The 44,148-nt window shown below is 57.3% G+C and carries 38 protein-coding genes and 8 pseudogenes; 21 read left to right on the top strand and 25 right to left on the bottom strand.

The window, feature by feature from the left end; genetic code table 11:
• Positions 1-811 precede the first annotated feature (811 nt).
• The 4 genes and pseudogenes from AACY11_RS24910 to AACY11_RS24895 all read right to left on the bottom strand — a co-directional run bounded on the left by AACY11_RS24910 (position 812) and on the right by AACY11_RS24895 (position 2,763).
• The gene (locus AACY11_RS24910) at positions 812-1,198 is read right to left on the bottom strand and encodes a cupin domain-containing protein (protein ID WP_339434028.1); all 387 of its coding nucleotides are present in this window, start codon (positions 1,196-1,198) and stop codon (positions 812-814) included.
• 72 nt (positions 1,199-1,270) lie between these two features.
• Positions 1,271-2,095, bottom strand: a complete 825-nt coding sequence (locus AACY11_RS24905) for an AraC family transcriptional regulator (RefSeq protein WP_339434027.1) — start codon at positions 2,093-2,095, stop codon at positions 1,271-1,273.
• A 117-nt stretch (positions 2,096-2,212) separates the two neighbouring features.
• Positions 2,213-2,362, bottom strand: a pseudogene (locus tag AACY11_RS24900) (LysR family transcriptional regulator); the annotation flags it as partial.
• Positions 2,363-2,523: 161 nt separating this feature from the next.
• Entirely contained in the window at positions 2,524-2,763 is a 240-nt protein-coding gene (locus AACY11_RS24895) for a hypothetical protein (RefSeq protein WP_339434026.1), read from the bottom strand.
• Between the two features lie 193 nt (positions 2,764-2,956).
• Here AACY11_RS24895 and tspO point away from each other — a divergent pair, with 193 nt between their 5' ends.
• From tspO to msrA, 3 genes and pseudogenes are all read left to right on the top strand, one after another.
• Positions 2,957-3,400, top strand: coding sequence for a tryptophan-rich sensory protein TspO (gene tspO / locus AACY11_RS24890; protein WP_339434025.1), 444 nt, complete (start codon positions 2,957-2,959; stop codon positions 3,398-3,400).
• Positions 3,401-3,559: 159 nt separating this feature from the next.
• Positions 3,560-3,781, top strand: a pseudogene (locus AACY11_RS24885) (alpha/beta hydrolase); the annotation flags it as partial.
• A gap of 105 nt (positions 3,782-3,886) precedes the next feature.
• Complete coding sequence (gene msrA, locus AACY11_RS24880) at positions 3,887-4,393, top strand: peptide-methionine (S)-S-oxide reductase MsrA (protein WP_339434024.1); 507 nt, start codon at positions 3,887-3,889, stop codon at positions 4,391-4,393.
• Between the two features lie 79 nt (positions 4,394-4,472).
• Here the strand turns inward: msrA and AACY11_RS24875 are convergent, their stop codons facing one another.
• Positions 4,473-5,774, bottom strand: a complete 1,302-nt coding sequence (locus AACY11_RS24875) for an SLC13 family permease (RefSeq protein ID WP_339495955.1) — start codon at positions 5,772-5,774, stop codon at positions 4,473-4,475.
• 30 nt (positions 5,775-5,804) lie between these two features.
• On the bottom strand, positions 5,805-6,638 hold the full coding sequence (locus tag AACY11_RS24870; RefSeq protein ID WP_339495954.1) for an amidohydrolase family protein: 834 nt from the start codon (positions 6,636-6,638) through the stop codon (positions 5,805-5,807).
• A 214-nt stretch (positions 6,639-6,852) separates the two neighbouring features.
• Between AACY11_RS24870 and AACY11_RS24865 the strand changes: the two genes are divergently transcribed.
• On the top strand, positions 6,853-7,590 hold the full coding sequence (locus tag AACY11_RS24865) for a GntR family transcriptional regulator (protein ID WP_339434021.1): 738 nt from the start codon (positions 6,853-6,855) through the stop codon (positions 7,588-7,590).
• 94 nt (positions 7,591-7,684) lie between these two features.
• Here the strand turns inward: AACY11_RS24865 and AACY11_RS24860 are convergent, their stop codons facing one another.
• Together AACY11_RS24860 and AACY11_RS24855 are read right to left on the bottom strand one after the other, a co-directional pair.
• Entirely contained in the window at positions 7,685-8,176 is a 492-nt protein-coding gene (locus tag AACY11_RS24860) for a DUF2269 family protein (protein ID WP_339495952.1), read from the bottom strand.
• Positions 8,177-8,178: 2 nt separating this feature from the next.
• Positions 8,179-9,306: a saccharopine dehydrogenase family protein gene (locus AACY11_RS24855; RefSeq protein ID WP_339495950.1), complete on the bottom strand. Its 1,128-nt coding sequence runs from the start codon at positions 9,304-9,306 to the stop codon at positions 8,179-8,181.
• 207 nt (positions 9,307-9,513) lie between these two features.
• Between AACY11_RS24855 and AACY11_RS24850 the strand changes: the two genes are divergently transcribed.
• From AACY11_RS24850 to AACY11_RS24830, 5 genes and pseudogenes are all read left to right on the top strand, one after another.
• A complete protein-coding gene (locus tag AACY11_RS24850; protein ID WP_221732590.1) occupies positions 9,514-9,729 on the top strand; it encodes a PLD nuclease N-terminal domain-containing protein in 216 nt (71 codons plus the stop codon).
• A gap of 86 nt (positions 9,730-9,815) precedes the next feature.
• A pseudogene (locus tag AACY11_RS24845) lies at positions 9,816-10,379 on the top strand (aromatic alcohol reductase); the annotation flags it as partial.
• 572 nt (positions 10,380-10,951) lie between these two features.
• Positions 10,952-11,284: an isochorismate lyase gene (locus AACY11_RS24840; RefSeq protein ID WP_339495949.1), complete on the top strand. Its 333-nt coding sequence runs from the start codon at positions 10,952-10,954 to the stop codon at positions 11,282-11,284.
• Positions 11,285-11,357: 73 nt separating this feature from the next.
• Positions 11,358-11,843: a GNAT family N-acetyltransferase gene (locus tag AACY11_RS24835; RefSeq protein WP_339434017.1), complete on the top strand. Its 486-nt coding sequence runs from the start codon at positions 11,358-11,360 to the stop codon at positions 11,841-11,843.
• A gap of 231 nt (positions 11,844-12,074) precedes the next feature.
• Positions 12,075-12,233: a DUF2986 domain-containing protein gene (locus AACY11_RS24830; protein ID WP_339434016.1), complete on the top strand. Its 159-nt coding sequence runs from the start codon at positions 12,075-12,077 to the stop codon at positions 12,231-12,233.
• A gap of 283 nt (positions 12,234-12,516) precedes the next feature.
• Here AACY11_RS24830 and AACY11_RS24825 read toward each other — a convergent pair whose 3' ends face one another.
• From AACY11_RS24825 to AACY11_RS24805, 5 genes are all read right to left on the bottom strand, one after another.
• Complete coding sequence (locus AACY11_RS24825; RefSeq protein WP_339495948.1) at positions 12,517-13,572, bottom strand: DUF1214 domain-containing protein; 1,056 nt, start codon at positions 13,570-13,572, stop codon at positions 12,517-12,519.
• Positions 13,573-14,346: 774 nt separating this feature from the next.
• A complete protein-coding gene (locus AACY11_RS24820) occupies positions 14,347-14,655 on the bottom strand; it encodes a hypothetical protein (RefSeq protein WP_339466058.1) in 309 nt (102 codons plus the stop codon).
• Between the two features lie 44 nt (positions 14,656-14,699).
• On the bottom strand, positions 14,700-15,413 hold the full coding sequence (locus AACY11_RS24815; RefSeq protein ID WP_339495946.1) for a helix-turn-helix transcriptional regulator: 714 nt from the start codon (positions 15,411-15,413) through the stop codon (positions 14,700-14,702).
• Positions 15,406-15,660, bottom strand: coding sequence for a helix-hairpin-helix domain-containing protein (locus tag AACY11_RS24810; protein WP_339495945.1), 255 nt, complete (start codon positions 15,658-15,660; stop codon positions 15,406-15,408). Before AACY11_RS24810 ends, AACY11_RS24815 begins: the two co-directional genes overlap by 8 nt.
• Positions 15,661-15,770: 110 nt before the next feature.
• On the bottom strand, positions 15,771-16,487 hold the full coding sequence (locus AACY11_RS24805) for a class I SAM-dependent methyltransferase (protein ID WP_339434011.1): 717 nt from the start codon (positions 16,485-16,487) through the stop codon (positions 15,771-15,773).
• A 116-nt stretch (positions 16,488-16,603) separates the two neighbouring features.
• Here AACY11_RS24805 and AACY11_RS24800 point away from each other — a divergent pair.
• The 4 genes and pseudogenes from AACY11_RS24800 to AACY11_RS24785 form a co-directional block, all read left to right on the top strand.
• Positions 16,604-16,857: pseudogene (locus AACY11_RS24800) on the top strand (LysR substrate-binding domain-containing protein); the annotation flags it as partial.
• A gap of 218 nt (positions 16,858-17,075) precedes the next feature.
• The gene (locus AACY11_RS24795; protein ID WP_339495944.1) at positions 17,076-17,507 is read left to right on the top strand and encodes a hypothetical protein; all 432 of its coding nucleotides are present in this window, start codon (positions 17,076-17,078) and stop codon (positions 17,505-17,507) included.
• On the top strand, positions 17,504-18,964 hold the full coding sequence (locus AACY11_RS24790) for an ATPase domain-containing protein (protein ID WP_221732600.1): 1,461 nt from the start codon (positions 17,504-17,506) through the stop codon (positions 18,962-18,964). The genes AACY11_RS24795 and AACY11_RS24790 overlap by 4 nt, the downstream gene beginning before the upstream one ends.
• A 10-nt stretch (positions 18,965-18,974) precedes the next feature.
• Positions 18,975-20,036, top strand: a complete 1,062-nt coding sequence (locus tag AACY11_RS24785) for a sensor histidine kinase (RefSeq protein ID WP_339495942.1) — start codon at positions 18,975-18,977, stop codon at positions 20,034-20,036.
• Between the two features lie 156 nt (positions 20,037-20,192).
• Here the strand turns inward: AACY11_RS24785 and AACY11_RS24780 are convergent, their stop codons facing one another.
• The 3 genes and pseudogenes from AACY11_RS24780 to AACY11_RS24770 all read right to left on the bottom strand — a co-directional run.
• Positions 20,193-21,179 carry a GGDEF domain-containing protein gene (locus AACY11_RS24780; RefSeq protein WP_339434009.1) on the bottom strand — a complete coding sequence of 329 codons (987 nt, stop codon included), beginning with the start codon at positions 21,177-21,179 and terminating at the stop codon, positions 20,193-20,195.
• 372 nt (positions 21,180-21,551) lie between these two features.
• A complete protein-coding gene (locus tag AACY11_RS24775; protein WP_339495941.1) occupies positions 21,552-23,054 on the bottom strand; it encodes a sensor domain-containing diguanylate cyclase in 1,503 nt (500 codons plus the stop codon).
• A 114-nt stretch (positions 23,055-23,168) separates the two neighbouring features.
• A pseudogene (locus AACY11_RS24770) lies at positions 23,169-23,555 on the bottom strand (GNAT family N-acetyltransferase); the annotation flags it as partial.
• A gap of 94 nt (positions 23,556-23,649) precedes the next feature.
• Here AACY11_RS24770 and AACY11_RS24765 point away from each other — a divergent pair.
• Both AACY11_RS24765 and AACY11_RS24760 read left to right on the top strand, forming a co-directional pair.
• A pseudogene (locus AACY11_RS24765) lies at positions 23,650-23,748 on the top strand (AraC family transcriptional regulator); the annotation flags it as partial.
• 27 nt (positions 23,749-23,775) lie between these two features.
• Positions 23,776-23,952 (top strand): annotated as a pseudogene (locus AACY11_RS24760) (LysE family translocator); the annotation flags it as partial.
• On the opposite strand, the gene AACY11_RS24755 reads toward AACY11_RS24760, so the two are convergent.
• Entirely contained in the window at positions 23,949-24,719 is a 771-nt protein-coding gene (locus AACY11_RS24755; protein ID WP_339434007.1) for an AraC family transcriptional regulator, read from the bottom strand. The pseudogene AACY11_RS24760 and the gene AACY11_RS24755 overlap by 4 nt on opposite strands.
• A 232-nt stretch (positions 24,720-24,951) precedes the next feature.
• Here AACY11_RS24755 and AACY11_RS24750 point away from each other — a divergent pair, with 232 nt between their 5' ends.
• The 5 genes from AACY11_RS24750 (at position 24,952) to AACY11_RS24730 (ending at position 31,447) form a co-directional block, all read left to right on the top strand.
• Positions 24,952-26,577, top strand: coding sequence for an APC family permease (locus AACY11_RS24750; RefSeq protein WP_339495940.1), 1,626 nt, complete (start codon positions 24,952-24,954; stop codon positions 26,575-26,577).
• 22 nt (positions 26,578-26,599) lie between these two features.
• Positions 26,600-27,526 carry a 4-hydroxyproline epimerase gene (locus tag AACY11_RS24745; RefSeq protein ID WP_339466075.1) on the top strand — a complete coding sequence of 309 codons (927 nt, stop codon included), beginning with the start codon at positions 26,600-26,602 and terminating at the stop codon, positions 27,524-27,526.
• 54 nt (positions 27,527-27,580) lie between these two features.
• The gene (locus AACY11_RS24740; protein ID WP_339434004.1) at positions 27,581-28,528 is read left to right on the top strand and encodes a dihydrodipicolinate synthase family protein; all 948 of its coding nucleotides are present in this window, start codon (positions 27,581-27,583) and stop codon (positions 28,526-28,528) included.
• 71 nt (positions 28,529-28,599) lie between these two features.
• Entirely contained in the window at positions 28,600-30,192 is a 1,593-nt protein-coding gene (locus AACY11_RS24735) for an aldehyde dehydrogenase (NADP(+)) (RefSeq protein WP_339434003.1), read from the top strand.
• Positions 30,182-31,447: an NAD(P)/FAD-dependent oxidoreductase gene (locus AACY11_RS24730; protein WP_339495939.1), complete on the top strand. Its 1,266-nt coding sequence runs from the start codon at positions 30,182-30,184 to the stop codon at positions 31,445-31,447. Before AACY11_RS24735 ends, AACY11_RS24730 begins: the two co-directional genes overlap by 11 nt.
• A 44-nt stretch (positions 31,448-31,491) precedes the next feature.
• On the opposite strand, the gene AACY11_RS24725 is transcribed toward AACY11_RS24730, so the two are convergent.
• On the bottom strand, positions 31,492-32,421 hold the full coding sequence (locus tag AACY11_RS24725) for a Gfo/Idh/MocA family protein (protein WP_339434001.1): 930 nt from the start codon (positions 32,419-32,421) through the stop codon (positions 31,492-31,494).
• Between the two features lie 341 nt (positions 32,422-32,762).
• On the opposite strand from AACY11_RS24725, the gene AACY11_RS24720 reads away from it, so the two are divergent.
• Positions 32,763-33,458, top strand: coding sequence for a tRNA (adenine(22)-N(1))-methyltransferase (locus AACY11_RS24720; protein ID WP_339434000.1), 696 nt, complete (start codon positions 32,763-32,765; stop codon positions 33,456-33,458).
• 102 nt (positions 33,459-33,560) lie between these two features.
• On the opposite strand, the gene AACY11_RS24715 is transcribed toward AACY11_RS24720, so the two are convergent.
• The 7 genes and pseudogenes from AACY11_RS24715 to AACY11_RS24685 all read right to left on the bottom strand — a co-directional run.
• Positions 33,561-33,956: a hypothetical protein gene (locus AACY11_RS24715; protein WP_339433999.1), complete on the bottom strand. Its 396-nt coding sequence runs from the start codon at positions 33,954-33,956 to the stop codon at positions 33,561-33,563.
• A gap of 53 nt (positions 33,957-34,009) precedes the next feature.
• Entirely contained in the window at positions 34,010-35,008 is a 999-nt protein-coding gene (locus tag AACY11_RS24710) for an ankyrin repeat domain-containing protein (RefSeq protein WP_339495938.1), read from the bottom strand.
• A 138-nt stretch (positions 35,009-35,146) separates the two neighbouring features.
• Positions 35,147-35,410: a PAAR domain-containing protein gene (locus AACY11_RS24705; protein WP_339433997.1), complete on the bottom strand. Its 264-nt coding sequence runs from the start codon at positions 35,408-35,410 to the stop codon at positions 35,147-35,149.
• A 215-nt stretch (positions 35,411-35,625) separates the two neighbouring features.
• Positions 35,626-36,222 carry a hypothetical protein gene (locus tag AACY11_RS24700; RefSeq protein ID WP_339495937.1) on the bottom strand — a complete coding sequence of 199 codons (597 nt, stop codon included), beginning with the start codon at positions 36,220-36,222 and terminating at the stop codon, positions 35,626-35,628.
• Between the two features lie 18 nt (positions 36,223-36,240).
• Complete coding sequence (locus AACY11_RS24695) at positions 36,241-40,959, bottom strand: RHS repeat-associated core domain-containing protein (RefSeq protein ID WP_339495936.1); 4,719 nt, start codon at positions 40,957-40,959, stop codon at positions 36,241-36,243.
• Positions 40,956-43,862, bottom strand: coding sequence for a type VI secretion system Vgr family protein (locus AACY11_RS24690; protein WP_339495935.1), 2,907 nt, complete (start codon positions 43,860-43,862; stop codon positions 40,956-40,958). The genes AACY11_RS24695 and AACY11_RS24690 overlap by 4 nt, the downstream gene beginning before the upstream one ends.
• A 128-nt stretch (positions 43,863-43,990) precedes the next feature.
• A pseudogene (locus AACY11_RS24685) lies at positions 43,991-44,148 on the bottom strand (Hcp family type VI secretion system effector); the annotation flags it as partial.

The raw sequence follows: 44,148 nt of genomic DNA, 5'->3' as shown, positions 1-44,148 counted from the left end.
CTCGGGAAGTAAGGTACCTTGGCCTCGATGTTCACCTTGGATAAAGCGCTTCATGGGCGATCCCTGCGATGAAATCCTCAGAAATCATAGCAAGAGTTCGCGAAGGCGTTTTTACACACTCTGGGCCTGTAGCTGTACTCAACCCCTAGCCTTTTACAGACGTTTAGCCACCTGTTTTGCCTGCGCAATGCCATGGAACCTCTTCGAACACTCCGCTAGCTGTCAGCATTGCGCCGAGTTCATAAATTAGTTGCCTATTGAGAGTGGGGTGGTCGGCAACTCCGAAAGCGCTCCAAGAGTCGCTGTCAATTCGGCAAGTTCCAAACTTACTTTCTAGACGGGAGTGAGATGCCCATATGCCATGTTCATTGGTGTTGACTGAGAATCCCAATGGTACCAATACCATGCGGAGCGCCTCCTGAAACCCAATGTCCGATGGCTGTGGATAGAACTCAACTAGCAGTTTTTTACTGCCATAGCCTTCTCTAATCGCGAAAGGGTACATGACCGTCCTCTTGAACTATTTCGAGCTCTTTGCACCGTCCGTGAAAATTTAACGAAGTACAAGGCATCGGTTAGGTTACGAAGCCATCGACAACATGTCTAGAAGCAGGAGTGGTTAGCACCTCTGCCAACACACGTCCGCTCATGGCCGACAGCTGCCCTCAACCAAAGGCAGCTTTGGATCGCTTTCTGCCTCTCGCGACGGGCAGTAAGAGTCAGCTCGGATGCAATTGACTGGTCAGTGGCAAGGCAAGCCGGTGGTCAAGTGAACTGCAATTATGCATGCCTGGCCGTTTGGGCGCTGAACCTATATCCAGACGTCACTCAATGCAGTTCGCTCACCCTGTTCATGGCCCGTGTTCAAAATACCTCGTGGTTCGATCATCATCAGTTTCGCTTCACTTTGCGCCGCCGTCCTGTGCACTACCCCGCGCGGCACCACATATAACTCCCCAGGATTCACATGGACGCATCCCTCTGGGAGGTCGATGCGCAAGGTGCCTTCGAGCACAAGAAATGCTTCGTCGGTCTCAGGGTGTGAGTGCCAGATGAATTCGCCTTCGATTCGCACAACCTTGAACTGGTAGTCGTTCATTTCAGCGACGACCCGAGGGCTCCATTGCTGATCGATCAGCGAAGCCTTTTGCGCCAGGTTTATGGGGAGCGATGTTTGTGGGTGATGGGACTCAGGCATGACAGATCCTCTGTAGTTGAGGTCGTCAGCCTATCGAACAATGAATGCATCGCGCTTGTACGATCCTGCAAGTCAGCGTGCGGGCCGCAAGCGTTCCAGCCAACGCATGGGTGGGACGCCATAGCAGCGTGTGAAATGTCGGGTCATGTGACTCTGATCGTGAAAGCCTGCGGCGAGGGCGGCGTCCACCAATGTGAAACCGTCGAGGACAAGACGGCGAAAGCGGTCAAGACGTCGTAGTGTGACAAAGCGGTAGGGGCTGGTGCCATAGAGCGTTCTGAAGTCGCGTGACAGGCTCCAGCGCTCTCTCCCGCTAGCCTGCTCGAGCATTTCCAACGTAATACCCAAGTGCATATTTTCCAGGATGAATGCTCTGGCACGTTCGGCAGAGAGATAATCCAGACGCTTACGGCCACGCGACTTACCCGCGACGGCACGCAACGCCATTGCCAGGTCATACAGGGCGTCCTGTTCCTCCAGCGTCTCCATAGGGTTATCCATCGCTTGCACAAATGCTTCGCTGGCATGGTAAAGGCGCGGATCGTTCGAAAGCCCACCGGCGATAAAGGGCAAAGGTTCGCCCCCCAAGATTGTCTGGATCAATGCTGGATCAACGTAAGCCATACGGTAATGAAAACCTGCTTGCGTGCCGGCCATGCCGTCATGAAGTTCATCGGGGTGAAGCACGAGCGTGTTGCCCTGCACCCCGTGGCGTAGCGAACCCTTGTAGTGAAAACTCTGCACGCCCGCCAGCGTGCGACCTATCGAGTAGGTGTCGTGACGGTGTGGGTCGTAGCCGTGGCTGCCGAACCAGGCTTCGATACGCTCGATGCTACCGGGTTGAGTGCTGCGAATAACCCAGTCAGAGGTGCTCGGTTGGCCTTTTTTCCGGTCCATGCCAGTATTTTCCAGTTTCTGCGCAGTCGTCGCGGTTTTCCTTTTCGGGAATATACAAGTACTCGCATTCGGATATCTCCTTTTGACCCAGGCTGAGAAAAAAATCGACGCTCGCCGTTAGCTCAAACCACTGTTGAATTGATCACTGACCAGTTCATCCAGCATCCGCAGAGGTTCGGTAAAGCTTCGGCGAGAATGATGTATCAGCCCGATATCACGGTGAAACGTGCGCACGTCGAGATCGAGTGCCCGGACACCGGCCGGCCAAGGACTGGCTGCACAGCACGCTTGGCGGTTGTCCCACCGTCGTTGAGCCCAGGCTTTCTAAAGCCTGAGCAGCATATTCGCGAAGGGGTCGTATCAGCCACTATCACCTCAGCTGACACACCACTTTCGCGAGCAAGCCCGCTCCAACAGGTGAGCCGTGGTTAATTGTCGATTGGCGTGATGATCTCAATCCGCGTAATCCCCACCCGTTCAGCCTGCGCAATTATCTCTTGGGGTGTCGAGTCCGCCGTGGGCATGACCAGGCCATTTTCCGCATCGCCCAGATGCAGTTCCAGCAGGTGCATCGCAGCCTCGTGTTCGGCCAGTTGTGGCTGTTTGAGTTCGAACAGATGAGTACGAGGCTCATCGTTGAAACGGTATTGCAAAAGGTAGTTGTGCATGGTGTCACCCGCGTATGAAGGAAGAAGCCACTGATTATCCTGACGCACCGGTCAGTTATTAGTTCAACGGCATGGCGACTGCGACTTACTGGCGGTAAACAGATAAATCTCGGCGCTCAATCCAAACTTTTCGCCGCGCAGGGCGTCCTTTCCTTACACTCCCCCAAAAGCTGAGTACAGCTAAGGACTGGCGATGACCTTCTTCATTTTTCTTCTGGCCTGCGCGGCTGCCGCGAGCACAGGCGTCATTTTCAAACCGGGCCCCTGGTATGCATCGCTGACCAAGCCTGGCTTCACGCCGCCCAACTGGGCGTTTCCGGTGGCCTGGACGGTGATCTATCTGTTGCTGGCCTGGGCCGGATACCGACTGAGCCTGATCCCCGGCAGCCAAACGGTGATGGCGTTATGGGCGGCGCAGATCGCGCTCAATACCCTGTGGACGCCGGTCTTCTTTGGCGCCCACCACGTTTTCGCCGCCATGGTGATCCTGACGCTGCTCTGGCTGGTCGTCGCGGCCATGGTGGTGATGGCGTTGCAGCTTGATCTGGTCACCGGCCTGATCCTGTTTCCCTATCTGGCTTGGTTGTGTGTCGCCGCTGCGTTGAATTTTTCCATCTTGATCAAGAATCGCGGATGACTCACCCACGCAGCAAGACGCCTTGGCCGCAGGGCGAGCGGGAGTTGACGCAAGTGCGTGATTTCAACAAGAAGCTCGCCTGGTTACCGCGCTTTAAGATTCGCAATCGCGTCCTGCCACGGATGATTCAAACACTGCTGCGCGCCAGCCAGATCGGTGGCGCTGATGTTTGCCGGCGAACTGGACCCGCTGCGCGACGACACCCTCGAAATCGCCGAGCGCTGGAGGGCGTCAGCCCCTGTCGAGGTGTACCAACTGCCCTCTTCCCCCCATGGTTTTATTCACTTTCCGACCGCGATTGCCAACAGCGTGCTGGCGTACAGCCGTGAGTGGATCACGGGGCGAGTTAATGCGTGCACTGTGCTTACCCCCCCTTCTTGAGTGCTGGATACCGCCTGCGTTATTCGCGCCGTTCAACCTTGGAATCGGTCAACGCGCCCTCATAACCATCGCTATACCCAACATCCTCAAAGGGAAGGACAAACCATGACCAGTCAAACCGAAACCGCCATCCTCGCCGGCGGCTGCTTCTGGGGCATGCAAGACTTGCTGCGGCGCTATCCGGGCGTGTTGCAAACGCGGGTTGGCTACACCGGCGGCGATGTGCCGAACGCCACTTATCGCAATCACGGCAATCATGCTGAAGCCATCGAAATCGTTTTCGATCCTGCGGTGATCAGCTACCGGCAGATCCTTGAGTTTTTCTTTCAGATACACGACCCCAGCACACCCAACCGTCAAGGCAATGATCGTGGCCCCAGCTATCGCTCGGCGATCTATTACCTCAGCGAACAGCAACGCGACATCGCCGAGGACACCGTTGCCGATGTCGATGCCTCACAGCTATGGCCTGGCCGCGTGGTGACCGAAATCGCACCGGCGGGGCCGTTCTGGGAAGCAGAACCGGAGCACCAGGATTATCTGGAACGCATCCCGAATGGCTACACCTGCCACTTCATTCGTCCGAACTGGAAACTGCCCAAGCGTGCCTGAGAACCAGTCTCACGTTGCCATCGTGCTCGCAATCGACTCAATTGACGTCCGACGCCTTCGCGTCGGGCCAAGGGCGCTTTTAAAAGACGAACGTCATCAGTGCGTTGAACACCAGCGCCGCGACAAAGCCCAGAGGTGCCGCGCGAAACAGGAGATGCTGAAACAGCGAAGCGCGGCTCTGCTCCGTGGGGCACGAGCCGAGGATCAGGCTACCACCCGAGGAAAACGGCGAGATAGAGGTCGCTTGGGCGCCCACGACGATGGCAACGAACAGGATCATCGGATCGAGCCCCAGCGTCGAAGCAATCGGCGGCACCATCGGGAACAGCGCTGGCGTCACGACCCCCAGCGTGCTGGAGAACAGCGACATGAAAGCCGCCACGATGCCGAAGACGATCGGCACCATGATCGGCGGGATGCTACTGCCCATCCACGAGGCCAGCACGTCGATGGTCACGGCCTTGATCGCAACCGAAATCAGCATGCCCACGCCGCAAATCATGATCAACGTTCCCCAAGGCACCGTCGCCATGACCTTGCGCTCGTCACCCAGTTTGAGCAGCAGCGCAATCACTGAGAACAGACTGGCGATCAGCCCGATGTCCATCTTCGAATTGATAAAGCTCACGGTCGCGTTGGCCGGGAAAACGATATGCGCGATGGGCGCGGCCAGTACGATCGCCATCATCGCCAGCGTCAGCCAAAGCGTGGTTTTCTGCTCTCGATTCAACGGCGTCGGCTCGGTCACCACATAAGCGCTGGCTTTCATCGCCTTGCCATGGCCCGTGAGGAACACCAAAGCTGAAATCACCAGAAGGGGTATCACCAACGTGCTGGCGAAGATCGCTGCTGAGTTGATGAACGCGTCATTTTCCGCGATCCCCGCGTTGACCATCAGTCCACGGAAGATGATGCCGCTCTGGCTCGAGACGAAATTGGCCCCGCTCAAGGCGCCGTAGTTCACCGCCATGCCGCCAATGATCAGGCTCATGCCTGTGCGTTCGCAGAGCAGCAACGTGATCGGCGCCATGAATGCCAGCACCGTGTAATAACCCGCGCCCATCCCTGAAATGACGGTCGCGGTGAAGAAGACCGCAAACGGCAACAGTTGCGGCATCGACCGGCTGCGATAAATCAGATGCTCAGCGAGTTTTTCAAGGGTGCCGTTGACCGTGGCGAAGCTGTAGAACAGGCAAACCGAGAAGATAATGAAGAAAATCTTCAGCGGCCACATGCCGATGACTTCCGACGGGCTGAGGCCCATGCCGTAACAGCCGATCAGGTAGGCAAACGCGATGGCGAACAGACCGATATTGATCTTGGTTTTGTAACCAAGGGCGACGGCGACAACGATTGCCGCGACGACGAGCAGGCTCATCATGATGGAAGTCCTATTGTTGTTATTGATTGTTTAGCGGGAAACGTTGAATCCGAACAGCGTTGCCGGATTTTCCTTCAACACTTGGGCGCGCTCGCCCGCATCCGGCAGCAACCTTTCGATGAAGGCCACCTGCTGGTCATAGCTCGTTTGATCTTCGAACTGGGTGTTGGGCCAGTCGCTGCCCCAGAGGAGTCGCTGGATGCCACCGCTCGCCTCGCGCAGCAGTGCCAGCACTCGCGTTGCCTGGGCCAGATCGGATTGGCTACGGTAGGGAGCGGACAACTTGAGCCATACGTGCGTGTCTGCCAGCAGTGCGAGAAAAGCCGTATGAGCGGGATTCTCAAGATCGATGCCACCTGTCGGCAGGCCAAAGTGGTCAATCACAACCGTCACGCCGCACGCCCTGATGACGGGCACGATCAGCGCCAGATCATCGATGCCCCGCTGAACCTCCACCTGCCAGCCGCGCCGTGCCAAACGCACGAACAGCGCAACCCAAGCAGGACTGCTGTAGTCGGCCAGTGTCTTGCCAATCAGGTTCAAACGGATGCCCACCACACCGGCCTCGGCCAATTCATCCAATCGACTTTCGCTGACATCAGCGTCGACGACCGCCACAGCACGCAGGCGTTTTGGATAGCGGCGTAACGCGTCAAGCATGAAGTGATTGTCGGTGCCCAGAAAGCTCGGCTGAATCAACACGCCGTGTGACAAGCCATTGCGATCAAGATGGCCCAGATATTCCTCAACCAAAGCATCGTAATGCGGGCTGTAGCGACGGTTGGCAACCATCGCCAGGTCCTGGCGGAAGATGTGGGCGTGGGTGTCCACACCACGGAGGGCAGGCGCATGAAGACTGGTCATAAACAGATAACCCTGAGCGTTTGTTGTTATGGCTAACAATCTGCAGCGTTCGTGAGATCGGGCCATGAGGCCCAAGCGACGGTTGGCGGCAGATTTATATAAATACATCTATTCATATATATGACTACACCACCATATATTCAGCGCTGGATATCTGTCAAACGACTTGTTGGTGATAAAGTAGCGGCGCCTGCCGGAATGGACTGCCCCAAAAATGAACGCCTCGACACTCGGATACGACGAGCGCTTGCCGCTTTATCAGCGCCTGCGAGAAGAAATGCTCGCCAAGATCGCCGCTGGTGAATGGACGCCAGGGGCGCCCATTCCCACCGAAGCGGAGCTGACCAAACACTACGGTGTCGCGATCGGCACGGTGCGCAAGGCTGTGGAAACGCTGGTCAATGAAGGCCTGCTCCTGCGCAGCCAGGGCCGCGGCACCTTCGTGCGCCGACCTAATTTCGACGCCTCGCTGGCGCGCTTCTTTCGGCAGGTGAATGCCAGCGGCGGACGCGAAATACCCACCAGTCGCATCCTTGCCAAAACGCTGCAAAAACCATCGCTAGCCGTGGCCAATGCGCTAAAGCTGCAAGACGGCGAGCAAGTCGTGAGCATGGAACGCCTTCGGATGGTCGAAGGCCGCACACTGTTTCACGAGGACATCTGGCTACCCGCCACACGTTTTGGCGCATTGCTGAGCATGGATTCCGAAAGTTTCGGCGAGCTGCTCTACCCTTTGTATGAAACCCAGTGCGGCCAATGCATCGCCTCGGCAAGCGAGACGCTGACGGTGGGGGAAGCCGACCCGGCCATGGCCACAATCCTCTCGATCAAGGAAGGCTCCCCGGTCGTCACCATCGAACGCACCGCATTGGGGTATGACCGCAGCCCACTCGAATACCGAATTTCCCGGGCGGCGGCGGAAGGCTTCAGGTACCAGATCGATATTTCTTGAGGCGTTGGGTGAGGCGCAGCATGCGAATCGCCCGGTAGCGCCCAGCCGTTGCCAACCGTTGAAGGTGCTGCGCGTCTTCCCGCGCCGCCAGCAGCTAAACCAGAACGTTGAGCAGTTGAACCGGTGTCAGCTTCGTCACCATCATCAGCACAATCACGAACATCCCGGCAAAACCGGCAACGCCCATCCAGAACCACTTTCTGTAAACGGCTCGGTAGTTTTCATCGAGCCCCTTCCCGGCCTCCCCCGCGCTCGACGCCATCGCGCAAAGCTTTTTCTGCAAGAGCAAAACCGGCAACCAAAGCGCCCCGACGCAAAAGAAGATGATCAACGAAGTCGCCACCCACTCCGTGGTCATGGGCAGGCCCGAGAGTTTCATCAGAAAAAAGCCTGTGATGATTTGCACCAAACCGGCCGGCGTGGTGATCCAGGTATCAAAGCGCACCACCATGCGGGCGACGTGTGCGATCACCAACGGGTTGGCCGTGCGGCTGGCGGCGATCAAATACAGGTAGGAACCCATGCCGAACCCGAACAGGAAAATCGCCGCGATGACGTGCAGGTACTTCAGGCCCAGATAGAGCATGCTCAGTGCGGCCCTTTGGAGAAGTTCACGACCAGGCGCAGATTGTCCGGATCGTTGATGGCCGCCATGTATTCATCGACGCTGATTTCGCCGACGCAAGGCCGGGCACCGGATTGCGGCACATAGCCTTGGGCCATTTTCATCGCCAGCGCCACGGCCGCGCAGCTGGGGATTTGCGGACCTTTGTCATTCAGGGCTGTCAGTTGCGCAGTCATCGCCAGCGGCAAGCCATCAACATCGAGCCCGTGAATGTCGATGTACATGGCGCTTTTACCGTCGCCGAAACGTTCGAATCGCACGCCCAGAAGATGCAAGCGCGCAGCCCAGCGAACGTGGTCGCGAACCAGCCCGATCTTCAGCGCCTGCGCCAGCAGGCCGTTGGCGATACCGCCTAGCTTCAACCCCGCGCCGGCCTTGAAGCTCAGAGTGTGCGCGCCATAGCGGCTGGCGAAAATATCCATGTCCGGCACATCGACATTGGCCAGCAAGCGAGTGCCCAGTGGCGGCATTTTGCGCAGGGTCAGATCCTGCCAGCCCGGCACCTCATGCACCTTGCCGTTCCTGAGTTGCTTGATGGGTTTGCCGGCGTAGGCCAGCACACCTTCGATCGTCGACAGCCCCGGCATCTTCGCCGAGGACGAGATGCCATGCTCAATCGAGTCGATGCGTGAGAAGTGATGGCGCTGCTGATCAATGATCGCCGACGACAACGTCGGCACCGAGCTGCAGCCGCTAAGAACAGCCACGCCCGCGGCTTTCGCCCGCGCATCGAGGACGCCCACGCCATTGACGAAAGTCCGACAGTCAGCAAGGTCGCAGTAACTCACCCCAGCCGCTATACAGCTCTCGGCGACCGCATACGATTGCCCCTGAAACGGGCCTGCGGTGTGGACGACCAACTGGATGTTCATCGAGCGCAACGCCGGACTGAACGCGCTGCCCATGGCATCGCCGCACCAGCCTTCGCAGACGTTAAGCGACTGGCTATTCAACTCATCGACCTTGCGCTGCAATTTGTGCTGATCACGCCCCGAAAGCACCAGCTCGACGCCCGGCATCAGCGCCAGATGCTTGCAAACGATGCTACCGAAGTTGCCGTAGCCCCCCACCACCATCACCCTGAACGGCATTCAATTCTTCCCTAACTGACAGGCTGTATTCAGCCATTGACGGAGACTCATCCAGCGGCGGGAAGAATATAGCGCCGAGCGTCAGCAAGCCAATCAACAAATCCAGGGGGCTGGCCCGTCAGCAAGCAGATCTCTGCGGTGAGGTCGCAAATTAAATGAACCCACCACGCCACACGCCCCCTAACAAAGACCATCAGGAGGTAGCCAATGCAAAATGAAATCGTATGGATCGTACTGGCGGCAGTTCTTCTGCTCATCGAGCTTTGGGCCATCAACCGGGTACGCAAAAGCGAGGGGAAGTCCAATAACAAGGGGGTATGGATTGTGTTGATCGTATTTGTGCCGCTGTTCGGGCTGATTGCCTGGGCGATCGCAGGCCCCAAACATATCAGCCAGGACACCGCGTCACATCCCGGTCGCTAAAAAGCACTGTGTGAGCTTCGCGTTTAAAAACTTCGCGGTCTTCAGGCCGATACTGTCAAATTCCGCCAGGCGTTTCTCGAACGCCTGGTGTCGACTTAGAGGTAATCGGTAGGGGCAGTCCTCAGGATCTGTTCGATGCTCAGCTTGATGTACGCGAATTGCTTCGCGCCCAGGACAAAACTGAATGGGTAATCATCTCGACAGGCATGTTCACCAGCTTCCTTTTTGAGCCTGTATTCGAAGTGGTTGACTTGGAAAACGATTCCGTGAACGCGCTAGGCAGTCTTGAGAACGGCGTGACGCTCACGACGCCATACGACATTGGTGCGCTGACAGCGGCAATCGTTTTCTTCGAACCTCGCTTGCGCAACCAGATCGTGTATCTATCGGGAGACACGGTGACGTACGCAGAGGTTGCGGGTCTCCTTGAACGTGTACTGGGGCGCCCGTTCAAACGTAACGTGTGGACTGTTGCGTACCTGATCCGGGAATTGGAGAAAGATCCGACTCACCACATCAAGAAGTACCGTGCTGTGTTTGCCCAAGGCAGAGGTGTGGCTTGGCCGAAAGCGGGCACTTTCAACGAGCAGCAGTCGATTGAGGTAACGACCGCCGAGCATTGGGTTCGGAAAAACCTCGCAAACATCTGAACGCAAAAGCAACGCAACCTTCTGCCTCACAATCTGGCGCACCAAGCGCCCAAGGTTGTGAGTGGCTGCTCAGGTCGAATGCAAACAGCACGGCACCCACTCAACTCACCAGCAAGGCTTCATGGACATTGATGACGGGGATAGCTGTGTCTACGCGTTGGCGGTCGAGCCAGCCTCTGGTTCTAACCACATCAAATATTTGCCCCTGTTCAATCAACGCCAACAAGAGCTCGTCGGCCACTCGATATCGCCCGCAGTCGGGGCAATCTCTTTCCTCCCACGGGCCGTGACAGTGAATCCGCTCGGCGGCGCCTGCACACACAAGACAGCTCATCGCACTTACCTTTTATAGTTTTAATCGGCCAGACCGGGTTGATGCGGTCGATGGCCGGTCGACCGGCATAAACCCGCAAAGTTCTTCGCGCTGACGTTTTCAATACAAACACGTCGCATTTGTCGTGCCATGAGACCTGTATGAGAGCGTTGAGGGTGAGCTGCAAAAGAGATGTGGCCACGAGTAACATGGTCGCTTATTGCTAAAAAGCCATTGCTGAGTACACGGAGTCATCCACATGGAAGTCATCAATCAATTGCAACCTATCGAATGTGCCGACATGCTGGACATTCGACGCGAGATCGACAGTCTGGACCACGCCGTAATCAAGCTGTTGGGCAAGCGTTTCCAGTACGTACTGGCAGCCTCGAAATTCAAGACTTCAGCAACATCCGTGCGTGCGCCGGATCGCTTCAAAGCCATGCTCGCAACGCGCCGTGAGTGGGCGCAGACCGAAGGTCTGAATCCGGACGCCATCGAGAAAGTGTACAGCGATCTGGTGAATCACTTCATTGCCCAAGAGATGGCGCATTGGGCGGTGCATCAATCCACGTCCTCAGTTGAGAATTGAGGCGTGGGCACAGCGTTTGAAGACCGACCAGTGATATTTGTCTTAACGATTTTGAGCAGGAGCCTCACCCATCATGGATGAAACCATCACCTATCGAACCGCAACTGCCGACGATGCGTTGACCCTGTGCGAGTTGGGCCAATTGCTTAACGCCGTGCACCACGCTGGGCGCCCCGACATATATGCGGCGGCTACCGACGATGTTTCCCGCGACCTGCCGCACTGGTCAGGCGTTTTCGAGAAACCGGATCATGTAGCCTTCATCGCCCATGTGGGTGATCAGGCCGCAGCATTCATTACGGCCAACCTGTCGGCGAGCTCCGGGCCGCTGATGCAGCGGCAGAATGTGGTTCGTATCGGCTCGGTGTGCGTCGCCGAGCCGTTTTCGGGCAAAGGGATTGGTCGTGCGCTGATGCAACTCGTCAAGGACTGGGCCGTTGAGCATGACGCTCAGGATTTGCGCCTGACGGTTTGGCCGTTCAATGAGCGCGCTGCGCGTATGTATGCCGAGTTCGGATTCGAGCAACGCGCCGTCGAGATGGGAATGCGGCTGGTATGAGCAGGCAAGCCCGACTCATAATGATCGTCCTCGGCTGGCTGGTCGGCAACAGCGTTGAGCATACTTGATGGCACCGCTGACATTGGGATGATCCAAACCTGCGTCGGTGACTAGCTAAACCGATCGGCCCGGCGGGTATCCGCTGGGGCGATGTCATATGTGTCATGGAACGCAAACACCTGAATCGTAGACAGACGACTGTCTTGCAGAACTAACAACCCGAGTAAAAACATGAATCGTCAGAAAAAACTGAAGCAGTTGTTCAAGGAAAAGGCCAAAAAAGCCAGTGCCAAACTGGCCCCGAAAAAGCCGAAATACATCAGCAAGGCTGACCGGGCGAAGCTTGAGGCTCAAGCGGGTTGTGACTCGGTGGCTTGCTCTGAGAGCTGATCAAGGTTCAAGGCATAAAGCACTCACCTGGGGCATCGTCAATGTAATGGCTGTTTTCATGCTTGATACCCACTGAGCAGGCGCATACGGATAGGGGTTCGAATGCAATGCTCAGCGTGGAGTAACTGTCAGTTTGACCGGCACCGACCATTCCAGGGTTTGCCCGTTTTCGATTGACTCGGTATTCACTCCGTAAAGTGTACTCGCACCATTTTTCTCCCTTGCTGCAAGCCCACCCTAAGGTCAGCGCCGACCGAACGGTGGCGCTGACCAGGATGTGGTCTCACCGAACCAGTTCGATCTCGCTCGGCCGCCACTCTTTGGTGAAGAACGGCTCAAGCGGACTGTAGAGGCGCAAGATCGTGAACCAGCCTTTGTCGGGCATGGTCTGGATCCAGTTGCCGGCCTTGGCCTCTGCAGGCTGGGAGGGGCCGAAATAGAGGGTCGTGGTCCCATCGGCGTTTTCCGTGGCTGCCGGCGTAGGATAAGTCTGGCTGCCTGCACGCGGATAGCGCTGCGGAGTCTGGAGCATGGATCGCGTCTGGTTGTCGTAAACAGTGAATGACCAGAATTTTGCCGCAGGAGTCTTCGGTGGCAGGGTTACCTTGTAGGTCTTGCCACCATCGAAAGGATTTTTTTCGGCATCCGTAAAACCCATGAGGTACTGCGAGCCCGCGTTAGGCAACCGCATAATCATGCCCGGAGAATCCATGGTGTAGCCGTAATAGAACGCCGCACGGGAATCGAGTGTCCGTGCGCCGGTTGGCGGGAATGGTTTGAAAAAGCCGTCCTTGGTAATCATCGGCGGCGGAGTCTCGAAGTTATAGCCACCCTGCCACAACATGTTGGCCCACATTGAATTTGGATAGTAGGCCCAACCGGGATAGTCGGCACCACTCCAGTTTAGCGACCGCCCCGCTGCGTTGCCCACCGCCGCTGCGTCGGTCAGGATACTTTTCATCCGGGCATCGGGATTGAAGGGGTGACCTTTGGCGATGCCAATGGCAGCCCGTTGGCCAAGCAGTTCCGGATCGAACGAGGTTGCCGGTTCCAGTTGCACAAGCTTGTCGAGCATCTGGAAATAGGAAAAATCGTTTGGTGGAATGGTATTGAACGACTTGTCACTCCCTTCAACGAACTTCGTTGGAGGAACAGGCGGGTTGTCCTCAGCGCCAATGCTGTGAAAGCCCTCACGAATCGCATAGGCCGAGGCGCCCGAGAAACTGTTCATGAACGCGTCTATGCCGCGAGTGAACGCCAGGGTGCCGTAGACATCTTGTGTGGTTTTCTCGGTCGGAGCGCCATCCTTGAACTCCAACACACCGATACGCGTCTCCATGCGATCAGGCGTAGTAATGGATGGGGGGATTTCGCCGCCAGCTTGCACCATGGTGGACAGAGTATCGCTAATGAGACGAAAGCCGACAACACGGTTTTTGGTTTGAGAGATTGCGTCATAGTGCTTTCCTTGTTTATGACAAATGCATTAACTACTCAAACTGAGGGACTAATGGCTCAGCGATTTCTCTCAGAGCATACTCAGTCACAATCGTTGCGTTCTGGTCATATATGAGTGGAACCTGCCTGGTTCACCCGGATGACCCACAACAAATATTGCGCACATTGTCGAAGCAGCATAGTCCGTTTAATTGGTTATTCCAGCACACCCAGCCTAGATGCATATTTGCCATCGTTCATCGTCCAACAAACAATAGTTGAAGCTGGACGCACTTAAGAAAGTGCACAAATGGACAATGTCGAATCATCAGCGATACGTCACTTCGCCTTAATTACCCGGTTGGGCGGATGGGTGACATGCCTGTCGATCAGACCAAACCCCTGTCCGGCTGTCGTATGTCGGGCGAGTTCGATAACGCCTGGATTCAAGCTCTTTCAACCAACATGACCTGACGTTACTGATCAAAAGAACCTGGCGTAACACCTCACCCCAAAGGAGTACTGCTACGTGAACTTTTCTCATAAGGCGATAGTGGGTGCAGCACTGGGCAGCTCAGCAATAGTTAATCTGAGAACACTTGCACTGGAAGTGACGACAACGATGCCTGACAGCAAAGGCATTGTTGTCGCTTGCCGGCTCTGAGAGTCAGTGAGGTCAACTCATCTCTGGGGCCAGATGACTCATGAACGTAAGATTTTCAATCGCGTGCATATATTCAGAGAATCTCGGATCTCCATCGCTGAACGCCTTTGCCACTTTCTGGGCGTTTTCAAGACTGTCCCACATGGCTAAGTCCGCGAAGATTCGGTCGTCGTTCATGGGGCAGTAGGCACGGTATTCGATCAAACCCGGGAAAGTCTTTAACGTTTCACGAAGCCCTTCGCGTAGCACAGGCACTTGCGCAACGCATTCCTGTTTGACCTTGAAAATGGCTAATTCGAGTACATGAGATGAATGCTGCATAGGGATGACCTGCTGTGTGTTAGGAGGTCCCAATTATCAGTAGCTCATACTGACAGCGTAGTGTCAGTCGTGCTGATCGCTTTCCACTGGTTTGCCTGATGCTTCATATACGTCTGGAGATCAAGGGCCGGATTGTCAGGTGTAGGTTGTTCGGCAATAGCGATGGAGGCGATGCGATCGACCCGAAAATCGCGGTAAGCCGCCTTGGTACTGCACCAACTTCCAACCGTCCATTTCCCTCCCCAGTAAAAAAGGCCAAGGGGAGAAATAAGACGTTGCGAAACCACTCCATCCAGTCGGGTATAAATTATTCTCAGCGCCTGAGTGTTTTCGATGGCATTTCGAAGGATTGCCAGGTGGCGACGCGTCAAAGCGGGTGTTGTTCCTAGTGCCCTGATTTTTGCCGAACCGGGGTCGACCTTGTGCTGGACTACGCAAGCGGAGATTTTGCTCAACAGCATTCTTGCCGCAGCACCTAGATCGTCATCGGCGGAAGCTGAAAGCATTTCCATCCCGAGTATCAGTGCGTCCAGTTCGAGCTTGTTCAACGCTAAAGGCGGCATCTCAAAATCGGCATCCAAGGCATAGCCCACGCCAGCAGTACCGTAGATGGGGATGCCACTGAAGGAGAGGTCGTCGATGTATCGATAGATTGAGCGAACGGAAACGCCGATTCGGCTAGCCAGTCGTTCAGCAGAGATTGGCTGATGGACACGAATCAGATTGACCAATTGAAACAAGCGATCAGCTTTACGCATCAGGTGTGCTCGACGGAGTACCCTGCGCAAGTTCAATAGCCGCCTGAATGGCGGCCCGGGCTTGAGGGCTGTTCTTCCAGCAAGTCGATCCCCTTGCTGCCGATGCCTGAGCGACGATGTCACAAACATTGGCTTTGCTGAGCGCCGCCAGCGAGTCAATACCCATCTGCTCAAGGCGAGCAATAACGGCCGGCCCCACGCCCCTCAGGGCCAGTAACGCATTATGTTCCGTCAGTGGAAATGGCATCCGTAAACTCCTGTTATCGGCCAATGAGGCAACCAGAGTTTGCCCGACGAGAGTTGGCATCTCAATAGATGGGCACCCTCGCCACGGCGCTTACCACCCCATCCCAGTATTCATCCAGCTTTACCCGTCAACCAAGCCCCCCAGAACAGACTGCTGAAAAACCGCGTAGCCTCGCCAAAGCCGGCCTCATGCAACAGCGCCTGAACCGCCGCCTCGGAATGCGGCGGGTCTGCCCCCTGAAGAATCTTGCCAAGCTTGGCCCTCACCTCCTCCGCGCTGGCACCCTGCTGCCGCCAACGCTGCCCCCATGCCGCCAGTAATAGAGGTTGGCTGGCGTAGGCGTAATGGTTGCCTGCCACGATCAGTGGCGCGCCCGGTTTCAAGCGAGCTTCAATTGATCGCAGGATCGCTCTCTTTGGCTCATCGCCCTTCAGATGATGAAGCACGCCAATCAACGTCGCCGCGTCGAACGACTGATCTGCCGGCAACTCATCGACATGCCCGAAATGCACTTGCGTTCGGTGCAGCAAATCGTTGGCCTGCAAATGCTGCGTCGCGGCTTCCAGCATCGGTTTGGAAGGATCAACCGCCATGAAACGCCAGGTCGGCTCCAGCGCAGCCATCGCAATGATTTCCTGTGCTGTACCGCCAGCGCCTACGACCAATACTTTCGCCGAGGGTGAATGGCCAAGACTCGCTGCCAGCACGCATGCTGCCAAATCGTGGCAGGCGTCGTAGCCGGCCAGCGCGATTCGACTTTGCCTGGCGTATTCGTTAGCGCGAGAAATGTCGAATTTTTCGGCGGGGTTGGGTGCTGATGAGTTCAACGGTCGATTCTCCTTGTCTTTGGGGCAAGGTACGCCTTGAACCCGACCAAGAAAAATTCGTTAATTTTATGTGCTGCATTCCTGTCGGGAATGCAGATTGCGTGCAGCTACCAGAGAACATGCGCATAAATGGACAGCTCACGTTCACTACGTCGGTCCACATCGTAGAGGCAGCATTAGCGTGACTTGGCATTGCCTACCTGCCCGAGGAGCAATTTGAGCCCCATCTTCAGGAAGGCCGACTCATGCGCGTCCTGGAAGACTGGTGCACCCCGTTCGCGGGCTACTCTTTGTATTACCCCAGCCGACGCCAGCCCTCCCGGCATTTGCGCTGGTTTCCAATGCACTGCGCGAGACGTTTAACGGTTGAAAATTGCACAATCGCGTGAATAATTCGCAGCCGTTCAATATCAAGCGCTTCACTCATGGCTTACAAATCCTGCATGCAGGCTGGTAGCCGGATGGCTTGCAAACACCCTCCTTGCGCCACGGTACCTGCACGCCAGATTGGAATGCCGTTTCGATAGAGCGTCGGCTGTCTGCTTTAGGGTGTACTATCAGAATCTATTCATCAGATATCAGTTATCCATGTCCACGCTTAGCGAAGAGAGCCGTCAGATCGTAGCTTCTCTGACGCGCCGCGTTGGTCCCAACGCTGACATTGCACAGATCGCCCATACGATCACATTAACCTTGCGGGATATGGACGCTGCCCTCACGCCCATTATCGGCCAGCAAGGGGTAATTGCGCTTTATCGTCGCAGCCTCCATCTGAGTATCTCCACCCATTCGCGTCTGGCCGGCACCTACGACAGTGTGCAGACCATGGACCTGACAGCCCTCAAGGCCGTACTTGTCGAGCAAACGAAAGCCGATGCACTGTTTTTTGGTGAAGTGTTGCTGACGACGTTTTACGCGCTGCTGACCACGTTGATCGGGCCTTCGCTCACCGCACGATTGCTTCGTGGCGTGTGGGAACCTTCTTTGAGCGACATCCCTTCGCAGGAAAATTCTCCATGAGCACCAAAGTGACTATCAACCGCCTGGCCACCGGTGTGCCAGGACTGGACGAGGTGCTGGGCGGAGGTTTGCCGGAGTTTTCGTTCAACCTGATCGCCGGCCCGCCGGGATGCGGCAAGACCACGCTGGCGCACCAGATGATGTTTGCCTTGGCGACCCCCGAACGCCCGGCGCTGTTCTTTACGGTGCTCGGCGAACCGCCTCTGAAAATGCTGCGTTATCAGCAGCAATTCGATTTTTTTGACAACGAAGCGATTAACCACTCGATTCGTTACGTCAACCTGGCCGATGACACCCTGGCCGGCAATCTGGATGAAGTGCTGCGGCGCATCGTCAGCGAGGTGCAAACCCACTCCCCGGCGCTGGTGTTCGTCGACTCGTTTCGCTCCGTGGTGCTGGCCAGCCAGACTCAGGACAACCCGAACAACAACTTGCCGCAGTTCGTTCAGCAATTGGGCATGTTGATGACCACCTGGCAGGCGACGACCTTCCTGATCGGCGAATACTTCACCGAAACCGATACCAACCCGATTTTTACCGTAGCCGATGGGCTGATCTGGCTGCGCCAAAGCGTTCAGCGCAACTCCATGGTGCGCAAGATGGAAATCATGAAGATGCGCGGCCAACCGACATTGCCCGGGTTGCACACGTTTCGCATCGCAACGTCGGGGATCAAGGTCTTCGCGCCTGCGGCACTCAATCCGGTTGAGGCGCCACTGGAGTTTCCGATCAAGCGCCTGAAAATGGGCGTTCCGGCGCTCGACGAGATGTTAGGTGGCGGCCTGCCCCGTGGCTATTCGTTGCTGGTCGCCGGGCCATCGGGCTCGGGCAAAAGCATTCTGGCCGGGACCTTCCTCGCTGAAGGCGCGCGTAATGGCGAAACCGGCGTGATCGCAGTGTTCGAACAACGGCCCAACCACTCCCAGAACGCCACTCTTGTGGACCTGATCCGCAATGGAAAAGTCGGCCTGGTGGACAGCCGCGCCCCGGACCTGTCCATCGACGAAATCGTGCACTTGTTGTTGAGTGAGATCAGTCGACTGAAGGCGTCCCGCGTGGTCATCGACTCGCTGTCGGGTTTCGAACTGGCACTCGCACCGACCTTCCGCGAGGACTTTCGCGAGTCGCTCTCGCGCATGGTCACTGCGCTGACCAGCGTCGGGGTCAGCGTGTTGCTGACTTCAGAACTGGAAGACCGCTACACCGACCTGCGTTTCAGCCCTTACGGCACGGCATTTCTCACCGACGCGATCATCGTCCAGCGCTACATTGAAGTTGAGAGTCGCTTGCTGCGCATCATGGCCGTGGTCAAGGTCAGGGCCAGCGCACACTCCGATGAACTGCGCCAGTATCAGATCGACGATAACGGCTTGCACATCGGCGCCAAGCTGCCAGATCAGGAAGGCCTGCTTGGAGGCCGGCCAACCCGTCAGCGTCTTGGCAAAGACGAGGGATGAGCGAACTATCATGAACGAGGCCAACGGCAAGAACGAACAAGCGTTGGGCACGGCGGCTCGCGAACTGTTCCTGCTCGGCCAGAAAACCGTCAAAGCACGAGCAGTGCTGGCGGCGCTGAACAAAGAGCTGAGCGAAGCCAATACCCAGCGTGCCGATAGTCGGCAAATCGAGCAACTGATCGAGGCCAATCAACAATTGGTTCTGGCCATTCTTACGGCACAGTCGGATGCGGAAAAACCACAGCACACCGCCGAAGAACAGCAGCGCTATCTGGAAATGCGCGAAGCCAACGAACAGTTGGTGCTCGCCGTCCTCAGCGCGCAACACCTGCAAGCCTCGGCCGAACAAAGCCTGGCCCAGCAACGCAACACCCTCACGCTGGTGGCGCATGAACTGCGTAATCCGCTGACCCCCATCAGTATGATCGCCGGTCGATTGGTGAGGGTGCCGAGTGAGGAGTTGCCGCGAATGCAGGCGCTGATCGAAGGTCAGGTGCAGCATATGTCTCGATTGGTAGAAGACTTACTCGACGTATCGCGCGCTAGTACCGGGAAGTTTCGTCTTGATCGCTGCAGTGTCGACATGATTCAGACCATCCATGAGGCCATTGAAATCTGTCGCCCGGTCATGCTCGCTAACGAATTGCATTTCAGCGCGCAGTTGCCTGAATACGCGTTGATGGTCGATGGCGATCCGGTGCGGCTTTCTCAGATTCTCGGCAACCTGTTAGGCAATGCTGCCAAGTACACACCAGCCGGTGGCAACGTCACACTCTCGGTCACGGCCGAAGATAATCTAATGCGACTTTGTATCTGCGATACGGGGATTGGCATTTCTTCCAAGGCGCTGCCTTTTATCTTCGAACCCTTTGTTCAGGACGTTCACGCCATCGGCTTCAACGGGGCCGGCCTCGGTATCGGCCTGACGGTGGTACGGGAGTTAGTCGAAGTTCACGGTGGCACTGTAACGGCCTTTAGCAAAGGTGATGGAAAGGGGAGCACGTTTGTAGTGACGCTACCGCTCGTGAACTGTGCAGCAGAGCCCACCCTGAAAGCCCCCGCTCAACACTAACGGCGCCGATGCTAGAAAAGACTCTCCCCGTACGCCATCAAGGCTACAAAACCTAGCGCCGTAACCTACGACTACGCCAGGAACCGCCGGTTTGTGCACCTGGAGAGCGGCTTCTATCGTTCGTCGCTCACTCAAAACAGTGTTCGAGTTTGTTAGCTAAGCCTCTGCAACCTCTACCCTGTTGCGTCCCGCTGACTTGCCTTCATAGAGCGCGTAATCGGCCCGTGCAATGGCGTCGCTGAGCGCCTCCTCAGCGCGGTATTGAGTGATGCCGATGGACAGAGTAACGCTGACCTTTTGGCCATTACTGTAAATCTCCAATGCCTGGACCGCCTTGCGTGTGCGCTCCGCGCTATCAGTGGCATGGCTAAAATCCGTGTCCGGCAATATGACAAGAAACTCTTCGCCCCCCCAGCGGCCGATAAAGTCTTGCTCACGCATTGAACATTTGAACAATTGACTCACTGCTTCGAGTACGCGATCACCGGCATCGTGACCGTACAGATCATTGACCTGCTTGAAGTGATCTATGTCCATCAACATCAAGGTGAGATTGCTGGGGCGTCTATGGTGCCGTGCCAAAATTTTCTCGGCCAACTCAATCATGTGCCGACGGTTGAACAGGCCGGTCAATGAGTCCGTCGTTGCCATACGCGCAAGACTTTTATGCGCACGGGTGACCGTGACCACATAGAACAGCGCAAGATAACTGAACATGCAGAACACGACTGTCAGATTGAAAATATGCACACCCAACAGGGCATTGGAGGAGATCGGTTGCAGAGGACTGACGAACCACATCAGTACATCCAGGCTTACGTAGTAAACCCACAACCAACCGGCGTATACCCAGGCGCTACGGGCGCGCATGCTAACGAACAGGGCCGGAATAAACATCAGCAAGAAATAGTGAAAACCACTTCCCCAGCCAACCAGGACCGTCCCCAGCCCGGCGTGCACAAGCACTTCAATGCGAATGAGTAGAACGGCCAACCGATTTCGTCGCTGCTTGAACGCGCGATAGGCGTAGACATACATGGCCACGCTGACCACGTTTATCCAGGCCAGAATGGGAGAGCCAAGAATGAGGAAAATGAAAAAGAAGGCAACATCCACGCTGCCTGCCAACTGACAGCAACGCATGGAAAGCTGCCAGAATTCTGGCCGAGCGTCGTGTCTGGTTGGGTCTTGCGAGGGTGTCCCTTGCATCGAACCGGCTACCTCTATGTCCGGGTATAAATCCGGTTTTCAGGTTGACTGCCTCACAACAGCAAATGAGGCGTTAAAAGGCTTCGTGGGGCGCTGGACTGAAGGTACGAGGCTATGCATCAGCTGTCTAGTGGCTACTGGCCGCTTTATTGAAGAGGATGGTCATTCGGAGTTTCTTTAGCCTGAATCGCTCTTCGTTCCGCAGACAGGCGTAAACGTCGGTTTTTGTTTGATATCGCTCGTGCGTGTCCGGTAGACAATCGGCACAAAAACGCCTCGAAGCCTCTATAAACAGCAAGACCGGTTTCAAACGCCGATCAGCCACTGATTACGCCCCGACGCCTTGGCACTATAGAGCGCCTTGTCTGCCACCTCGATCACCCTTTGCCAGTGATCCAGTTGCGATCCAGTGGCGGTCGCAATCCCGATACTCACGCTGACTCGTCCAGACGGGCTGGCGTTGTGCGGGATATTCTCCAATGCCAAGCGGTCGAGAATAAGTTGCGCAACCACCGTTGCGCCTTCTACGTCGGTGTCGGGCATGATGACGCCCATCTCTTCTCCGCCATAGCGTGCCGCGAGATCCGAAGGTCGTCTGACACACTCCTCGATAATTTTGCCGACGCTCTGCAGGCACACATCGCCGGCGACATGGCCGAACGAATCGTTGAACAGTTTGAAGTAGTCGATATCAATCATCAGCAAGGCCAGCGTCGTGCGCTCGCGTTGTGCGCGCCGTGCTTCCAAGGCAAGACTCTGATCAAAGCAGCGCCGATTTGCCAATCCGGTCAGGGCGTCCTTCATTGCGAGCAACTCAAGCTGACGATTCGATGAGAGCAACTGCTGTTGAGTCTCGCGCAACTGGTCTTCCGCCGTGGTTCGCCTTCGGATATCCACGATCAAAAACCAACCGATCAGACCGGTTAGCCCCAGCAGCCCCGTCACTACCACCCCTGACAGCAACGCCTCCGTTCGCCAGGCGGCGAGCGCTTCGTGTTTGCCAAGCGCAATGGTCGTGATCAGCGGCAGCCGGTCACTCTTGCGGAAGGCGTAGAGCCGCTCCACACCGTCCAGACTGGAAGTAAACGAGGCCGTGCCGACTGAACGATCAACGAGATACTTGGCATAGATGGGCGACTTGGAAAAGTTGCGCCCCATGTCCTGCTCGCGGAAGGGATAACGAACCAGCAACGTACCATCGGTATAGGACAATCCGATGGCACCGTCCTGCCCCACATCGATCGTTCCAAACAGTCGAAGGAAGTTTTCAATGCCCAAGGTGACCGCCACCACGCCGGCAAATGCTCCATGCGCATCATTGAAGCGCCGGCTGACGGTGATCACCCACTCTTGATTAGAGCGGCTCTGGATGGGCGGGCCGATGAAGGTTTCTGGGGATGGATCGTCGCGGTGATGAATGAAATAGACCCGATCACGGCTGTTCGCCCCGAAGGGAATCGGCCCGTTGGAGGACATCAACCAGCGGCCCTGATTATCGTAGACCGTGATGCCACTGAGCTGTGGCATCAGGGGCTCCTGCCGGCTGATCAAGGCACTGAGCCGTTCGATCTGTGCCGGGCCGCTGCCTTCCGTTTCCAGGCGCTCGACGAGCCCGAGCAAGAGCAACGAGCTTTGCCGGACAATGCCTTCGGAATAGGTGGCGAGCGCCTGGGTGAGGTTCAACCCATGTACGTCCACTTCTGCCAGTGCACGCTCTCGAGAAGCTAATACTTTCCAGACCGTCAGCGACGCCAGAGAACAGCCAATCACCAACAGTAAAAGCACCACCAGGTGGGTATCACGCTTCACGTCACTACCTTATGGAAAGTCCATTTTTTTGCGTTCCAGCCACTATAGGCCATGGCGATGGCCTGCTTCGCGTGGGCAAGGATACAAGCAGCGATAGCTCGCTGCAGCAACAGATTATGCGGCGCGGTGAAAGTACATCGCCGTGTCTGAACAGTGCACCTGTGAACCTTCTGGAAAAGGACGTTGACTGCCACCGGCCTTCTGATAAATCTTGCGCGCCGCCGTCAGGTTGCTCGTCGTCCACAAGGTGATGTTCTTGTAACCGATCTGCCGCGCAAACCGCAGACACTCTTCGACCAGTCGAGCGCCGATGCCCTGGCCCCGTGCGCTGGCGTCGATGTAGAGCATGCGCAATCGTGCGGTGGTTTCGTCTTCGCGAACGATGAACACCGAACCGATGACCCCGCCGTCCTTTTCCGCGATCCAGCAGCGCTCGGATTTGGGGTCGAAGTCGCGCAGGTAGTTGGCGACCACTTCAGCCACCAGCGTTTCGGCCTCTGAGCCTCTGCACAAATCGTCTAAACGCCTGCAGGCATTGCGGGTATTTTAGCGAACCACACCGTTATCAGTTGAACCCTGACCTCTGGAGCCTTCCGTGGAGAAACGCAACTGGATCGAGTTGTCCCAGGATGTCGATACCGGGATTGAATCGATCCGCGCCCATTTTCAGGGACATGCCTACGATCCACATTGGCTGGAGCGTGAGTTGCATGCCTACGGACGGCTGCTGGTGTTGTCACTGCTGTTTTTGTTGGTGTCGTTGCCGTGCATGACGTTTTGGGCGTTGCTGGGTGCAGGCAGTGCGCGGCTGTTCGGTTCAGCTCAGGCGTTCAAGCGTATGAACGCGCTGCTGGCGTTTTCGCTGCTGCTCTCGGCGTGGTTGACGATGTTGGTCTAATGCCCGGTCGTCTGGCGATATTGCCTCGGCGTAAACCCCGTCGATGCCTTGAACTGGCGGGTGAATGCGCTGTGATCGGTGTATCCGCACTGCAGCGCAACATCGGTGATTGGCAGGTCGGTATGGAGCAGGCGATGGGCATGTTCCAGCCGAACTTTCTGAATCATCTGTCGGGGCGTCAGATGGAAAACCCGTTTGCAGTAGCGCTCCAGTTGCGCGACTGAAATGCCAGCGATACGGGTCAGTTCGCCCAGCGTGACACGCCGATTGAAATGCCTGCGAATGTGTTCGTCGACAGCCGCCAGTCGCTGGAACGCCGGATGGGTTTCGCTGGCCGATTGCAGGTCCACCGAAATGCCTGCCAAGCCGATGATCTCGCCGTCACGGCTGTACAGCGGTTGCTTGTGGGTCAGGCACCAGCCCGGTTCGCGGCTGCCGTACAGGTGCAGTTCGAGCTGATCCTCAAGCACAAACCCCTCCTCCAGCACTTTGCGATCCTGCTCTGTGTAACCTGGCCCTAGCTGCGCCGGGAACACTTGCGCGCTGGTTTTGCCGAGCAGCGGGCGCAGATCCTTCAAGCCACAACGCTGCACCAGTGTGCGGTTGGCCAGCACGTAACGGGCCTGCACATCCTTGATGAAAATCGCCGCATTGGGGATCACGTCTAGCATTGGCAACAGCAGCGTCGCGCCGGCCAATAGCTCTTCAAGGGTTTGTGGACGGTTGCCGTCACCGCCCGGACTCAGGATCGAAAACGCGTTACGCATCAAATCTCTCTGCCCTGTTCGTGAGTGAGCCAAGTGCCCGCCATACGGCATTTGCGTGCAGATTGCAGCATCGTTCAAATCGTGTCGAGGCCCGCATTTCATCTGCGCCATTGTGCTGATTTCGTCATTGATCCCCGCGCAAAACATCAATCGCAGCCAACGCGATGAGTTCAAAGTCTGGCCCCAGTGACACCACAACTGCCTATCCAATAACTCACAAGAAGGCGATGCCATGTCAGGCCAAGGCAAGTTCAAAAAACAGCTTTCACTGATCGACCTCACATTTATCGGGCTCGGTGCAATTTTCGGTTCGGGCTGGTTGTTCGCAGCCAGCCATGTGTCCGCGATCGCCGGGCCAGCGGGGATTTTCTCCTGGCTGCTGGGCGGCTTCGCGGTGTTGTTGCTGGGCATCGTCTACTGCGAACTGGGCGCGGCGTTACCCCGTGCCGGGGGCGTGGTGCGTTATCCGGTGTACTCGCACGGACCGCTGCTCGGCTACCTGATGGGGTTCATCACTCTGATCGCGTTTTCCAGTCTGGTGGCAATCGAGGTGGTTGCTTCGCGCCAATACGCGGCGGCATGGTTTCCCGGTCTGAGCAAAACCGGCAGCGGTGATCCGACCTTCCTTGGCTGGCTGGTGCAGTTTGGCCTGCTGTGCGTATTTTTCCTGCTCAATTACCGCAGCGTGAAGACCTTCGCCAAGGCCAACAACCTGGTGAGCATCTTCAAATTCATCGTGCCGCTGCTGGTCATCGGTGTGCTGTTCACGTTCTTCAAACCGGAAAACTTTCAGGTGCAGGGTTTTGCGCCGTTCGGCCTGTCGGGTGTGGAGATGGCCGTGTCGGCGGGCGGGATCATTTTCGCTTATCTGGGGCTGACGCCGATCATTTCGGTGGCCAGTGAAGTGAAAAATCCACAACGGACCATTCCGATTGCACTGATTCTTTCTGTGCTGCTGTCGACCCTGATCTATGTGCTGTTGCAAATGGCCTTTCTCGGTGGCATTCCGACCGACCTGCTCGCCAACGGTTGGGCCGGCGTGAGCAAGGAATTCGCCCTGCCGTACCGTGACATCGCCCTGGCATTAGGCGTAGGTTGGCTGGCTTATCTGGTGGTTGCCGACGCTGTGATCTCACCCAGCGGCTGCGGCAACATCTACATGAACGCAACCCCGCGAGTGATCTACGGCTGGGCGCAAACCGGCACGTTCTTCAAGGTGTTCACTCGAATCGATGAGAAGTCCGGCATCCCGCGTCCAGCGCTGTGGCTGACCTTCGCGCTGTCGGTGTTCTGGACCCTGCCGTTTCCGTCTTGGGAAGCGTTGATCAACGTGGTATCCGCCGCCCTGGTGTTGAGCTACGCCGTGGCCCCCGTGTCAGTGGCTGCACTGCGCCGCAACGCGCCGAACATGCCGCGTCCGTTCCGGGTCAAGTGCATGGGCGTGTTGGGGCCGGTGTCGTTCATCATCGCCGCGTTGATCGTCTACTGGTCGGGCTGGAGCACGGTTTCGTGGCTGCTTGGCCTGCAAATTCTGATGTTCGTGGTGTACTTGTTGTGTGGCCGATTCGTGCCAACCGCTCACCTGAATCTGGCACGCCAGGTGCGCTCTAGCGCGTGGCTGATCGCGTTCTACGCCGTGACCATCGTGCTCTCGAAACTCGGCACATTCGGCGGTCTGGGCATCCTCGCCCACCCTTTCGACACCCTCGTCGTGGCCGCTTTTGCAACCGGCATTTATTACTGGGGGGCTGCGACCGGCGTGCCGGCGCATCTGCTGCGCCTTGGGGACGACGATGAAGACAGTGAAATCGTCTCCACCGCAACTCGCGTGAATGCGCAGCCTGCCGGCGCCTACTGAAATCACTCAACGGGACACGTCCATGAAACGAGTACACGTCATCGATTCCCATACCGGCGGTGAACCCACACGTCTGGTGATGAAAGGCTTCCCCGATCTGCCCGGCACCACCATGGCCGAGAAGAGAGATGCTCTGCGTAATCAGCATGACCAGTGGCGGCGTGCCTGCCTGCTGGAACCCCGGGGCAACGACGTGCTGGTGGGTGCCCTGTATTGCGAGCCGGTGTCGGCGGACGCCACCTGTGGGGTGATTTTCTTCAACAACGCCGGCTACCTGGGCATGTGCGGCCACGGCACCATCGGCCTGATCAATTCGTTGCAGCACTTGGGGCAGATCGCCCCGGGTGTGCACAAGATCGACACACCGGTCGGGCTGGTCAGCGCGACATTGCACGAAGACAGCAGCGTGACCCTGGGCAACGTGCCGTCCTGGCGTTATCGCAAACAAGTGTCGGTGCAAGTGCCTGGATATGGCCGCGTGTCTGGCGATATCGCTTATGGCGGCAACTGGTTTTTCCTCGTCTCCGAGCACGGCCAAACGCTGACCATGGACAACGTCGAGCACCTCACGGCGTATACCTGGGCGATGCTCAAGGCCCTTGAAGACCAAGGTATATACGGCGAAAACGGCGCGGTCATCGACCACATCGAACTGTTTGCTGACGACACCCACGCCGACAGCCGCAACTTCGTCATGTGCCCCGGCAAAGCCTACGACCGCTCACCGTGCGGCACCGGCACCAGCGCCAAACTCGCCTGCCTGGCCGCCGACGACAAACTGCAACCGGGCGAACGCTGGGTGCAAGCGAGCATCACCGGCAGCCAGTTCGAAGGTCGCTTCGAATGGGAAGGCGAGCGCGTTCGCCCTTACATCACCGGCCGCGCCTGGATGACCGCCGACAGCACGCTGCTGATCGATGAAAAAGACCCATTTGCGTGGGGCATCTGAGCCTCGCGCTGATTTTTCACCTCAATTTGAACGATGTGCCAAGGAGATAAAACAATGAGCGACAACATCTTCACCGGCTGCATGCCGGCCCTGATGACCCCGTGCACCGCCCAGCGCAAACCGGACTTCGATGCGTTGGTGGCCAAGGGTCGTGAACTGATCGACATCGGCATGAGCGCGGTGGTGTATTGCGGCTCCATGGGCGACTGGCCGCTGCTGACCGAGGCCGAGCGTCAGGAGGGGGTGGCGCGGCTGGTCGCGGCAGGCATCCCGACGATTGTCGGCACCGGTGCGGTCAATACTCGCGAAGCGGTTGCCCATGCGGCCCACGCGGCAAAAGTCGGCGCTCAAGGTTTGATGGTGATTCCTCGCGTGCTGTCCCGCGGTGCTTCGGCCACTGCGCAGAAAGCCCACTTCGCCGCGATTCTCCAAGCCGCTCCCGGGCTGCCGGCGGTGATCTACAACAGCCCTTATTACGGCTTCGCCACCCGCGCCGATCTGTTCTTCGAACTGCGCCGCGAGTATCCAAACCTGATCGGCTTCAAGGAATTCGGCGGTGCCGCCGATTTGCGCTACGCCGCCGAAAACATTACCTCCAAGGATGACGACGTGACCCTCATGGTCGGTGTCGACACGCAAGTGGTCCACGGTTTCGTCAACTGCAACGCGACGGGGGCAATCACTGGTATCGGCAATGCCCTGCCCCGTGAAGTGTTGCAACTGGTGGCGCTGAGCAAGCAAGCGGCCAAGGGTGACGCCAAGGCGCGGCGTCAGGCACGGGAGCTGGAGTCGGCACTGGCGGTGTTGTCCTCCTTCGACGAGGGCTGTGATCTGGTGCTGTATTACAAACACCTGATGGTGCTCAACGGCGACAAGGAATACACCCTGCACTTCAACGAAACCGATGTGCTGAGTGACGCCCAGCGTCGCTATGCGCAGAACCAGTATTCGCTGTTCCGTCAGTGGTACGAAAACTGGTCGGCGGAACAGCGCTTCGCCTGACGCACGCGTTTCTACCTGCCGTGAACCTGTGTAATTCACGGCAGACACCCTTTTTCCACCAGGAATACCCCATGACTCTGACGGGCCATATGTTGATCGGACAAGAAACAGTCGCAGGCAATCGCGAAGCCATTCGAGGGATCAATCCGGCCACCAACGCCGTGCTGGAACCGTCGTATGCAGGTGGCTCGGCCGAGCATGTTGAACAGGCCTGTGCGCTGGCCTGGACCGCACTGGACCTTTATCGCGAGACAACGCTGGATGCCCGCGCCGATTTTCTGGATAGCATTGCCCTGGAAATCGAAGCCCTCGGCGATGAATTGATTGATCGCGCCATGGCCGAAACCGGCCTGCCGCGCCCGCGTTTAATGAGTGAGCGAGGCCGCACCTGTCAGCAACTGCGGATGTTCGCTCGCACTGTACGGGCCGGAGAATGGCTGGATGTACGCGTTGATACCGCACAGCCGCAGCGCCAGCCGCTGCCGCGTCCGGATCTGCGTCAACGTCAGGTGCCGTTGGGACCGGTGGCAGTATTTGGCGCGAGCAATTTCCCCTTGGCCTTTTCGGTTGCTGGCGGTGATACGGCGTCGGCGTTCGCCGCTGGTTGCCCGGTGATCGTCAAGGCTCACGGTGCGCATCCCGGCACCAGTGAACTGGTCGGTCGTGCCGTGGCGCGAGCGGTGAAAGCCTGCGGATTACCCGAAGGGGTATTTTCGTTGTTGTACGGGGCTGGCCGCGAAGTGGGTATAGCGCTGGTCAGCGACCCACGGATCAAAGCCGTTGGTTTCACGGGTTCGCGCAGCGGTGGCCTGGCGTTGATCCAAGCGGCGCAAGCGCGTCCGGAACCCATTCCGGTGTACGCGGAAATGAGTTCGATCAACCCGGTGTTGCTGTTCCCGGAGGCGTTGCGCAATCGCGGGCAAGCGCTGGCCGAAGGGTTTGTCGCGTCGCTGACGCTGGGTGCCGGGCAATTGTGTACCAACCCGGGACTGGTGATCGCCCTTAAGGAGCCTGCGCTGGACACCTTTATTGCAGCCACCGCCGAACGGATTCAGCGCAGTCCGGCACAGACGATGCTCACACCTGGGGTCTTCAACGCGTATGAGTCTGCCGTGAATGCACTGGCCGAGAACCCTGGAACAGATATTGCTGCCATCGGCCAGGTCGGTACCGGCCCGAACCAGTGTCAGGCCCATGTATTCGTCACAGAGGCCGTCGACTTTCTCGCCGATCACCAACTGCAAGCCGAAGCGTTTGGTGCCGCTTCGGTGATCGTGCAATGCGCCAGTTGCATGGAAATCCGCCAGGTCATCGAACATCTGGAAGGTCAACTGACCGCGACGCTGCACCTTGAAGACGAGGATCTGGATCAGGCTCGGGCCTTGTTACCGACGCTGGAACGCAAGGCAGGGCGCCTGCTGGTCAACGGCTGGCCGACCGGCGTTGAAGTCAGTGACGCCATGGTTCACGGTGGGCCTTTCCCGGCCACCTCGGATTCACGCACGACATCGGTTGGCACGGCGGCGATCCTGCGGTTTCTGCGCCCGCTCTGTTATCAGGACTTCCCCGACAGCCTGTTGCCCACGGCACTGAAGCAGGCCAATGCGCTGCAGTTGCGGCGTCTGCTCAATGGACAAAGGGAAGCACAAAGCAATGACGAATAACGTGGCGTACGACATCGCTGTAGTCGGCGCCGGGATTATCGGCGTCGCCTGCGCGCTGCGTCTGGCGCGCCAGGGTTTGCGAGTCGTCGTTGTCGACCAGCAGGCGCCCGGTCACGGCGCATCGTTCGGTAACGCCGGGCACCTGGCAACCGAGCAGGTGTTCCCGATTGCCGATGTGTCGATTCTCAAGCGTTTGCCAGCGATGTTGATGGACCCGATGGGCCCGTTGCGCCTGGACTGGAAATACCTGCCCCGCGCCCTGCCCTGGTTCACGCGGTTGCTGCTGAATCTGCGCGCGGAGCCCTTCCAGAGAACGGTCGCGGGGCTGCGGGCACTCAATGAGAGCAGTCTTGATGCGTGGCATCGCCTGCTGACTGACATCGACCGACCGGAACTGCTCAAGGTCGACGGTTCACTGCTGGTGTTCGAACGCCCCGAGTCGCGACAGCCGATCGATGCGCTTCAGGCGCGCTTGCGGGAGCAGCAAGTGCCCGTCGATTTCTGGCAGGCCGGCGCGATACAAGAAGCTGCGCCGCTACTCAGCACGCAGATTCAGGGCGGCCTGTTCTTCCCGCGCACCGGGCATTTCATTGATCCGTATCGGGTAGTGTGCGAGTTGGTCGAAGCGGCCAAGGCCAGCGGTGTCAGCTTTTTGAAGCAACAGGTGCAAGGCGGGTATGTGCAAGAACACGGTGTTGTGCTGATCACCGGATCGGGCAGTTTAACCGCGAGCCGCGTGCTGATCGCCTGCGGTGCGCATTCGGCAAAACTCACCGCCGCACTCACCGGCAAGAAAGTCCCGTTGGACACCGAACGCGGTTATCACTTGATGCTGCCCGAAGAACAAAACCGGCTGCCCTTCCCCGTCACCTCGCTGGAGCGCAAGTTCATCATGACGCCGATGTCCGATGGCCTGCGGCTGGCGGGCACTGTCGAATTCGCCGGGCTGGAGCGGCCACCGAGCATGGAGCGCGCGTGGCAGTTACACCATTTGAGCAAGGGTGTGTTCCGCAAGGATCTGAGCGCTGCGGCGGCGACGCCGTGGATGGGCTTTCGTCCGTCATTGCCGGATTCGCTGCCAGTGATTGATCAGGTGTGCGAGGGCAAGGTGTTGCTCGCCTTTGGGCATCAGCATCTGGGGCTGACTCAGGCGGCGGTGACGGCGGAAATGATCGTGCGGATGGCGTTGCCGACGATAGAAAGTCGAATCCGCGATTGGCCGGCAATCGAGCCTTATTCGCTTGATCGTTTCTAAAAAAGCCTGCTTTCAGGGCAGGCTTTCAACGGGTCGCGTGCAGTTCATGCGTCGTAGAACGGCTCGACCGCCACGCGGCTTCCAACAAAGAAACTGTCCGCCACCAACCGCAACGGCTGTAGATCCAGATCACTGACCTTGTCGCCAATCAACTGTTGAAAATGCCGATACACCGCGGCGTACTCGCCCTCCTCCGATACGGCGTGGCGCACACCATCAATGCTCAACAGCGCGCCACCATTATCCAGGCGCAGCACACCTTCGGCGCAGCGAACTTCGATGCTCCAGAGCTCATCATGACCATGGTCGAAATCGAACTCGGCGCGCACATCGAGGTGGCACGCATCAGACATTTTGATGGACGCGGCAATCGGCGACTGGCAGTTGCTCGGCACGCGCAGTTCGGCGGATTCGACAAACAACGGCAGAGCCAGCAGGTGAGTCACGATCGACAAGGCATTGATGCCCGGATCGAAGACGCCCAGGCCGCCCGGCTGCCAGATCCAGGTCTGACCGGGGTGCCACTTGCGCACGTCTTCCTTCCAGTCGATCTGCACGCTTTGCAGGGTGCGCGTCGCGAGCCAGTCGCGGGCCGCGGCAATGCCGGGCGCGTAGCGCGAATGCCAGGCAAACAACGCGCTGACGCCTTGTTGCTCGGCCAGAGTCACCAACGCCAACGCCTCACCCAGCGTGGCGCAGGGCGGTTTCTCTACCAGCACATGTTTGCCGGCAGCCAATGCTTGTTGCACTAGAGCAAAACGTCCTTGCGGCGGCGTACAGAACGCAATCGCATCAACCGGCGGGCCGTTCTCGAGCAACTCGCTCAAGGACTGAAAATTTTCTACACCGGGGCAAGGCTTGCCTTGTGTGGCGACTGCCACCAGCTGGAATCCAGGATGGGCGTTGATCGCAGGAACGTGTTGATCCTGCGCAATTTTGCCGTAGCCCACCAGGCCGAGACGGATCGGTTGCATCAATGACTCCACTTTAGTTTTGTTTTAGTCAGCGAACCGGCAGATTACCCGTAAACACCGCGAGCGTCTGTCTGCGCAACGTCACAAAGGCTCACAGGCTCACAGGCTCAGGCAAACATTGCACAGCAATGCACTACCGCGAAGGCATGATCGACACCTACAACTTTCCGACGCCGGATGCGCCGATCTAGACGCCTGACCCATTGCCAGTGCGGCCTAACGCAGAGCGGGCACGCCATGAACCTTGTCGCCGGAATTTGACACGTAACGCATTGCTCGCCAGAGTCGCACCCCTTTTGCGGCCATAGACGCCGCAGGTTTGTGCTGAACAGGGGTTGCCGTTGAACGAACAGACATTGTCCGCGCGCCTGGAGCGCGTGGCCGCGCATGTGCCCGCCGGCGCACGGCTGGCCGATATTGGCTCGGATCACGGCTATCTGCCGGTGGCGCTGATGCGCCGAGGCGTGCTTGAGGCGGCGGTTGCCGGTGAGGTGGCGTTGACGCCCTTTCACTCGGCCGAACGCACCGTACGCGAAAACGATCTACAGCAACACATCACCGTGCGCCTGGCCAATGGGCTGGCGGCGATCGGACTGGAAGACGGGATCACCGCCATCACTATCTGCGGCATGGGTGGCGAAACCATCCGCGATATTCTCGAGAGCGGCAAGTCACGCTTAAGCGGCGCGGAACGCCTGATCCTGCAACCCAACGGCGGCGAGCAGCCACTGCGCCAGTGGCTGATGAACAATGGCTACCGCATCCTCAGCGAGGAAGTGCTGCACGAGAATCGCTTCGACTACGAAATCATCGTTGCCGAACGCGCCGAGACAGTGGCGTACACCGATCAAGAGCTTTACTTCGGCCCTCTACAGATGCAGGCTCGCAGCCCGGCGTTCCTGATCAAGTGGCAACGCAAGCTGCATCAGAAGCAAAAGACGCTGACTCAATTTGCACGTGCGCAGCAGGCTTTGCCCGAAGCGAAAGTGCAAGAGGTTAAGCAGCAGGCTCAATGGATTGCCGAACTATTAGCGTGATGCGCGTAGGCAGTTTCAGGGACACTCTGCACAGTCCATGACATGAAAAACGCTCGCGATCTGCGAGCGTCCTTCCAAGCTGTAGAATCACATCAGCCGAGATTACAGACCGACACGCTTCAATCCTTCGCGCATGCCCTGATCAGCCTGCTCACACCATTGCTTGAGAGTGAGGTTCGGCGGCAGATTGCTTTCCAGGTTCTTGTATTCCCCGTTAGCCAACACTTCGCCCTTACGACCAGACTGTTCGTTCTTGTCGCCGTCATGTTTGTCAAAATCACCAGGCATATTGTCAACAAAGACAACCATCTTGTTGGCGCTCTCAACGCTGTCTGCTTTCAGGAACCCTTTGTCGACACAATTTTTGACCAGGCCTGACATATTGCGGCCAATGTCGTATATCCCTTTCAGAGTGGCAGCATCTTTTCCATCCGCGTGAGCGATATTGCAGGTGCCAAAAACTGCTGCCATGGCGAGAATCAAAGAAGCGATCTTCATATTTATTCCTTTAAATTTCAGAGAGCATTGAGCTCTGTTTAGCTTAATTTTTTTTACTGGAACAACTTGATAATGGATTCGGAATACAAATCCGGTACATTTTTTACTGATTTGAGTATGTTTTGACGGACAGTCTGACCTTTCACACTTGGGTCTTGTGCCACATATTCCGGGGGGAAAGCCGGTGCATCTTTATCGGCGCCGGCAGCCAGCAAAGCATTTGTGCAATCCGGGTTGCTACGAATTGCACTTTCCAGCAATGGAGTGCCAACAGGCCATGCCTGCTGTTGAGGTGCAAAGGCATCAACGGAAGTGCCAGCCTTGTGCAGCAGGGCAATCCGCTGTGCAGCTTGCGGATCAGGTTGATCGTTCAAAGCATAGGCTCGCACGCAAACGTAATGCAAAGGTGTAGAGCCCACCTTGCTGACCCCATAGGGATCAGTACCAGCAGCGATCAACAGCTTGATCAATTCCAGATTGTTCGCACCTTTGCCGATCAATGGAGAAAACCCCTGAGGCGTCAGCATCCGGGGGTCTGCACCTGCCTGCAGCAGTAACTTTGTCACTTCGACCGACGATGGGTTTTCTATGCCCACGGCTGCAATAAGTGGCGTATTGGTTCCGCCTTGAGCAATCACATTGGTGTCGGCACCCGCTTTGATCAGGCTCCGCACAATGGGCATTGAGTCCTTCATGTCTTCTGGATCCCCCATATGTCCCAATATGGATAACAGTATTGTTTCACCGTTATCGCTGATTGGTTGATTGACATCGACAGGAAACTCGAGAAGCCGATCAACCAGCACTGGGCTCCTGTAATAAGCTGCATGCCATAGAATAAGCGCGTCAGGCTTTGCGCCGCCCTTGAGCAACTTATTTACGGCATCAAGGTCTTTTTGCTCCTTTGAATAGGCGTATTGAAGTACGGCGGCATCCAATTGTTTATACAGGTCTGCTGGCTGCGCTTGCGCTACGCTCGTACCAGAAAAACATACACCTGCGACAACACATGCGGCCCACAGGCGGTTAAAAGTACAACTCATACTCAGCATATAAAACTCACGACTTGATGGTTAGTATTAATATTCAGGCAATGCAGTAGAACGACTTCATTCATTCTTCAAGCATCCTCAAACAGGCGACAGGAACCCGCGCCATGCATAAAGGCAATCGATGCACAAAATATGGATTCAGCTAATCACGGCCCCTTTCGGCCCACTGGCAATCAGCGCAGCACCGCAGGCGGTTTTCATGCCATCGAGCGCGATCGGCGTGCCATCGACGGTGTAGGTACTGCTGCCCTCGGCAATCGGGAAAATCCCCTTACACAATGGGCAACTAACCTTGTGACCGAGCCCGGCAATCGGCTTGCCGTTGAGGTCAGTCTGGGAGAAAGCTTCGAGGACCTTGCCACCGTGAGTGGTAGAGTCGCCCAAGCGAATGGCGTCTTTCATGTTGTCACTCCTTTGACCTACGGGATGGCTGCAATATCTATCTGTAACGAACAGCCACCCCAGTAGTATTTAACCCATTCGATAGCTGGCAGCACATTCTACGGCCAACACATTTCAGCGCTCTAGCGCACGCCTCATCAGCCTGCTTAGACCAGGTCAAGCAAACTCGCGGCGCAGCGAAGGCTAGCCGTCATGGTGGTTTTCAAACCGTTCGACTAACCTAGCTGGAGAAAAAACCCACCGCACCCGGCTCCTTTTTTTCCTGAGAATTCATCATCCAGGAAAAGATAACCCATACCATCTGAAAGTATGCCTTTGTTATTGGGGAGAGAAACATCTAAATCCCCACCATAAATAGACACCCGTCTGCGTCCGATACTTGATGATATGGGTGCCTGCAACCAAGCATCTATACCATCAAGTTTAGACGCCAAATTTTCATCATCATCAGAGTCCGGACTTGACAAAAGCAGCACTCTTCCGCAATCCAGTATTTTATTCGATGCTTCATTCCGCTCTTCGCTTGAACGGATATATCCCATAACAACAGCTTCGGATACTCCACTGAGAGCTCTTAGCTTTCTGTAATGTCCTACATCTCCCGGCAGGTACGGTATAAATACCGAGATCCAATAATTTTCGTCCACTAGCGCATCTGAAAACCATGCGCCAGGAAAAGAGATCAAATGTGTAAGTGGCAGTCCATCCGTCGATTGAGGCCAAACTACATCACTCGGCAGATAGACCCCTCCGCCTGTATATGCATCAGCTTTCGTAGGCAACTCTTGGGTAAAAACCAATTCATTAAACATCTGCATCTCTCCGCTAATTTATTGATTACAGCAGCAGTTAAGCGAATTTACATATTGACCAGAGCGCTTGCGCAAACGTCTGGCCTGCGAAGCTGATATTCCGGACTGACGGATGGCTCCTTGCCAAACGTCCATTTGCCGTTTAGAGGGTTTACCCGTCGCTGGGTCAAAATCAAACTCATTAACGCCTAGGCCTAGATGAGTGCGCGCCAGAGCGGTTTCGTTGGAGTGAATCGCATCATGTCTTGTGGGGTCAACGGCAATCGACGGATTCGCTTTATTGCGACGTCTTTTATTCGCACATCCCATCTGAACCAGAGATTCATGCCTGACGAGCTCGTGAACCTCCAACTGATCACCTACGTTGCTGCCGCCATTCATACTACCGTAAGTACCTAACTGCCCATCCGCAGCGAGGCCTAGTGGATCCGTCCATATGACTGGGTTGGACGCATACTGGTAAAAGTTCGTCCCGCCGCCGAAACTAATCGGATCCCTGCTTACAAACCGACCGACCTGCGGATCATAGTACCGATAGCGATTGTAGTGCAGCCCCGTCTCATGATCATGATACTGCCCCTGGAACCTGATCGGGTTCACAATGCCATGCTGCCGCGCCCACTCCGAACGCTGCTCCGTTACCTGCCCCCACGCCTTGTATTGAGCCGCCCAGGCCATATTGCCATGTTGATCGGTCAGCTCCTGTGGAGTGCCTAGGTGATCGCACTGGTACCAGGCCAACGCATCAAATGGTAGTGCTATGACCTTGTGACTCCACAGTGGGTCATTATCAATATTGTACTCATCGCTGTAATCCGGCTGTCTCATCAGATTAATGGGCGCGTGACGCACAGCCTGTGCCACAGGAACGAAGGTGCCTGGTTCGAAGATGTAGTGAACAGTGCGCCCTGGCTCTCCATCGGCCTGCGCGGGACTACTTTCCCACGCAAAGTTGTCGCCATCCCAACCGTAGAGCGTGAAGCCGCAGCCTAGCTCGCGCTGCTTGCGTGCGTGTTCGTTGCGGTTCCACAGGGAGCCGGCTTCCGGGCGCTGTTTGTAGTGAGCGCGAGAGTTTTTGTGCAGGCGTCGCCCCAGCGCGTCGTATGCGTAATCGACCGCGAGGTGTGGATCTTCGAAATACACCAGTCGATCAAACAAGTCCCAACGCATATCGCTACGTTGACCGTTGTGCCAGCGCTGGATCTGGTTGCCGCGTTCGTCATAGTCGTAGTGAGTGCCGGCATACTCACGGAGCAGGTTATCGACCAGTTTGCTGCGCGGTGGTGCAAGCTCCAGCGGGCGGCGAACTTCTGTTGCTTTGTCGTCGAGCAGGTTGCCCGCCGGGTCGAAGGCGAAGGTTTCCACCCCTTGACGTGTCACCGCGCTGAGCAGTCGGCCGACGGGATCGTAGCGATACGCGAGCGGGCCGCGATGGCTGTCGTTGATGTCGGTCAGTTGGCCGGCAGCATCGTATTTGTACTCGCGCTTCACCAGTGTCGATTTGTCATCGCTGCGCCCTAATAACTGCTCCTGCAAGCGTCCAGCCGGATCCCAGCTTTGGGTTTGCATCAGATGATTGCCTTGATGACGGGCAACTTCGCGGTGCAAATCGTCACGTTCGAAGCCGATCAGTTCATGCTCGTCCAGACGCATGCCCAGCAAGTGACCACTGCCGTAGGTGAGCCAACTGACACGATGGCCGTCTGGGCGCACCGTGGCGACACGCTGGTTAAGCACATCGTATTCATGCTGCCAGACTGCGACCGTAGGTTTTTCCAGGCTGAGGTAATGTTGGTGTTCGCGCAGCAGGTTGCCGGCCAGGTCATGAAACCATTGCAGGCGGCTGTCAGCATTGTTGGCCATGACCAGATTGCCGTTGCCGTCATAGGCGAAGGTCTCGCTTTGTGACTGGTCGCCCAAGGTGGCACGGCGCTCAACCAACCGCCCCATTGAATCGTAGTTCAACGAGATCGTGCGGCCACCGGCGACAGAATGGGCCAGACGTCCAGTATCAGGATCGTACTGATAGCTCGTAAACTGACCGTCAAAGCCGGTTTCCTCGAGCAGGCGACCGACCGGGTCATAGTGGAAGTGCGCGCGTTGGCCATTCTCGTTTTCCATAGCCTGCAATCGGCCCAGCCGATCCCAGCGATAACGTAGCGTCTGCTCGGCCGCATCCACACGCTCGGCAATAAGACCTGCAGCGGTATAGCTCCAAGTGGTGCAGCGATCCAGACCGTCGACATGGGCCAACAACCGACCTTCAGCGTCGCGCTCAAAGTGTTCCTCGGTCGTATCTGGGTGCTTGATCAGCGCCAGTTGCCCAGCTTTGTATTCGTACTCGGTGGCGTTCCCAGCGGCGTCGGTGAAGCAGATCATCTGCCCCCGTTTGTCGTACTCCCAAGCACTGGTTTTGCCCGAACAATCGACGTACTCCACCAGTTGGCCGGCATCGTTGTAGTCCAACGTCTTTTCATTGCCGTTGGCGTCCTTGATCGCCGTGAGTTGGCCGGACTTGTTGTATGCGTATTCGGTTTTGTTGCCAAGCGGATCGAGCGCTTCAACCAGATTACCTTGATCGTCATGCGCGCGTTGCCATTGCCCTCCCTCAGCATCACTGATCTTGATCAGCAAGTCCTGATCATCGTAAGCAAAATGCGTAACGCTTCCATCAGGTCGAATATGCTCAAGCATGTTTCCGCGCTCGTCATAACCAAAGCGCGCGACACTCCCATCTGTTCGGACGTGACGAACAATGTTCTTCGCGCCATCGCGAAACAGCCATTCAGAACGCTCATCCGCGTAGCGAATTCGGTAGGTGTAGCCAAGGATGTCGTAGTAGTGCCAGGTCTCGTTGCCAAGCGCGTCGGTGACGAAGGTCAGACGAATGTTTTCGTCCCACTCCAGACGTGTGTCGAAGCTGCCGTCATCGGCCCATTCGCGCACGGCTTTGGCCTTGGCGCCTTGGCCGTCCCACTCCAGATTCATGCCGCGCCCGGTGCGGTCGGTGTAGCGGGTGATCAGGTGATGCTCAAACTGATACGACCAGACTGCGCCATTCTCGTCCTGCGCCTGAATCAGGTCGCCATAGGTGTCGTACTGGTAAGCACAGAGTTGTCGCAGTGGGGCACCGTCAATGATTTGCCAAAGGCCTATCAGTCGGCCGTGATCGTCGATCATCGTGCCGAGGTGCAGGTGCACCTTGCTGATGTCGTTTTCCTGGTAGGTAATCAGGTCGGAGAGCAACGATTGTTCACCATGGCGATGCTCGTAATGCAGCATGATCCCGGCGCCGTTGCGCAGCGAAATATTGGTCAGCACAAAGCGCTGGCCATGGCGGACGTAGCTTTCCTTGCGTTCGAAGCCACGGCACAGCAGCAACTGGTCTTCGCCACTGCGAACCAGTGTGATGTTTTCGATGGCGTCGTAGTGAAACAGACCGAGTTTGGGCAGCGGATAGTTGTGGTCACGGCCATCGGAGCCGTAGAACGTCAAGCCATCGTCCACGCAGTCAAACCGAGTGGTGAATTCGGTGATCCAGCGGGCGCCCATTTCGCTCTGATCGTAGGCGTCGAGGCGCGAGTTATAGGTGCGCGTCCACTCGACCAGGAATGGGCCCGGCAAGCTGAAATCGCTATGGCTGAGGCTTTCTGAACCCAAAGCAAAATTGATGCTGTGGCAGGTGCTGGTACAAGTGGCATTTTTCTTTGGATCGGCCGCATGCGTCGCTGGAGCTTGATGGCTAGTTGCACCCAGCTCACCTTCCGAGGCCGTTCGCTTGGCCTGACTGGTCTTGTCAGGCTTGACTCCGGCGCTCTGTCCATGAGCATTGCGCTTACGCCAAAGAGTGACTGCACTGGACAAAATCAGCAGCAACCAGCCAATCGAGTTCTGAACCGATTCGTCGTCCAACTTGCTCAACTGGGTACGCAGTTCCGGTCCCATGGCGCGCAGTTTTGCGGTCTCGGTAGCAACCTGTTTTTTGATCTCGTCGGGTAGCAGATGATCGGCAGCGCTGTTGGCCAGCCCCTTGCCAGCCGCTTTATAAGCACTCGCGGTAGCCCCGAAAATGTTGCCAATTGCCGCGAGAGGGTCGCTCAGTAACTGATCCCCCGCAGCGCTGATTTGTTGACTGGCGGCCTGGACGTCCCCCTTGGCGTCGAGCTTACCGTTAGCAACGGTTTCGAGACCTTTGGCGATCTCGTTAATAACGTCTTCGCCCAGCTTGCCAGCGTCCGCGAGAATCCCGGGCAACTTGCCTTTGGCCTGTTCAACAAAGTCGTCGAGGGTGCCGATGATAGAGGCGTTCAGGTGCCCGACCAGCACCTCGATCACAGATGCACTGAGCAGCATCTTGCTGCTGGCCTTCATCTCCTGACGCACCAGAAACAGTGTTGGGCGCAACGTCATACGGGCTGCCGCCATCGCCGGTGGCAGCGGCAAAACACCGATCAGGTTGATGCCCAGACTGGCCCACGCCAGCAGGTCGCGCTTCTGGGCATTCGACAGGGTGACGATGTCACCCAGCGCATCGACCAACGCCATGATGTTGCCCACCACGGGTAATGCGCCGCCGACGTTCTTGATTCGATCAAGAGTGACCACGCCGCCACTGGCGGATTGAAGCCAGGCGTCGAAGGTTGCCGCACCGCTGGCAACATCCTGAATGTCGATGGCATTCAGGGGAACGATGGCAACTTGAGGTTCACGTTTTACAACAGCATTTTCAGTGGTCATGACAGCATCTCACCCGCCAACATGCCCGGGGTTTTCAAGGAAGGTTTTGGCAGCGTTGGTGCGGGAAGCGTCGGCAATCGGCCGCCCTTGCTCGCGGCGCCGAGGATGCTCGACGCACTCGGCATGGCGGCACTCGCCAGTTTCGGCAATCCAGCCACTCCGCCCTGCACGGCGCCTTTGACCTGCTGCGCCGTTTGCATTGCGCCCTGCGCGGTCTGCATCGCATTCATCCCTGTTTGCACCATGTCCTTGCCCTTCTCCAACATGTCCCAGCTCTTGCTCGGCAACACCTGTGCGACCATCGCCTGCACTTGGCTCGGCACGTCTTCGGCCCCCGGCGGATTCAACGGCCATTCCGGCTTACCGATGTAACTGCCATCGCTCCAGGTGTCCGCCGGATCCTTACCGAACAGCACGCGCGCCGGTCCCGGCGCAGCGCCGGCGACACTGGCAAAACCTTTGCCATCGAGCTTGCCCTTGATACTTTTGCCCAAGGCGTCGATGACTTCGTAATCACCTTCCTTGATGCCCTGGCGCCCGGCGTACTGGTTGAACAATTCGAGGTTGCCCTTGCCCGGTTTCGGCGGTTCCGGGAATACCCCGGCCAGACTTTTCGCACCGGTGTAGGCAAAGTTCGCCGCATGGGCCGTGTACGGGCCGCTGGTAGCGTGAGTAATGCCACCAGCGTTGTAAGTCGTGGCACTGCCACCACCCTGGATCACCAATTCAGTCTTGGCGGTAATGGTGATGCGGTCGGCATTGGCGGTGATGTTGAGTTTGGCCAGCAGGTTGATGCTGTCCTTGAGCGCCCGTACGTCGATGTCGCCGGACGCCGCCACCAGACGCCAACCCATGCTTTGCACGAACAGGCGCATGCCGCGACTGGCACTGGCCAGCAGGCGTTTGCCGATGGAGAGACTGGTGTGGCCGGTGCTGCTCAATGCCAGGTGTTCGCCAGTGGCGATGTGGCTGGAGCGCGGCGTGGTTAACGCAATGCCGGCGGGACTGGCCAGTACCAGATGCGGTTCAGTGAATTCCGGGAACTCATTGGCGGTCATGTTCGCCGGGCCACTGCCGAGCACGCCTTGATGCTGGGCGTGCAAGGCTTTGGCCACGTCGTCCTGATCGCCCGCTTCCTGCGCTTGCAACTCCTTGGCCTGCACCGCAAAGCCGTCCTGCTGATCGCTCGCGGTGGCGAGGCGCTCGGCGGTTTCCGGCAGATCCTTGTGATGTTTCGACTCGTTCGGGCGCGGCTCGGTGGTGATCAGCAAACCGGCACCGGCACGCACCGCGCCATGGCGGTCGGTGCGCAATTCGAACCCTTCGCCACGCGGCTGGCCGCCGCTTGGGCGTGGATGTGTCAGGTAGCCGAGGTTGATCGCACTCGCACCGTGGTCACTGCGCAGCGCGATGCTGATCTCGCTGGTGGTGTCGTCGATGCGCAGTTCGTTGGCGCGGCTGCCCTTGTATTCCTTGCTCTTGACCGTGGCCAGAGTCTTGAAATCCGGCAGTTTGTAAGGCGGCAGATTAGCGCCGTGGTACAGGCAACCGGTGATCAGCGGCTGATCGGGATCGCCTTCAAGGAAGGTGATCAACACCTCCATGCCGACTCGCGGAATGTTGATCGAGCCAAAGGTTTCCGCTGCCCAACTCGACGCGACACGCATCCAGCAACTGGTCATGTCGTCGTGTTTGCCTTCGCGATCCCAGAAGAACTGCACCTTCACCCGGCCGTACTGATCGCAGTAGATCTCTTCGCCTTCAGGGCCGCAGACCACGGCACTCTGGGTGCCGAGGACTTTCGGTTTCGGGTGATCAAGCGGCGGACGGTAAGGCACGTCCCACGGGATCGCGCTGAAGCGGTTGCGGTAGCCCTGGTGGAAATCGTCCTTGTTGTCCGTGGTGTCGCTGGTCACCGACTCTTCCAGCACTTGCGGCTGCTTGCCTTCGTGGAAGATTTCAGTGAGCAGCCACAGGTCGTTCCACGTCGGGTTGGCGTGTTCGGTCAGGGCGAGGAAATGCCCGCTGACCAGGATAGGCTGATCGCTGTTGCCTTCGGCGAGTCGATAGTCGCTGCGATGACGCTCCAGCGCGCGATTGGCCAAATGTTTGCCGCGGTCACGGTCAACGAATCGGCCCGGGTAATCGTAATCTTCCAAGTCTGGCTGGGCACTGCTTTTGGCGTCGCTTTCCAGCTCAATCCTCGGTTTGACGAAATCGTAATCGCGCCGCGTGGTGCGGCTGGTGCGGGTAGCCAGACGCAGGCCGAAACGCTTGACCACCGGTTTGTCGGCGACCAGTCCGGAGTCCTGCTGATAAGCCACAGGCGCGAGTTTCGGGAACACCGTCTGGTCATCGCCGAAGGTCAGTTTGTGGCCGCTGGCGGCGTGCTGGAAGTGGTAGTGAATACCTTCTTCCTCGCACAGGCGCTGGATGAAATCGAGATCCGATTCGTCGTACTGCACGCAGTAGATGCGCTCGGGGTAAATCGCGCTGAGCTGGAAGTGGTAATCGCTGGCGAGAATGCCGTGCTCTTCCAACACCTGGCTGATGATCTGCTGCACGGTCATCTGCTGGAAAATGCGCTGATTGACCCGGTGCGCGAGGTACGCCAGTTGCGGGCGCAGGGAGATCTTGTAGCGCGTCAGGCGCTTGCCCGCCTCGCCCTGGGCGATGCTGTAGACCAGCCCGTGAATGCCGGTACCGGTCGGCGACAGCTGAAGAAACGCCAGTTTATGCAGCACGCTTTCGAGGTTGATCGCAGCCTTTTCGCTGACCAGTTCCAGCTCGAATTCGAAGGGGGTGTTAAGTGCCTCCCGGCCGGTAAACGACAAGACCTGGAAATCGGTTTCCACGCCATCGACGGTCAGGTTGAAATGAGGCTGGTTGGCCGGTGAGAACATCCCATGTTCCTCGCACAATGCTGCGACGCGCAACAGCCGGTTGGTGGGCTATTGGCGAAAAATTCTTTAAGTAGTGAGTGTGCCTCGACCGGCGAAACCGGCCGAGACGGTACAACCATCAGCCGTAATTAAACGACTGGAGCACGCCAGTCATCGGACCCCGAAGTACCGGATACTTCGTGGGTCCAGGTGATTTTGCGGTAGGTGAACTGCACTTCTTCCAGGTGGGTGAAGTGCGAGTTGCCTGGATCCTGGCAGTTGTGCATTTTGTTGTTGATGGCGACGA

Source organism: Pseudomonas sp. RA_105y_Pfl2_P56 (assembly GCF_963970845.1).
In the GTDB taxonomy this organism is placed as follows: Bacteria; Pseudomonadota; Gammaproteobacteria; order Pseudomonadales; family Pseudomonadaceae; genus Aquipseudomonas; species Aquipseudomonas baetica_A.
Note: the sequence above shows the minus strand (reverse complement) of the source record. Positions and strands in the feature narration are given on the sequence as shown.

What these genes read in the sequence shown, in the direction of transcription:
- AACY11_RS24910 (WP_339434028.1), bottom strand. Translation starts at nt 1,198, where the DNA reads ATGCCTGAGTCCCATCACCCACAAACATCGCTCCCCATAAACCTGGCG.
- AACY11_RS24905 (WP_339434027.1), bottom strand. Translation starts at nt 2,095, where the DNA reads ATGGACCGGAAAAAAGGCCAACCGAGCACCTCTGACTGGGTTATTCGC.
- AACY11_RS24895 (WP_339434026.1), bottom strand. Translation starts at nt 2,763, where the DNA reads ATGCACAACTACCTTTTGCAATACCGTTTCAACGATGAGCCTCGTACT.
- tspO (WP_339434025.1), top strand. Translation starts at nt 2,957, where the DNA reads ATGACCTTCTTCATTTTTCTTCTGGCCTGCGCGGCTGCCGCGAGCACA.
- msrA (WP_339434024.1), top strand. Translation starts at nt 3,887, where the DNA reads ATGACCAGTCAAACCGAAACCGCCATCCTCGCCGGCGGCTGCTTCTGG.
- AACY11_RS24875 (WP_339495955.1), bottom strand. Translation starts at nt 5,774, where the DNA reads ATGATGAGCCTGCTCGTCGTCGCGGCAATCGTTGTCGCCGTCGCCCTT.
- AACY11_RS24870 (WP_339495954.1), bottom strand. Translation starts at nt 6,638, where the DNA reads ATGACCAGTCTTCATGCGCCTGCCCTCCGTGGTGTGGACACCCACGCC.
- AACY11_RS24865 (WP_339434021.1), top strand. Translation starts at nt 6,853, where the DNA reads ATGAACGCCTCGACACTCGGATACGACGAGCGCTTGCCGCTTTATCAG.
- AACY11_RS24860 (WP_339495952.1), bottom strand. Translation starts at nt 8,176, where the DNA reads ATGCTCTATCTGGGCCTGAAGTACCTGCACGTCATCGCGGCGATTTTC.
- AACY11_RS24855 (WP_339495950.1), bottom strand. Translation starts at nt 9,306, where the DNA reads ATGCCGTTCAGGGTGATGGTGGTGGGGGGCTACGGCAACTTCGGTAGC.
- AACY11_RS24850 (WP_221732590.1), top strand. Translation starts at nt 9,514, where the DNA reads ATGCAAAATGAAATCGTATGGATCGTACTGGCGGCAGTTCTTCTGCTC.
- AACY11_RS24840 (WP_339495949.1), top strand. Translation starts at nt 10,952, where the DNA reads ATGGAAGTCATCAATCAATTGCAACCTATCGAATGTGCCGACATGCTG.
- AACY11_RS24835 (WP_339434017.1), top strand. Translation starts at nt 11,358, where the DNA reads ATGGATGAAACCATCACCTATCGAACCGCAACTGCCGACGATGCGTTG.
- AACY11_RS24830 (WP_339434016.1), top strand. Translation starts at nt 12,075, where the DNA reads ATGAATCGTCAGAAAAAACTGAAGCAGTTGTTCAAGGAAAAGGCCAAA.
- AACY11_RS24825 (WP_339495948.1), bottom strand. Translation starts at nt 13,572, where the DNA reads ATGGAGACGCGTATCGGTGTGTTGGAGTTCAAGGATGGCGCTCCGACC.
- AACY11_RS24820 (WP_339466058.1), bottom strand. Translation starts at nt 14,655, where the DNA reads ATGCAGCATTCATCTCATGTACTCGAATTAGCCATTTTCAAGGTCAAA.
- AACY11_RS24815 (WP_339495946.1), bottom strand. Translation starts at nt 15,413, where the DNA reads ATGCGTAAAGCTGATCGCTTGTTTCAATTGGTCAATCTGATTCGTGTC.
- AACY11_RS24810 (WP_339495945.1), bottom strand. Translation starts at nt 15,660, where the DNA reads ATGCCATTTCCACTGACGGAACATAATGCGTTACTGGCCCTGAGGGGC.
- AACY11_RS24795 (WP_339495944.1), top strand. Translation starts at nt 17,076, where the DNA reads ATGTCCACGCTTAGCGAAGAGAGCCGTCAGATCGTAGCTTCTCTGACG.
- AACY11_RS24790 (WP_221732600.1), top strand. Translation starts at nt 17,504, where the DNA reads ATGAGCACCAAAGTGACTATCAACCGCCTGGCCACCGGTGTGCCAGGA.
- AACY11_RS24785 (WP_339495942.1), top strand. Translation starts at nt 18,975, where the DNA reads ATGAACGAGGCCAACGGCAAGAACGAACAAGCGTTGGGCACGGCGGCT.
- AACY11_RS24780 (WP_339434009.1), bottom strand. Translation starts at nt 21,179, where the DNA reads ATGCGTTGCTGTCAGTTGGCAGGCAGCGTGGATGTTGCCTTCTTTTTC.
- AACY11_RS24755 (WP_339434007.1), bottom strand. Translation starts at nt 24,719, where the DNA reads ATGCGTAACGCGTTTTCGATCCTGAGTCCGGGCGGTGACGGCAACCGT.
- AACY11_RS24750 (WP_339495940.1), top strand. Translation starts at nt 24,952, where the DNA reads ATGTCAGGCCAAGGCAAGTTCAAAAAACAGCTTTCACTGATCGACCTC.
- AACY11_RS24745 (WP_339466075.1), top strand. Translation starts at nt 26,600, where the DNA reads ATGAAACGAGTACACGTCATCGATTCCCATACCGGCGGTGAACCCACA.
- AACY11_RS24740 (WP_339434004.1), top strand. Translation starts at nt 27,581, where the DNA reads ATGAGCGACAACATCTTCACCGGCTGCATGCCGGCCCTGATGACCCCG.
- AACY11_RS24735 (WP_339434003.1), top strand. Translation starts at nt 28,600, where the DNA reads ATGACTCTGACGGGCCATATGTTGATCGGACAAGAAACAGTCGCAGGC.
- AACY11_RS24730 (WP_339495939.1), top strand. Translation starts at nt 30,182, where the DNA reads ATGACGAATAACGTGGCGTACGACATCGCTGTAGTCGGCGCCGGGATT.
- AACY11_RS24725 (WP_339434001.1), bottom strand. Translation starts at nt 32,421, where the DNA reads ATGCAACCGATCCGTCTCGGCCTGGTGGGCTACGGCAAAATTGCGCAG.
- AACY11_RS24715 (WP_339433999.1), bottom strand. Translation starts at nt 33,956, where the DNA reads ATGAAGATCGCTTCTTTGATTCTCGCCATGGCAGCAGTTTTTGGCACC.
- AACY11_RS24710 (WP_339495938.1), bottom strand. Translation starts at nt 35,008, where the DNA reads ATGCTGAGTATGAGTTGTACTTTTAACCGCCTGTGGGCCGCATGTGTT.
- AACY11_RS24705 (WP_339433997.1), bottom strand. Translation starts at nt 35,410, where the DNA reads ATGAAAGACGCCATTCGCTTGGGCGACTCTACCACTCACGGTGGCAAG.
- AACY11_RS24700 (WP_339495937.1), bottom strand. Translation starts at nt 36,222, where the DNA reads ATGTTTAATGAATTGGTTTTTACCCAAGAGTTGCCTACGAAAGCTGAT.
- AACY11_RS24695 (WP_339495936.1), bottom strand. Translation starts at nt 40,959, where the DNA reads ATGACCACTGAAAATGCTGTTGTAAAACGTGAACCTCAAGTTGCCATC.
- AACY11_RS24690 (WP_339495935.1), bottom strand. Translation starts at nt 43,862, where the DNA reads ATGTTCTCACCGGCCAACCAGCCTCATTTCAACCTGACCGTCGATGGC.